Origin of the sequence: Paraburkholderia sp. BL6669N2 (genome assembly GCF_003387275.1) — a bacterium.
Lineage (GTDB): Bacteria > Pseudomonadota > Gammaproteobacteria > Burkholderiales > Burkholderiaceae > Paraburkholderia.
This window is the reverse complement of the sequence record NZ_QUNA01000001.1, coordinates 975,201-1,031,173: the sequence shown is the minus strand read 5'-3', so window position 1 is coordinate 1,031,173 and position 55,973 is coordinate 975,201. Positions and strand designations below refer to the sequence as shown.

The 55,973-nt window shown below is 64.0% G+C and carries 52 protein-coding genes (2 of these 52 cut by a window edge); 34 read left to right on the top strand and 18 right to left on the bottom strand.

Annotation, left to right across the window (positions count from 1 at the left end; translation table 11 throughout):
* The 5 genes from B0G80_RS04640 to B0G80_RS04620 form a co-directional block, all read right to left on the bottom strand.
* Nucleotides 1-185, bottom strand: partial view of a hypothetical protein gene (locus B0G80_RS04640; protein WP_116117165.1) — the 5' portion only. The gene continues 70 nt to the left of window position 1, outside the view; only the first 185 of its 255 coding nucleotides appear in the window; the start codon lies at nt 183-185; its stop codon lies off the left edge, out of view.
* A 300-nt stretch (nt 186-485) separates the two neighbouring features.
* Nucleotides 486-1,823: a C45 family peptidase gene (locus tag B0G80_RS04635; RefSeq protein WP_116117164.1), complete on the bottom strand. Its 1,338-nt coding sequence runs from the start codon at nt 1,821-1,823 to the stop codon at nt 486-488.
* A 163-nt stretch (nt 1,824-1,986) separates the two neighbouring features.
* Nucleotides 1,987-3,720 (bottom strand): ClcB-like voltage-gated chloride channel protein, encoded by a 1,734-nt coding sequence (locus B0G80_RS04630; protein ID WP_106284389.1) that lies wholly within the window; start codon nt 3,718-3,720, stop codon nt 1,987-1,989.
* A 112-nt stretch (nt 3,721-3,832) separates the two neighbouring features.
* Complete coding sequence (locus tag B0G80_RS04625; RefSeq protein WP_116117163.1) at nt 3,833-4,570, bottom strand: glutathione S-transferase; 738 nt, start codon at nt 4,568-4,570, stop codon at nt 3,833-3,835.
* Between the two features lie 196 nt (nt 4,571-4,766).
* Complete coding sequence (locus tag B0G80_RS04620; RefSeq protein ID WP_106284273.1) at nt 4,767-5,864, bottom strand: YeiH family protein; 1,098 nt, start codon at nt 5,862-5,864, stop codon at nt 4,767-4,769.
* A gap of 121 nt (nt 5,865-5,985) precedes the next feature.
* On the opposite strand from B0G80_RS04620, the gene B0G80_RS04615 reads away from it, so the two are divergent.
* The 8 genes from B0G80_RS04615 (at nt 5,986) to B0G80_RS04580 (ending at nt 14,049) form a co-directional block, all read left to right on the top strand.
* A complete protein-coding gene (locus B0G80_RS04615; protein WP_116117162.1) occupies nt 5,986-6,894 on the top strand; it encodes a LysR family transcriptional regulator in 909 nt (302 codons plus the stop codon).
* Nucleotides 6,895-7,084: 190 nt separating this feature from the next.
* Complete coding sequence (locus B0G80_RS04610) at nt 7,085-7,858, top strand: TIM barrel protein (protein ID WP_116117161.1); 774 nt, start codon at nt 7,085-7,087, stop codon at nt 7,856-7,858.
* A gap of 259 nt (nt 7,859-8,117) precedes the next feature.
* Entirely contained in the window at nt 8,118-9,101 is a 984-nt protein-coding gene (locus tag B0G80_RS04605) for a sugar kinase (protein ID WP_116117160.1), read from the top strand.
* 146 nt (nt 9,102-9,247) lie between these two features.
* Nucleotides 9,248-10,543 (top strand): MFS transporter, encoded by a 1,296-nt coding sequence (locus B0G80_RS04600; RefSeq protein WP_106284277.1) that lies wholly within the window; start codon nt 9,248-9,250, stop codon nt 10,541-10,543.
* The gene (locus B0G80_RS04595) at nt 10,543-11,508 is read left to right on the top strand and encodes a D-glycerate dehydrogenase (RefSeq protein ID WP_116117159.1); all 966 of its coding nucleotides are present in this window, start codon (nt 10,543-10,545) and stop codon (nt 11,506-11,508) included. Before B0G80_RS04600 ends, B0G80_RS04595 begins: the two co-directional genes overlap by 1 nt.
* A gap of 25 nt (nt 11,509-11,533) precedes the next feature.
* Entirely contained in the window at nt 11,534-12,622 is a 1,089-nt protein-coding gene (locus B0G80_RS04590; RefSeq protein ID WP_116117158.1) for a LacI family DNA-binding transcriptional regulator, read from the top strand.
* Nucleotides 12,623-12,693: 71 nt separating this feature from the next.
* Nucleotides 12,694-13,512, top strand: coding sequence for a YhfC family intramembrane metalloprotease (locus B0G80_RS04585; protein WP_116117157.1), 819 nt, complete (start codon nt 12,694-12,696; stop codon nt 13,510-13,512).
* A gap of 168 nt (nt 13,513-13,680) precedes the next feature.
* Nucleotides 13,681-14,049, top strand: a complete 369-nt coding sequence (locus B0G80_RS04580) for a DUF3022 domain-containing protein (protein ID WP_106284281.1) — start codon at nt 13,681-13,683, stop codon at nt 14,047-14,049.
* A gap of 18 nt (nt 14,050-14,067) precedes the next feature.
* On the opposite strand, the gene B0G80_RS04575 is transcribed toward B0G80_RS04580, so the two are convergent.
* Together B0G80_RS04575 and B0G80_RS04570 are read right to left on the bottom strand one after the other, a co-directional pair.
* Nucleotides 14,068-14,505: a PGDYG domain-containing protein gene (locus B0G80_RS04575; protein WP_116117156.1), complete on the bottom strand. Its 438-nt coding sequence runs from the start codon at nt 14,503-14,505 to the stop codon at nt 14,068-14,070.
* 300 nt (nt 14,506-14,805) lie between these two features.
* On the bottom strand, nt 14,806-15,327 hold the full coding sequence (locus tag B0G80_RS04570) for a Spy/CpxP family protein refolding chaperone (protein WP_116117155.1): 522 nt from the start codon (nt 15,325-15,327) through the stop codon (nt 14,806-14,808).
* Between the two features lie 198 nt (nt 15,328-15,525).
* Between B0G80_RS04570 and B0G80_RS04565 the strand changes: the two genes are divergently transcribed.
* The 3 genes from B0G80_RS04565 (at nt 15,526) to B0G80_RS04555 (ending at nt 18,325) form a co-directional block, all read left to right on the top strand.
* Nucleotides 15,526-16,410, top strand: a complete 885-nt coding sequence (locus tag B0G80_RS04565; RefSeq protein ID WP_116117154.1) for a LysR family transcriptional regulator — start codon at nt 15,526-15,528, stop codon at nt 16,408-16,410.
* A gap of 135 nt (nt 16,411-16,545) precedes the next feature.
* On the top strand, nt 16,546-17,004 hold the full coding sequence (locus tag B0G80_RS04560; protein WP_012433266.1) for an Lrp/AsnC family transcriptional regulator: 459 nt from the start codon (nt 16,546-16,548) through the stop codon (nt 17,002-17,004).
* 223 nt (nt 17,005-17,227) lie between these two features.
* Nucleotides 17,228-18,325, top strand: coding sequence for a saccharopine dehydrogenase family protein (locus B0G80_RS04555; protein ID WP_116117153.1), 1,098 nt, complete (start codon nt 17,228-17,230; stop codon nt 18,323-18,325).
* Between the two features lie 135 nt (nt 18,326-18,460).
* Here the strand turns inward: B0G80_RS04555 and B0G80_RS04550 are convergent, their stop codons facing one another.
* Together B0G80_RS04550 and cydX are read right to left on the bottom strand one after the other, a co-directional pair.
* Nucleotides 18,461-19,078 (bottom strand): ATP-binding protein, encoded by a 618-nt coding sequence (locus B0G80_RS04550; protein WP_116117152.1) that lies wholly within the window; start codon nt 19,076-19,078, stop codon nt 18,461-18,463.
* Nucleotides 19,075-19,224 (bottom strand): cytochrome bd-I oxidase subunit CydX, encoded by a 150-nt coding sequence (gene cydX / locus B0G80_RS04545; protein ID WP_116117151.1) that lies wholly within the window; start codon nt 19,222-19,224, stop codon nt 19,075-19,077. The genes B0G80_RS04550 and cydX overlap by 4 nt, the downstream gene beginning before the upstream one ends.
* Before the next feature lie 374 nt (nt 19,225-19,598).
* Between cydX and B0G80_RS45685 the strand changes: the two genes are divergently transcribed.
* The 12 genes from B0G80_RS45685 to B0G80_RS04485 all read left to right on the top strand — a co-directional run bounded on the left by B0G80_RS45685 (nt 19,599) and on the right by B0G80_RS04485 (nt 37,334).
* A complete protein-coding gene (locus B0G80_RS45685) occupies nt 19,599-19,769 on the top strand; it encodes a hypothetical protein (RefSeq protein ID WP_181196656.1) in 171 nt (56 codons plus the stop codon).
* A gap of 131 nt (nt 19,770-19,900) precedes the next feature.
* Complete coding sequence (corA, locus tag B0G80_RS04540) at nt 19,901-20,878, top strand: magnesium/cobalt transporter CorA (RefSeq protein ID WP_106284288.1); 978 nt, start codon at nt 19,901-19,903, stop codon at nt 20,876-20,878.
* A gap of 352 nt (nt 20,879-21,230) precedes the next feature.
* Nucleotides 21,231-22,193: a sugar ABC transporter substrate-binding protein gene (locus tag B0G80_RS04535; RefSeq protein ID WP_106284289.1), complete on the top strand. Its 963-nt coding sequence runs from the start codon at nt 21,231-21,233 to the stop codon at nt 22,191-22,193.
* 304 nt (nt 22,194-22,497) lie between these two features.
* Entirely contained in the window at nt 22,498-24,093 is a 1,596-nt protein-coding gene (locus tag B0G80_RS04530) for a sugar ABC transporter ATP-binding protein (RefSeq protein ID WP_116117150.1), read from the top strand.
* Complete coding sequence (locus B0G80_RS04525) at nt 24,093-25,148, top strand: ABC transporter permease (RefSeq protein ID WP_106284291.1); 1,056 nt, start codon at nt 24,093-24,095, stop codon at nt 25,146-25,148. The genes B0G80_RS04530 and B0G80_RS04525 overlap by 1 nt, the downstream gene beginning before the upstream one ends.
* Before the next feature lie 166 nt (nt 25,149-25,314).
* Nucleotides 25,315-26,355, top strand: a complete 1,041-nt coding sequence (locus B0G80_RS04520) for a LacI family DNA-binding transcriptional regulator (protein WP_106284292.1) — start codon at nt 25,315-25,317, stop codon at nt 26,353-26,355.
* 602 nt (nt 26,356-26,957) lie between these two features.
* The gene (locus B0G80_RS04515; RefSeq protein ID WP_116117149.1) at nt 26,958-28,718 is read left to right on the top strand and encodes a methyl-accepting chemotaxis protein; all 1,761 of its coding nucleotides are present in this window, start codon (nt 26,958-26,960) and stop codon (nt 28,716-28,718) included.
* Nucleotides 28,719-29,119: 401 nt separating this feature from the next.
* Nucleotides 29,120-29,881, top strand: a complete 762-nt coding sequence (locus B0G80_RS04510; protein WP_116117148.1) for a hydratase — start codon at nt 29,120-29,122, stop codon at nt 29,879-29,881.
* Nucleotides 29,882-30,684: 803 nt separating this feature from the next.
* A complete protein-coding gene (locus B0G80_RS04500; protein WP_012433254.1) occupies nt 30,685-32,607 on the top strand; it encodes a PrkA family serine protein kinase in 1,923 nt (640 codons plus the stop codon).
* Nucleotides 32,608-32,733: 126 nt separating this feature from the next.
* Nucleotides 32,734-34,005 (top strand): YeaH/YhbH family protein, encoded by a 1,272-nt coding sequence (locus B0G80_RS04495; RefSeq protein ID WP_116117146.1) that lies wholly within the window; start codon nt 32,734-32,736, stop codon nt 34,003-34,005.
* A complete protein-coding gene (locus B0G80_RS04490; RefSeq protein ID WP_116117145.1) occupies nt 34,002-35,732 on the top strand; it encodes a SpoVR family protein in 1,731 nt (576 codons plus the stop codon). The genes B0G80_RS04495 and B0G80_RS04490 overlap by 4 nt, the downstream gene beginning before the upstream one ends.
* A gap of 297 nt (nt 35,733-36,029) precedes the next feature.
* Nucleotides 36,030-37,334: an MFS family transporter gene (locus B0G80_RS04485; RefSeq protein ID WP_106284298.1), complete on the top strand. Its 1,305-nt coding sequence runs from the start codon at nt 36,030-36,032 to the stop codon at nt 37,332-37,334.
* Between the two features lie 143 nt (nt 37,335-37,477).
* Here the strand turns inward: B0G80_RS04485 and B0G80_RS04480 are convergent, their stop codons facing one another.
* From B0G80_RS04480 to B0G80_RS04470, 3 genes are all read right to left on the bottom strand, one after another.
* Complete coding sequence (locus B0G80_RS04480) at nt 37,478-37,699, bottom strand: hypothetical protein (RefSeq protein ID WP_012433250.1); 222 nt, start codon at nt 37,697-37,699, stop codon at nt 37,478-37,480.
* Nucleotides 37,700-37,856: 157 nt separating this feature from the next.
* Nucleotides 37,857-38,939, bottom strand: a complete 1,083-nt coding sequence (locus tag B0G80_RS04475) for a glycosyltransferase family 2 protein (protein ID WP_116117144.1) — start codon at nt 38,937-38,939, stop codon at nt 37,857-37,859.
* Between the two features lie 212 nt (nt 38,940-39,151).
* Nucleotides 39,152-39,331, bottom strand: a complete 180-nt coding sequence (locus B0G80_RS04470) for a hypothetical protein (RefSeq protein ID WP_116117143.1) — start codon at nt 39,329-39,331, stop codon at nt 39,152-39,154.
* Nucleotides 39,332-39,503: 172 nt separating this feature from the next.
* Between B0G80_RS04470 and B0G80_RS04465 the strand changes: the two genes are divergently transcribed.
* Entirely contained in the window at nt 39,504-39,755 is a 252-nt protein-coding gene (locus tag B0G80_RS04465; protein ID WP_106284301.1) for a DUF1488 domain-containing protein, read from the top strand.
* Nucleotides 39,756-39,804: 49 nt separating this feature from the next.
* Here B0G80_RS04465 and B0G80_RS04460 read toward each other — a convergent pair whose 3' ends face one another.
* A complete protein-coding gene (locus B0G80_RS04460) occupies nt 39,805-40,734 on the bottom strand; it encodes a LysR family transcriptional regulator (RefSeq protein WP_116117142.1) in 930 nt (309 codons plus the stop codon).
* Nucleotides 40,735-40,994: 260 nt separating this feature from the next.
* On the opposite strand from B0G80_RS04460, the gene B0G80_RS04455 reads away from it, so the two are divergent.
* Nucleotides 40,995-41,768, top strand: a complete 774-nt coding sequence (locus tag B0G80_RS04455) for an SDR family NAD(P)-dependent oxidoreductase (protein ID WP_116117141.1) — start codon at nt 40,995-40,997, stop codon at nt 41,766-41,768.
* A 13-nt stretch (nt 41,769-41,781) separates the two neighbouring features.
* Here the strand turns inward: B0G80_RS04455 and B0G80_RS04450 are convergent, their stop codons facing one another.
* On the bottom strand, nt 41,782-43,182 hold the full coding sequence (locus B0G80_RS04450) for a DHA2 family efflux MFS transporter permease subunit (protein WP_116119514.1): 1,401 nt from the start codon (nt 43,180-43,182) through the stop codon (nt 41,782-41,784).
* Nucleotides 43,183-43,343: 161 nt separating this feature from the next.
* On the opposite strand from B0G80_RS04450, the gene B0G80_RS04445 reads away from it, so the two are divergent.
* Complete coding sequence (locus tag B0G80_RS04445; RefSeq protein ID WP_116117140.1) at nt 43,344-44,204, top strand: LysR family transcriptional regulator; 861 nt, start codon at nt 43,344-43,346, stop codon at nt 44,202-44,204.
* A 145-nt stretch (nt 44,205-44,349) separates the two neighbouring features.
* Here B0G80_RS04445 and B0G80_RS04440 read toward each other — a convergent pair whose 3' ends face one another.
* Nucleotides 44,350-44,787: a carboxymuconolactone decarboxylase family protein gene (locus tag B0G80_RS04440; RefSeq protein WP_116117139.1), complete on the bottom strand. Its 438-nt coding sequence runs from the start codon at nt 44,785-44,787 to the stop codon at nt 44,350-44,352.
* 239 nt (nt 44,788-45,026) lie between these two features.
* On the opposite strand from B0G80_RS04440, the gene B0G80_RS04435 reads away from it, so the two are divergent.
* A complete protein-coding gene (locus B0G80_RS04435) occupies nt 45,027-46,076 on the top strand; it encodes an NAD(P)/FAD-dependent oxidoreductase (RefSeq protein WP_116117138.1) in 1,050 nt (349 codons plus the stop codon).
* Between the two features lie 82 nt (nt 46,077-46,158).
* Here B0G80_RS04435 and B0G80_RS04430 read toward each other — a convergent pair whose 3' ends face one another.
* Nucleotides 46,159-46,395 carry a hypothetical protein gene (locus tag B0G80_RS04430; protein ID WP_116117137.1) on the bottom strand — a complete coding sequence of 79 codons (237 nt, stop codon included), beginning with the start codon at nt 46,393-46,395 and terminating at the stop codon, nt 46,159-46,161.
* Between the two features lie 192 nt (nt 46,396-46,587).
* Here B0G80_RS04430 and B0G80_RS04425 point away from each other — a divergent pair, with 192 nt between their 5' ends.
* From B0G80_RS04425 to B0G80_RS04405, 5 genes are all read left to right on the top strand, one after another.
* Entirely contained in the window at nt 46,588-48,561 is a 1,974-nt protein-coding gene (locus B0G80_RS04425) for a PAS domain S-box protein (RefSeq protein WP_116117136.1), read from the top strand.
* 197 nt (nt 48,562-48,758) lie between these two features.
* A complete protein-coding gene (locus tag B0G80_RS04420) occupies nt 48,759-49,937 on the top strand; it encodes an acyl-CoA dehydrogenase (RefSeq protein WP_116117135.1) in 1,179 nt (392 codons plus the stop codon).
* Between the two features lie 24 nt (nt 49,938-49,961).
* Nucleotides 49,962-50,567: an SAM-dependent methyltransferase gene (locus B0G80_RS04415; RefSeq protein WP_116117134.1), complete on the top strand. Its 606-nt coding sequence runs from the start codon at nt 49,962-49,964 to the stop codon at nt 50,565-50,567.
* Nucleotides 50,564-51,220 carry a glycosyltransferase family 2 protein gene (locus tag B0G80_RS04410; RefSeq protein ID WP_116117133.1) on the top strand — a complete coding sequence of 219 codons (657 nt, stop codon included), beginning with the start codon at nt 50,564-50,566 and terminating at the stop codon, nt 51,218-51,220. Before B0G80_RS04415 ends, B0G80_RS04410 begins: the two co-directional genes overlap by 4 nt.
* A 33-nt stretch (nt 51,221-51,253) precedes the next feature.
* Nucleotides 51,254-51,745: a DUF421 domain-containing protein gene (locus tag B0G80_RS04405; RefSeq protein ID WP_116117132.1), complete on the top strand. Its 492-nt coding sequence runs from the start codon at nt 51,254-51,256 to the stop codon at nt 51,743-51,745.
* Between the two features lie 10 nt (nt 51,746-51,755).
* Here the strand turns inward: B0G80_RS04405 and B0G80_RS04400 are convergent, their stop codons facing one another.
* On the bottom strand, nt 51,756-53,153 hold the full coding sequence (locus B0G80_RS04400; RefSeq protein ID WP_106284312.1) for an MFS transporter: 1,398 nt from the start codon (nt 53,151-53,153) through the stop codon (nt 51,756-51,758).
* A gap of 226 nt (nt 53,154-53,379) precedes the next feature.
* Between B0G80_RS04400 and B0G80_RS45680 the strand changes: the two genes are divergently transcribed.
* Nucleotides 53,380-53,532 (top strand): hypothetical protein, encoded by a 153-nt coding sequence (locus tag B0G80_RS45680; RefSeq protein ID WP_181919905.1) that lies wholly within the window; start codon nt 53,380-53,382, stop codon nt 53,530-53,532.
* Nucleotides 53,533-53,828: 296 nt separating this feature from the next.
* On the opposite strand, the gene B0G80_RS45675 is transcribed toward B0G80_RS45680, so the two are convergent.
* Complete coding sequence (locus B0G80_RS45675; RefSeq protein WP_181919904.1) at nt 53,829-53,969, bottom strand: hypothetical protein; 141 nt, start codon at nt 53,967-53,969, stop codon at nt 53,829-53,831.
* 491 nt (nt 53,970-54,460) lie between these two features.
* Between B0G80_RS45675 and mprF the strand changes: the two genes are divergently transcribed.
* Nucleotides 54,461-55,973, top strand: the 5' portion of a protein-coding gene (mprF, locus tag B0G80_RS04395) for a bifunctional lysylphosphatidylglycerol flippase/synthetase MprF (protein ID WP_258878945.1). 1,040 nt of this gene lie beyond the right edge of the window; 1,513 of the gene's 2,553 nt are visible here — the first part of the coding sequence; its start codon is at nt 54,461-54,463; its stop codon lies off the right edge, out of view.

Genomic DNA, 55,973 nt, shown 5'->3' with positions numbered 1-55,973 from the left:
TGTTGCCATTGTTGCGGACGATTATTGTCCGCGGCGGCTACATCCGGCGCCGCCGGGGCGACGGGTGCCGCGTTGGCGCGTTCGGCAAGGCTATTGGCGTTCGTGCTGTCCGGCGCGGTGTGAACCGGCGCGGCGAAACACGAGGCTGACAGCGTCACCATGGTCAACAGCGCCGAGGTTTTCATCCCGACCTCCTAAGCTCATGCGGCGCTGACAGTTGAGCAAGTGCTGTGCCGCACGCGCTGTGCCGTCCCCGCGTCGAAAGGACGGCGCATGCTCTGCGCGGCGTGGCCGAGGTGTACGGTCGGCGGCTACCGCGCATCTTTTCATCTTACGCGCGCAAATTCTGCATCGCGCGCACGTTTGCGGCAAAACGGTATTGTGATTTCAGATGATGGCAGAAACGCGGCGACAACGCAGCAGCGCCATTGCGAACGGCCGTGCGCTGCGAATGTTGCGATGCGGCAGGAGCCGCGGACGAGGTTCTAGCGCAGCACGTCGAAGCGCGTCCACGGCCACGAAGGCCGGTCGCGCATGTACCCATTCAGCCAGTTCCACTGCGGATGCCGCTTCATGAACGCCTGCGCGTCGAACGGCCGCCCGCAAGGGTGGCCCCAGCGCGCGCTGAACGCCATCTCGCGCGCCATTTCACTGTCGACCACCTTGCCGTCGTTGGCTCCCCATGGATTGAACGGCCCGTGATCGGTGCCGCCGAAGCGCGCGTCGTCCAGTTCCAGATGCCCGCAGATGGTGCGCGAGCAGGGATTGTCGTTGCGGTCGAGATAAACGTCGTGATGATCGGCGATCATCTCCTTGGCCAGTTCCACGTCGATCTTGCCGCGATGCATTTCCTCTAGCTGCATGAAGCGCAGGCGCCGTGCGCCGTTCTTGCGCACGTCCGTATAGTCTTCGCCTTCGCCGAGGCATTCCTGGTTGCGGATCTTCAGGTCGGTCGCGGTGTTGTAGCCGCTGTAGAAACCATCCTTGGTGCTCTCGAAACCGGAGAAGTGCAGACCCAGTTCGTAGCGCGCGATCTCGCCGGTCTTGGCGTCGCCCAGCAGCCAACTGTTCGCATAGCCGCCGTTATTGGCGATCGCGAACATTTCGCACCATTCGCCGATGCTATTCGCGTACTGCGACGCACGCCGCGAGCGATAGAACTCGGGCGCGCCCGCCGCGTTGTAGCCCGCGAAGTTGGAGATGGTGGTTTCCGTCACCATCAGCCCGGCGGCGGTGACCCAGAAATCCGTCAGACTGGAAATGCAGCCGGGCAAGCCTTGCATGAGGATGCGGTTGCCCTCGTCGGGCACGATGTCGAAGATCACGTTGAACGCGTCGCCGGCGGCGTAGCGGTCCCAGGAGTTGTGCGCCATCACGATGCGGCCGTCGCGCGTTGCGCGGCCGGTGGCAATGAATGCGCTGCAATGGTGCCCGCGCCGTCCGCGCCACGGCTTCACGCCGAGGTTCGGCTGCTTCTGCGACGCGTGGGTCGGCCACCAGCTTTGCAGCAGATCCATGTAGCCGTTCCACGCCAGCACTTCGGCGAACGGCAGCTTGGCGCCGTCGGCGATGCCCTGGATTTCGTCGGCGAATTCGGTGTCGAGTTTGTTGGCGAACTGCGAGACCGCGGCGTTGACGAAGGTGTCGAAATCTTCGCCGGTGTCCCATTTGGCGAGATAGCGGGCGGTGTGGATCGCGTTGCGGATTTCGCTGGCGAGCAACTGGCCGTGCTGCTCGCCGCGATCGTACGGCTCGCCTTCGATATGCAGGAAAATCCAGCCTGCCTGGTCGCGGCGCACGGCATCGAGGGACGGTTCGCTCATCTTCGCTCCGATCGAAGGACGGGCGTCTCGGCGCGCCCGTTCTGGCGTAACGCGCGCTGCCGGCGTTCGCCGCAGCGGTCTGTCCATTGTAGAGAATTTGCCGCGCTTTGCACGGGCCCCAAAGAGAGCGCGGGCGCGACCTGGAGCGGGTCGCGCGCGGTGCCTAACGCGTCGGATTCATGCGGAAATACGCGTCGAGCAGCGAGCTTTTGTAGACCACGCCGGCGAGCGTGGGATGCGCGGCACTTTCGATCACCGGCAGGCGCTCACCCTGGAACGCGAGGAAATGCTGCAACGCTACGCCGAGCGGCATGTCCGGCGTCAGCACGTCGAAATGCGGCTGCAAATAGTTTGCCGCGGTCTTCGCGGACGTGTCGCTGCCGTCGAGCAGATCGGAGGTGATGTCCTTCAAAGCGACGACGCCGAGAAACGCGCCGGACTCGTTCGCCACGTAGAGATACTTCACCGGATATTCGAGGAATACGCGCGTCATGTCCTGCACGGTCGCGTTCGGCGGCACGACGGTTTCGGCGGGGCGGATCAGTTCGCGCATCTGCGTGGCGCGCAGTCGCGAGCGCTCCTGTTCCTCGTGATTGCGGCGCAGCGTGATTTCGTACATGGAGGTCTTGCCGATCGCGCGCGACACGAAATAGGCGACCACGCACGAGAGCATCAGCGGCAGCACGACCTGATAGCTGAGCGTCATCTCGAAGATCATCAGGATCGCCATCAGCGGCGCCTGGGTCGCACCCGCCAGGAACGCGCCCATGCCGACCATGGCGTACGCGAACGGCGCCGACGTGCCGTGCGGCCACAGGGCGTGCATGCCCTGGCCGAACAGTGAGCCGACTACCGCGCCGACGAACAGCGTCGGCGTGAACACCCCGCCGACCGCACCGGAGCCCGCCGTGGCCGCCGTGGCGACGAGCTTGAAGACGAGCACGAGGACGAGCGCGGTCCACGTCCACGGCGAATGCAGGATCGAGTTGACGACACTGTAGCCGTTGCCCCACACCTCGGGCGTCCAGACCGACAGAATGCCGACCACCAGGCCGCCGAGCGCGAGCCTCAACGGCAGCGGCACCGGCAGCTTGCGAAAGCTTTGCTTCGACGCGTCGAGCAACCGCAGAAACTGCGGCGCGGCCGCGCCGCACAGCGCGCCGAGCGCGACGAACAGCAGCACCTCGAGGCCCGCCACCGGCGGAAACACCGGCATCTCGTACGGCGGCTTGTAGCCGGCGAATTCACGCATGGTGATGTTGGCGACCACCGCCGACACCACCACGGGCCCAAAGCTCTCCATGGCGATCGAGCCGAGCACGATCTCGGTGACGAAAAATGCGCCCGCGATCGGCGCGCTGTACGCCGAGGTGATCCCGGCCGCCGCGCCGCAGGCCACCAGCAGACGCAGCCGGGGCGGATCGAAATGCACCCAGCGTCCGATCAGCGAACCGGCGAGCGCCGCCAGTTGCACCATCGGACCTTCGCGGCCGATCGATCCGCCGCTCGAAATCGTGAACAGCGACGACACGCTGCGCCACAGGCTCAGCTTGACCGGCACCACGCCGTCGCCGATCGCGACCGCCTCCATGTAATCGATGTGATTGCATTTGTCCTCGTAACGCCGCGCGATCAGCAGAAAGAAGCCGGCGATCAGGCCGCCTGCCGCGGGCAGCCAGATCCGCACGGTCCACGGCAAGCCGCGCGCCATTTCGACGAAACTGCCAGACTTGCCGACGATCGCGAATTGCAGCAGCGCGATGCCCTCGCGAAAGCCGATGGTCGCGAAGGCGCCCGCCACGCCGACCACGACCGACCAGATCAGCATCGTGTGGGCGTCGGAAAGGCGGAACAGATCTTGGGCGCGGGTGCGCAGCTTCAGCAGGAATGAAAGCACGTCGACGGTACAGGGCGTGAAAGTGGGTTGGACAGCGCGCACGGTAACAGCATCGCGCCCGCTTTGGACGGCGGGCGCGCAACGTTGAGCGAATGAGTGAAGAAGGCGCGGCTCAAGTCGCCGCCTTGTCGAGTTCGGGGTAGTGCCGGAAGATGCAGGCCTCGTTGTGTTCGATGCGCCGCTCGGACTGCAGATACGCGGCGATGTTCGGCCGTTCGATCACCGCGTCGTGTAACGCGGCGAGCCGCGGGTAGTGCTCGCCGAATCGCTTCAGCGCGCGGGGAAACGCGTACAGCAGGCCGTCGATCAACTGGAACATCGACAGGTCGACGTAAGTGAGCGCGTCGCCCACCATGAACTGATCGCCGGCCGGATTCTGTTTGAGCACGCGCTCGAAGTACGACATGAACTTCGGAATACGGTTGTCGATGAAGTCGTGCGCCCGCACTTTGGCGGCGTCTTTCTGGTCTTCGTAGTACAGCGCGCTGGCGAGCGGGTGATGCGTGTCGTGCGCCTCGGTGACCATGTCCGCGATGGTCAGTTGCAGGCCGTTGGCCACATAGCGCAAGCTCTCCACCGAGGGCGCGAGGTTCAGCCGCGGGCCAAGATAGAACAGGATGTTGGCGGTCTGCGCGATCACCAGGTCGCCGTCTTTCAGAAACGGTGGCGCGAACGGCGGATACGGCTCGTCCTTGCTCTTCATCACCGACATCATCGCCTTGGTGCCGAGACCGTCGGACGGTTCGCCGCGCGCCACTTCCACGTAGTCGGCGCCGGCTTCTTCCAGCGCGAGCCGGACGAATTCTCCGCGGCCTTGCAGGCCGTCCCAATAGTAAAGTTCCAGGCTCATCGATCGATCCTCATTCCGGTTGCATTGACACAGACGCGAAGACGGGGCGCGAAGCGCAGCGCGGAAGCGGCCCACCTTGGCATGCTGCATGAGCTGACAACGTCGGCAGCCAGTATGCCGCGCGAGCGGCCAGATTGGGTCTCCAGAATGCGCAAAACCCCGCACGCGGCGGGGTGGGTTTGAAGGCGAGGGCGGCTTAGCCGAACAGGTGCTGGACAGTCCATGTAATTCCGAGTCCGCCGGCAATCAGCCACACATACAGAATGAAGCCGGTGGTCAGCGCGCGGGGGCCGGCCTGCCGGATCTGCGCAATGCGCGTTTCGATGCCGAGCGCGGTCATGGCCATGGTCAGCGCGAAGGTGTCCAGCGTGTTGAGCGTGCTGGTCGCGGCTTCCGGCAGCACGTGCAGCGAGTTGATCACGACGAAGGCGAGAAAACCGAGCGCGAACCAGGGGATCGCCAGCTTGCGCGGCGCGTTGCCGTGGGCGCCGTCCTGCGCGCCGGCGGCAGCCGAATCGCGACGCGCCGAGCGGTTCACCCACATGCCGACCACCAGCAGCACCGGCACCAGCAACATCACGCGGGTCATCTTCACGATGGTGGCTATGTGCGCCGCTTCCGGGCTCACGTTGCTGGCCGCGCCGACCACCTGCGCCACTTCATGGATCGTGCCGCCGAAGAAGAGGCCCGCGCCGACCGTGTCCAGATGCAGCCAGCCTGCCTTGAACAGAATCGGGTAGAGGAACATCGAGAGCGTGCCGAACAGCACCACACTGCCTACCGCCATCGCGCTTTTATGCGGCTTCGATTGCAGCGTCGATTCGAAGGCGAGCACGGCGGCGGCGCCGCAGATCGCGCTGCCCGCGGCGGTCAGCAAGGCCGTGTCGCGGTCGAGCTTCATGATTTTCATGCCGGCCCACGTGCCGATCACGAGCGTGCTGACCACGATCAGAACGGATTCCGCGAGACCGGGCACGCCGACCTGAGCGATTTCCTGGAGGCTCACGCGCAGTCCAAAGAAGGCGACCGCGATCCGCAACAACTTGCGCGCCGAGAAATTGACGCCGGCCGCCCAACTGGCGGGCATGCCATCGCGCAAGGCGTTGCCGTAAATGGCGCCGGCCACGATGCCGACGATCAGCGGGCTCAAGCCCAATCCGGCGATGGCGGGAATCGCGGCGATGCGCGTGACGGCAGCGGCGAAAAGCGCGACGAACAGAACGCCGTTGAGCTGCCCGCGGGTGGAAAACCCGGCGGGCGTCGTGCTGGAGGCGGTGAGATGAGCGGTGGACATGAAGCAGCCCTTTTCTGTGACTGACGAAGATTCGATGGGGCTAATCCTAAATTAGATATATCGATATGAAAAATCATGATTTAGAATGTAAGGTATCGCCCCAGCCGATACTTCGCCCTCCATGACCCCCGATCAACTTATAACTTTCGCTGCCGTCGCCGAGCATCGCAACATTAGCCGGGCGGCTGTCGCGCTGCATTTGTCGCAGCCCGCCGTGTCCGGCCAGTTGCGGCAGTTGCAGGACGAATTCGGCGAGCCGCTGTATCAGCGCGACGGCCGCGGCGTGCGTCTCACGCCGGCGGGCGAACAGCTCGCCAGCTACGCCACGCGGCTGCGCGACACCTGGCGGCAGGCGCATGCGTACCGTGATGCCTTGCGCGGCCTCGAGCAGGGCACCTTGCGGATCGGTGCGAGCACCACGCCAGCCAGCTACCTGCTGCCGTATCTGATCGCCGACTTCCATCGCCGCTATCCGGACGTCACGCTGCATACGGCGGACGGCAATACCACTGAGATCGTGGCCGCGCTCGATTCGGTGGACATCGCCATGATCGAGGGGCCGGTGGGCGTGGATCTGCCGCCGGACACCGCGGTGCATTCGTGGCGCGAAGACGAGATCGTCGCGATCATGCCGCGCGCGCATCCGTTGGCGCAGTTGGCGCAGTTGGCGGAGTCGGCCAGAGGTGGCCCGGCCGGGCTGGCGGCTTTCGGCGACTATCCGCTGGTATTGCGCGAGGCGGGCTCGGGCGTGCGGCAGATCGTCGAGCGCGCGTTCGCGCGGGCCGGTGTGCCGATGCGCGTCGCGCTGGAGATCGCCGGCGTCGAAGGCGTGAAGGAAGCGGTGCGCGCGGGCATGGGCATTGGTTTCGTGTCGGCCATGTCGATGCGGCACGAAGACCGCGCGCTGTGTCTGCTGTCGCTCAGTCCGGAGCCGCTCACGCGGCGCCTGTCGATTCTGGTGCCGCATGCGAGCGCGCCGTCGCGGGTGGTGGAGCAGTTTCTCGCGCTGTGTCTCGCGGAACAGCGTTGAGTCTTCGGCGCCCGCAGCCGGCACGTCGATCGCACACCATGCCAACCGACGCCTGGGGATTTCCACTATGGTGCATAACGGCGCCCTCGGCGCACTATTCGGGCATCGGAAGCGCCTCGGCGCTTTTTTTCGAAGCGTGTTTGGAACCGGTTCCAAATGCCGATCGTGAACAGATTTGAGTAAATTCGACATGGCTGACGCAGTGGACGTGGTGATCGTCGCAAGCGCATTCGGGATGGACGCGGTCCGCACGGACGGTCATCTGAAGTGGGCGCAAGCGAGCAAACAGGCCGGCGCGGCGGGTTTCGAAGTGCGCCGCGAACTGTTCGCTGACGAAACAGACGCCGCGCCGCACAAGCTGCGCGCGCTCGGCGAGCAGATCGCCGAGCTGGGCCTGTGGTCCGTGTACTCCACGCCGGCTTCGCTGTACACGGCGCAGGGCAAACTCGACGCCGAAGCATTGCGCCTCTCGACGGAAGAAGCGCGTGCGCTCGGCGCGCGCTTCGTGAAGTTGCAACTCGGCGGGTTCGCCACCGACGCCAATGCTGCGGTGATCGCCGATCACATGCGCTGCGCGGAGTTGCGCCTCGTCGTCGAAAACGGTCAGTTGGCCGAGGGCGGTTCGCTCGCGCAATTCACCGGCCTGTTCGACGCGCTGGCGCGCGAAGGCCACGCCGACGTGCTCGGCATGACTTTCGACATCGGCAACTGGGCCTGGCGCGAGGTGATGCCGCTCGACGCCGCCGCGCCGCTGGCGGCGCATGTGGACTATATCCATTGCAAGACGACGGTGGGTGAGGGCGCACGACGCTTCCCCGCGGCCCCGGCCGCCGACGACGCCCAGTTCGCCGCCGTGCTCGACAAGCTGCCGCGTCATGTGCCGCGCGGCATCGAGTTTCCGTTCGATACGAGCCGTACCGAAGCAGACGCGGCGCATTACGTCGCATGGCTGGCCGCCGCGTGAGCGGCATGTGGAACCTGAGAGAAGCAGCGACACTGAGAAAAGCGCGCGGCAACAGGCACGCGGCAAATGGGTCGCGGCAGAGGAAAGCAGCAAGTGGTGTGCGCGAAGCGGTACGCCCAAACGGCACGCAGCAAATCCGACGCTGCAAACCGTGAGCGATAAACACCCACGCAAACACGCAAAACACGCGAAACACGCGAAACACGCGAACACGCGAACACGCGAACACGCAGCAAAAAGGATCACGCAGGAGCGAAGCATGAGCAAGCCAACCGCAGCACTCGATGTCATCACCTACGGCGAAGCGATGGCCATGTTCGTGGCCGCCGAAACCGGCCCGCTTGCGGGCGTCGGCCAGTTCACGAAGCGCGTCGCGGGCGCCGATCTGAACGTGGCGATCGGTTTGTCGCGCCTCGGCTTCAAGGTGGGCTGGATGAGCCGCGTCGGCAACGATTCGTTCGGCCAGTACGTGCGCGACACGCTGACGAAAGAGGGCATCGACCAGGGCTGCGTCACGACCGACGAGCGCTATCCGACCGGCTTCCAGCTGAAGTCGAAAAACGACGATGGCAGCGACCCGGCGGTCGAGTATTTCCGCAAGGGTTCGGCGGCGAGTCATCTGTCGCTGGCCGACTATGCGGCGCACTACGTGCTGCAAGCGCGCCACCTGCATCTGACCGGCGTGGCGCCGGCGATTTCGGCGAGCTCGCGCGAACTGGCGTTCCATCTGGCGCGCGAGATGCGTGCCGCCGGCAAGACGATTTCGTTCGACCCGAACCTGCGCCCGACGCTGTGGCCGTCGCGCGCCGCGATGGTCGAAGGCCTGAACGCGCTTGCCGCGCTGGCCGACTGGGTGCTGCCCGGCATCGGCGAGGGCGAGATTCTGACCGGCTACACGCAGCCGGAGGACATCGCGAAGTTCTATCTGGATCACGGCGCGCGCGGCGTGATCATCAAGTTGGGCGCGCAGGGCGCGTACTTCCGCACCGCCGGCGATGCCGCCGTGATCGCCGGTCAGCCGGTTGCGAAAGTCGTGGACACGGTCGGCGCGGGTGATGGTTTCGCCGTCGGCGTGGTCAGCGCTTTGCTCGAGGGCAAGTCTTTGCCACAAGCGGTGGCGCGCGGCAACCGCATCGGCGCGCTGGCGATTCAGGTGATCGGCGATTCGGAAGGGCTGCCGAGCCGGGCCGAACTCGACGCGCTGGAAGCGGCGCAAGCACCGTCCGTCGCGGCCGCGGCCTGACGACCGACAAGACCCAAAGGACCGCGCAGCTCGCAAGACCGCAAGCCGCGTTGAACCCGACCGCCTCGATAACAGCAAGAGCGCTCGAACAGAGCGCCGCATGACCGTCCATCATTGTTTCGGGAAGCCGTCCAAGGAGACACCCTATGACTTCATCGCTTGCGATTCGCCGTTGGTGGACGATCATGCCGATCGTTTTCATCACCTACAGCCTCGCTTATCTGGATCGCGCGAACTACGGTTTCGCGTCGGCCGCCGGCATCAACCAGGATCTCGGCATAAGCAAGGGACTGTCGTCGCTGATCGGCGCGCTGTTCTTCCTCGGTTATTTCTTCTTCCAGATTCCCGGCGCGATCTACGCGGAACGCCGCAGTGTCAAGAAGCTCGTGTTCTGGAGCCTGATTCTGTGGGGCGGGTGCGCGTCGCTCACCGGCATGGTCAGCAACATTCCGTCGCTGATGGTGATCCGCTTCGTGCTCGGCGTGGTCGAAGCCGCGGTGATGCCGGCCATGCTGATTTTCATCAGCAACTGGTTCACCAAGAGCGAGCGCTCGCGTGCCAACACTTTCCTGATTCTCGGCAATCCGGTGACGGTGCTGTGGATGTCGGTGGTATCCGGCTATCTGGTGCATTCGTTCGGCTGGCGTCACATGTTCATCGCCGAAGGCGCGCCCGCAATTCTTTGGGCCGTGTGCTGGTGGTTCATCGTGAAGGACAAGCCGCAACAGGTGTCATGGCTCACGCAGCAGCAGAAGGACGACCTCGCCGAAACGCTGCGTGCCGAGCAGGCCGCGATCAAGCCGGTGCGCAACTATAGCGACGCGTTCAAAACGCCCGCGGTGATCAAGCTGTGCGCGCAATATTTCTGCTGGAGCATCGGCGTGTATGGTTTCGTGCTGTGGCTGCCGTCCATCTTGAAGAACGGTTCGACGCTCGGCATGGTCGAAACCGGCTGGCTCTCGGCGCTGCCTTATCTTGCCGCGACCATCGCGATGCTTGCAGCTTCGTGGGCATCGGATAAACTCAACCGCCGCAAGGTATTCGTGTGGCCGTTCCTGCTGATTGGCGCGGTCGCGTTCGCGGCTTCGTATGCGCTCGGTTCCACGCATTTCTGGCTCTCTTATGCCTTGCTGGTGATCGCCGGCGCCGCGATGTACGCGCCGTATGGCCCGTTCTTCGCGATTGTGCCGGAACTGCTGCCGAAGAACGTCGCGGGCGGCGCGATGGCGCTGATCAACAGCATGGGCGCGCTCGGTTCGTTCGTCGGCTCGTATGTGGTCGGCTATCTGAACGGCGCGACCGGTTCGCCCGCCGCGTCGTATGCATTCATGAGCGTGGCGCTCGTCGCCGCCGTGATTCTGACGCTGATCGTCAAACCGCAGCAACAGGAAACCGGCAACGCGGCCGCCGTTCGTCATACCGTCGCAAGGAAAATAAGCTGATGAAGAAGATCGTCGCCTGGAAGTCGTTGCCCGAAGATGTGCTCGCGTATCTGCAGCAGCATGCGCAAGTCGTGCAGGTCGACGCCGCGCAGCACGACACCTTCGTGGCCGCGCTGAAAGACGCGGACGGCGGCATCGGTTCGAGCGTGAAGATCACGCCGGCGATGCTCGAAGGCGCGACGCGGCTCAAGGCGCTCTCGACCATCTCGGTGGGCTTCGACCAGTTCGACGTGGCCGATCTCACGCGCCGCGGCATCGTGCTCGCGCACACGCCCGACGTGCTGACCGAGTCCACCGCGGACACGGTGTTTTCGCTGATTCTCGCCTCGGCGCGGCGCGTGGTCGAACTCGCCGAATGGGTAAAGGCAGGGCACTGGCAGCACAGCATCGGCCCGGCTTTGTTCGGCGTCGACGTGCAGGGCAAGACGCTCGGCATTGTCGGGCTCGGGCGGATCGGCGGCGCGGTGGCGCGGCGCGCGGCACTAGGTTTCAACATGAAGGTGCTGTACACCAACCGCAGCGCGAACCCGCAGGCGGAAGCGGCGTATGGCGCGCGGCGCGTCGAGTTGGCGGAACTGCTTGCCGTGTCCGACTTCGTTTGCCTGCAAGTGCCTTTGACGCCGGAAACGAAGCATCTGATCGGCGCGGCCGAGTTGAAGTCGATGAAGAAAAGCGCGATCCTGATCAACGCCTCGCGCGGCGCGACCGTCGACGAAAAGGCGCTGATCGAGGCGCTGCAAAACGGCACGATTCACGGCGCGGGTCTCGACGTGTTCGAGACCGAACCGCTGCCGGCCGACTCGCCGCTGCTGAAGCTGGCGAACGTGGTCGCGCTGCCGCATATCGGTTCAGCGACCCACGAAACCCGTCACGCCATGGCGCGTAATGCGGCGGAAAACCTGGTCGCCGCGCTCGACGGCACGCTGACCAACAATATCGTCAACCGCGACGTTCTTTCAAAATGAGCCGATTTCGCTCGATGAGCAGCCGATGAGCACGACGCAGCAGTCCACGCCGCGCCGCGCGACGATCACCGACGTCGCGCGCGAAGCCGGCACCGGCAAGACCAGCATCTCGCGCTATCTGAACGGCGAGATGAGCGTGCTGTCGCCGGAACTGCGCGCGCGCATCGAGGCCGCGATCGCGCGCCTCGACTATCAGCCGAACCAGATGGCGCGTGGCCTCAAGCGTGGCCGCAACCGCCTGATCGGCATGCTGCTCGCCGACCTCACGAACCCCTATACGGTCGAAGTGTTGCAAGGCGTGGAAGCGGCATGCCACGCGCTCGGGTTGATGCCGCTGATCTGTCACGCGGCGAACGAAGTCGAGATGGAGCGGCGCTATCTGCAACTGCTCACCACGTACCGGGTGGAAGGCGTGATCGTCAACGCGCTCGGCGTGCGCGAGGAAACGCTGCGGCCGGTGGGCGGCGGCGGAATTCCGGCGGTGCTGGTCGATCGTTCGGTGGATGGGCTCGTCACGGATATGGTCGGTCTCGACAACCGCGCGGCGGCTGAACTCGGCACGCGGCATCTGCTGGACAACGGCTTCGACGATATCTGGTTCGTGGTTCAGCCTTTCGAGCAGGTCAGTTCGCGGCAACTGCGCGAAGCGGCGTTTCGTGAGGCGATGAGTGTTCAAGGCGAGCAACGCGGCAAGCGCGCCGCGCGCGGTCACACGTTGGTGCTGAACCTCGCGGACGCGGACGAAGTGGCGCGCGGCCTCGCCGAGCTGGACCGCGCGCTCGACGCAGCCGCCCACGCGCTCGGCGCCGCCGGCGCCACGAGCAACGCGGCGCGCATCGCCCTGTTCGCGGCGAACGCGCCCGTCGCGCTATGCCTCGCCCTACATCTGAAAGCGCGCTACGGCGCCGACTGGCAAGCCCGCGTCGCGCTGCTCTCCATCGACGACCCCGACTGGGCCGAACTGACCGGCGTCACCACGATCCGCCAGCCGACCTACGAGATCGGCTACCGCGCGGTCGAGTTCCTGCACGAACGCATCGAAGGCGTTCAGACCGCCGCGCGCGACTGTCTTCTGCCGGGCGAACTGATCGTCCGCGCCTCCACTTTGCGCTGAATTCCCGCCGATCTGCGATCATTCGGGCTGCGGCGCGCAGCGGGTGCGCGCCGGACATCGCAAGGAAACTCATGGTTGTTGCACCGCTTACCCTCTCGAGCCTCGCCCTCGCGACGCTGCTCGTCGCCGCTTTACCCTTCCTGATCTACCGCCGTCTGCGCCGGCCGCTCGCGCTCAAGCCGCGTGACGCCATCACCGGCATCGCCGTGTTCGCGCTGTTCGCCATGGTGATCGAGCGCGCGCTGAACGACTACGTGCTGCATCGGAACGAAGCGACCGCGAACTTCCTGTCGAATCCGCTCGCCTTCGTGGTGTATGGCGCGCTGGCCGCGGGTATTTGCGAGGAAGTCGGGCGGTTCATCGGCATGCGGCTGCTGCTCAAACGGGCGGCGGCGAAGGCCGGCGCCACGTCGCTCGCGGCGGGCACGAACGACGGCACCGCGCTGACCTACGGCCTCGGACACGGCGGCGCGGAAGCCTGGCTCGTCGGCGTGCTGGTGCAGATTCAATGGATCCTGTTCGCGGTCTTCGAAAACCGCGGCGAACTGGATGGCTATCTGAGCAATCTGCCGACCGATTCGCTGATGCGCATCCACCTGATTCTCGCCAGTCTGACGCCGCAGACGGCCGGCATTTTCGCGCTCGAACGGGTGGCCGCGCTGGTGTTCCAGATCGGCTTGTCGGTGCTGATGTGGCGCGGCTTGCGGGCCGGCTGGCGCGGCATCCTGCCGCTCGCGATCGTATTGCACGCGCTGGTGGACGTGCCCGCCGCGTTGTTCCAGGCGCAACTCGTGCCGCTTGCGGCGGTGGACGCCTTGTATGCAGTGGGAGCGGTGATCGTCGCGGGGTTGTTGTTCCGGGCGTACAGGCGTCCTGTCGTGGCCGCTTGATGCGCGCTTCGTACTACACGTTCGACGACCGCGTGACCACCACGCGATAGCCGCGCAATGGGCGCGTGACGGTCGCTCGATGGCGCGCATCAAACGCGCCCCGTCCTGAGCCGTCAACCGTTCTCTACAATCGGCTTCTTTTCGAGGCCACCCTTTCGGCACACTTCAATGGAAGAAGCTTACCAATACGACTGCGCCAATCCCGAGTTCGAGGAACTGGCGCGCGTGATCAGCGATCTGTTTCCCGAGCAGACGCAGTTCATCCAGCGCGCCGCGGAAGACGGCACGCCGACGCTGGCCATTCACTGGGTAGCAATGCGTTTCGGTTCCACCGCGCGCCGTATCGTGATGACCGTGGTGATCGCACCGGCCGCGTTGGCGCGTTATCGCGCAATGCCGGCGCGGCTGCGCGGCCGCAGTTTCGCGGTGCTGCGCGCGTATGTCGAAGCGAGTATCGGCTCGCTCGAAGAACAGTATGCGAATGGCGAAGCGGTGCCGCGCGACGTCACCGTGGATCTGGGTGACGAGTTCGCTTGATGCACATGCGGAGGCGGCTCAATCGGCGAGCCGGTAGACCTTCGCGAAGCGGGCGGCCTGCACCACGCCGTAGTCGCCTGGCGCGTATTGCATGACCCAGTCGCCGGCGACGCCGCGCAGCACGTCGCCGCCGTTTGCCGAGCGCGCGAGCGTGAACGCTTCATGCATCTGTTTGGCTAGCACGACGGCGGGGCGGTTGCGGTACGCGCCGGCTTCGCCGTGCGAGACGGCTGCGTCGGCGGGAACATATTTGGCGTCGAAGCGTTCGCGCGAGACGACCCAGCGGTCGCCCGTCGAACCGGTGATCAGCGCGTCGCCGCGGACATAGCGGTTGGGGCCTTCGAGGCTCATCAGTTCGCCTTCGGCGGCGGCGAGTTCAACGCTGACCGTTTCGTCTTTGACAACGCGGCAGGCGTCGGCGTCTTGACTCAGGTCGAGATTTTTCAGTTCGGTCATGAAGCGGGCAAGTATGGAGAGTTTGGCAGCGGTGCCGGACTTGAAGTCTTCGGGCCGCGTACGACTCGCATCATGCCAGATGCATCTGGCGACCGGTTTCTTTTGCGAAGGATGGCGGCGCGGATCGTCTTTTTGTCGCGCGGAATCGCCAAGGCGGGAGGAGCCGGACCGGCGTGTGGACCGCAGGAGAGTTCGACGTGCGGCAAGCGTAAGGGCGAAACCTCTGCCGCGCACGCCAAAAACATATCCGCCGCGCGCAGCGTTGCACAAGCGACACTGCGCGCAAGCGGTTTTTTACACTTACGGCTTCACGGTGGCGTCGCTTGCCGGCGCGGCAGCAGCCTTGCCACCTTTACCCTTGCCACGATGACCATGGCCTTCCACGCCGCCCGGCTGATGGAAGGTCACGTCAGCCAGCTTCTTCTGTTCCGGCGAGAAGCTGTTGTATAGCGGGTCGAACGCATCGACGAGCTTCTTCATGCCGTCCGCGTGCGCTTGCGCGATCGTCGCGTATTGCTTCATGTCGTCGAGCGCCGACAGGTTGGTGGCGGCCCGGCGTTGCTGGAACAGCTGACCCATCGTCTGGCCGTTGCCGCGCATCACGTCGGCGAACGCGTTCCACTGCGATTCCTGCGCCGAGGTGATCTTCAGTTGCGAGTGCAGGTAGGCGATGCGGTCTTCGACGTTGCGCTCATGGCCGGCCTTGCCGGCGGGTGCGGAAGCGGCGCTCACCGGGGCCGACGCCGATGCCGGTGCGGAGGTTTGTGCGAACGCGCCGCTCATGGCGACTGCGGTGGCCAGCATTACCAGTGCTTTTTTCATCGAAACTCCTGATGTCTATTCGAATTGGGACAAGGCTCGCGAGCGAGCGGCCCGTGGTGCGTCAGTCATGCACGAGTCAAGACGACGCACGGCGGCCGGCTGCCCACTTTGCCGTCGCCGCTATTAGTATCACGATATCCCTACAATGCGGCTCTTATGCGACAAACGCTTACAACCGAAACGAACAGGAAATAGCGGGTGGATAAATTCGTCAGCATGGAAATCTTCGTCGCCGTGGTCGAGGCGGGCAGCCTGACGGCGGCCGCCGAGCGCTTCGACATTTCGTCGGCGATGGTGGGCAAGCATATCCGTTCGCTCGAAACGCGGCTCGCCACGCGGCTATTGACGCGCACCACCCGACGGCAAAGTCTGACGGAGATCGGCCGGCAGTATTACGAGCAATGCCGGCGCATTCTGGCCGACGTGAAAGAAGCCGAGTCGCTCGCCGAGGCAATGGCCGCCGCACCGCGCGGCGTGCTCAAGGTGACGGTGCCGCTCACTTACGGCGTGGAAGTCTTCGCCCCGGCGATGACCGAGTACCTCACCGCGTGGCCAGACATCACGCTCGAACTCGATCTGTCGAACCGCTTGATCGATCTGGTGGAAGAGGGCTTTGACGCGTCGGTGCGCATCGGCCGGTTGCCGGATTCGAGTCTTGTGGCGCGGCCGTTGAAGCCGTACCGAATGCGCGCGTGCGCGTCGCCCGCGTACCTCGCGCGCGCCGGCACACCGCGCACGCCGGAAGATCTGTTGCATCACGAATGCCTGGGGTTTCTGCATTGGGGCCGCGAAGGTTTATGGCGTCTCGGCGGCGACCACGCGGAGGAATGCCAGCTACGTGCCGGCCGGTTTCGCGCGAACAACGGCCAGGCGCTCAAGGTCGCCGCGCTGCACGGCTTCGGCCTGGTGTTGCAGCCGGAGGCGCTGCTGGCGAGAGAAATTGCCAGTGGCGAACTGGTGTCGGTGCTGGAAGATTATTTGCCCGATGGCGCACCGGTGCATCTGCTGTATCCGCGCGATCGCCGCGCCACGCCCAAGCTCACCAGCTTTATCGATTTCGTGGTCGAACGGTTCGGTATATGAGCCAGGCGGCGCACGTTTCGTGACCTCTCGTGCGATTCACACGATGTGTTCATGGCGATAGCCCCGGTGACTTCTCCATTTGCCGATGAAGACGCGCGATAATCCGCCTCACCTGAGCCACTTCCTTTTCCCTCCATGAGACCTCCGCGCCTCGACCAACTCGATGATCTCGATCGCAACCTCGTTGCGCTGCTGCAAGCGAACGCGCGCGAGAGCGTCGCCAACCTCGCTCGCCAACTGGGCGTGGCGCGCACCACGGTGATCGCGCGCATCGCGCGGCTCGAGCGCAGCAACGTGATCGCCGGGTACAGCGTGCGGCTTGGCCAGGACGTGCTCGATTCGAGCATCGTGGCTTATGTCGGCATCATCATTGCGCCGAAGCATGGGCCTGCCGTGCAGAAACGCCTCGGCAAGATGCCCGAGGTGCAGTTGCTGTGCGCCGTGAGCGGCGAGTTCGATTACGTTGCGTGGCTGCGTGCCGATTCGCCCGATCGCCTGAACGATCTGCTCGATCAGATCGGCGAACTGGAAGGTGTGGAGCGGACCACGACTTCGATCATTCTGGCGCGCAAGATCGATCGCGGCATGGTGTGAGCGCCGCCTCACGTTTACACCGTTTTAACACGTTTCCGACATATCGACTGATTGGTTCGTCATAACGTCGAACTTCATGGTCATACCGCAGCATTTTGCGCGTATGAACTGTTTTTGCTTCTCCCTAAACTGTTGCTGAAGGGTACAGCCCGCCGGGTGCCGCGCCACCAGCGCGGCGCACTTCCCAAAGCTGGAGACAGCACACAATAATCAGGAGAAGCGCATGAAAGTAGCCATCGTTGGCGCAGGTTTGATCGGTCACACCATCGCCCACATGTTGCGCGAAACCGGCGACTACGACGTCGTCGCATTCGACCGCGACCAGCACGCGCTCGACAAACTCGCCGCCCAGGGCATTCCGACTCACCGCGTGGATTCTGCCGATGCCGCCGCGCTGCGCGCTGCCGTGCAAGGCTTCGACGCGCTCGTCAACGCGCTGCCGTACTACCTCGCGGTGAACGTGGCCTCGGCGGCCAAGGGCGCGGGCGTGCATTACTTCGATCTCACGGAAGACGTGCGCGCCACCCATGCGATCCGCGCGATCGCCGACGACGCCGATCACGCTTTCATGCCGCAGTGCGGTCTCGCGCCGGGCTTCATCGGCATTGCCGCGCACGAACTGGCGAACCGCTTCACGGAAATCCGCGACGTCAAGATGCGGGTGGGCGCGCTGCCGGAATTCCCGACCAACGCGCTGAAGTACAACCTGACGTGGAGCGTCGACGGTCTGATCAACGAGTACTGCCAGCCGTGCGAAGCGATTCGCGATAGCCGTACGCAGTGGGTGCAGCCGCTAGAAGGCCTCGAACATTTCTCGCTCGACGGCACCGAATACGAAGCCTTCAACACTTCCGGCGGCCTCGGCACGCTATGCGAGACGCTGTCGGGCCGGGTCGAATCGCTCGACTACAAGTCGGTGCGCTATCCGGGCCACCGCAACCTGATGCAATTCCTGCTCGAAGACCTGCGCCTTGCCAGCGACCGCGACACGCTCAAGACCATCATGCGCCGTTCGGTGCCTTCCACTGCGCAAGACGTGGTGCTGGTGTTTATCACGGTGAGCGGTATGCGCGACGGTCAACTGGTGCAGGAAGGCTTCACCCGCAAGATCTTCGCGAAGACCGTGTGCGGCGTGCCGATGAGCGCGATCCAGATCACCACGGCCGGCGCGATGTGCGCGGTGCTCGATCTGTTCCGCGAACAGAAGCTGCCGCAAAAGGGTTTCGTGCGCCAGGAGCAGGTGTCGCTGCGCGACTTCCTCGCGAACCGCTTCGGCCAGTTGTATGAGGGGCAGGCGCTGGAGACCATGGCTACGGTCTGAAGGATCGGCATCGAGGGCCGTGCGACACCGCGGCAACACGTATGAAATGTCTGCCGCGAGCAGCTAGGAAGGCTTCGTAGAGAGCCGAGGAAGCGCCCCGTTATTCGGGGCGTTTTTATTGATGCCGACGTTACGCTACACAGGCATCGGCGGCATGAGCGTCGCCGCCCGTGGCTCGCCGACGATGCGCGCGAGCAGGGCTTCATAATCCGCCGACGTTGGCGCGGTATTGTCGAACATCAACAGGTCGTCGCGGATATCGACGCCGGGTTCAAAGCGGCGTTGCCGATATTCGTCCCAGTGCGCGAGCTTGTAGGCATCGTCCGGATTGGCGCGCTCCACGATGCGCCGATGCGCCGTCTCTTCCGACGTATGGACCCACACGACCCGGAGCGCCACGTCCGCATCCACCCCCAGCCACGCGCGATCGAACAGGCGCCGCTCACGTACTTCGCGCGAGAGCGGCCCGACCACGATCGCGCTAATGCCGAGTTCGAGATTGTCGCGGGCGGTATCGAGCAGGCCGCGATACTCGGGATCGCGCAGATGCTCAAGGAACAGCGGGCTGTCGCGGTCGTTCGAATCGCCGGTCAGCATGGCCATGGCGGCCGCGCTGTAGCCACCATAGAGCGTGTCTTTATCGAGCAGGCAGAAGGGCGTGCCGCACGCTTTCATCAGCGGGCCGACGAGTTTTTTCGCGAGCGTGGTCTTGCCGGTGCCCGCGTGACCGCAGAAGAAAACCAGATGAGTCACGAAGGGCGGTCCTCGGGCGTGGCAGGTACGGCGCCGGCGCGTTGCGGGTCACGCGCGAACTTGTCGCCGGCCTCCAGCCACATCACGTTGATGATGCCGAAGCCCAACGCCACGCCGATACCGAGAATCCAGGTGAAATACCACATTGCAGTCTCCTTGATCTTATGTCGGACGAGGCCGGACCTGAAGCGTTGCGCATTGTCGCTAGAGCGATGGCGAGGTGCCGGCGGGCGAAGGTATGCGCTGGAACCGAGGGTAAATCCGCAACGCGGACCTCGCACGCGGTAGCACACGGAACCGCCCTTTGCAGCGATCATGAAGAAGAACGCGGCGCCGTGCAAGAGGTCGCGGGGTCGGCCGTTCGGCCAGGCTGGCGGAACGGGTGGCCGTTGCTATGATGCATGGCAAAGGTTGGGCAGCAGCAGCGGTCAGCAATCAGGATGGCCAGGCATTGTCCCGCATACCGATCAGAAGAATACGCACACGAGCGGGACCATAACCAACTAGACGGGAGACCAGCATGCCGACGCGTCCGGACCATCACCGCCAGGCCGCACTAGTCGCATTCGCGAGGCTAGGAGCGCTTGCCGCGCCAGGTCTCCGCGTGCTCGCCGGCTGCGCCTCGACATCCGCCGAGCCGGTTCCGTTCAAGCCGGTGCCGGCCGCGCGCATCGTCGGCCGCGAGGCTTAACAATTCGATACATGGCCTTCACGCGTAGCCCTTAACATGGCGGCTAAAGCAAATTCGTTCATGCAGAGCGCCGCCTGGCTTACGTATCGTAAGCGTGCGGCCGGTCTGTTCCGTTTTCAAGGTAACTCAACATGCTGATCAATTGCGCCGCGTATCAGGACGGCCGGAAGCTGGCAGACATCGACATCGATAGCATCAGCGACTACGTGGCCCGGCCCGAGTGTTTCGTCTGGGTGGCGCTGAAAGACCCGGGGCCGGGCGAACTGGCCGTGATGAAACACGAGTTCGGCCTGCATGAGCTCGCGATCGAAGATGCCCAGAACGGCCACCAGCGTCCCAAGATCGAGGAGTACGGCGAGTCGCTGTTCGCCGTGATGCATACGGTGGAAATGGATGAAGAGGGCGAACTGCTGATCGGCGAAGTCGACGTGTTCGTCGGCGCCAATTACGTGCTCTCCGTGCGGCGCGGCACCCGCGCCGGCTTCCAGAACGTGCGTGCCCGCTGCGAGCGCGAGCCGCAACTGCTCAAGGAAGGCTCGGCGTTCGTGCTGTATGCGCTCGCCGACGATATCGTCGATCGCTATTTCCCGATTGTCGAGACCATGAACACCGAGATCGAAGCGCTCGAAGACCGCATTTTCGACCGCAACAATTCGGCGGCTTCGCGCGCGATCATCGAGGATCTGTACTCGCTGAAGCGCCGCCTCGTGATCCTGCAGCACCATATCGCGCCGTTGCAGGAAGCCCTCAGCAAACTGACGGGCGGCCGCATTCCGAGCATCTGCGAAGGCATGCAGGCTTACTTCCGCGATGTCTACGACCATCTCGACCGGATCGTCAGAATCATCGACGGCCGGCGCGAAATGGTCGTCACCGCCGTGCAGGTCAATCTCGGCATGATCTCGCTGGCCGAGAGCGAGGTGACCAAACGGCTCGGCTCGTTCGCGGCGCTGTTCGCGGTGCCGACCATGATCGCCGGCATCTACGGGATGAACTTCCAGAGCATTCCCGAATTGCATTACCAGTACGGCTATCCGATCTGTCTTCTGGTCATGCTGAGCGTCGATCTCGTGCTGTATTGGCGCTTCCGCAAGGCCGGCTGGCTCTGATGTGAGGCGGTGCGGCGTTCGTCCGCGCCGCTCCGCGCTTGCACCGCACGCAATAAAAGTCCAGCATAGGCGGCCCGCCGGCTTGCAATCTTGCAACCGGCGGTCAATCCGACACGCACGGACCAAGCGAGGAACTCTTTGCCACACGTCGTCTGCCGGCGCGCTGAAGCGGCGCGCCGCTTCGATTCGACCTTATGCAGTGCATCGCCGTGCGTCCCGCGTGCCGATGCACTGCAACACCGCGCATCGTTGACAATCAGAATAGACTGCGCTGAGAATGGGCTTCGCAAACGTTTGCGCACTAATTAAAAATAAGGCTCCGCCGCGAGCCTGCCAGACCCTGGAGATATGCATGAGCCAACGCATTCGCCGCCGCATCCTGACGGCCGCCGTCCTCGCCACCGCCACCGCCGCGCTGCCGTTTTCCTCCGCGTACGCGCAAAGCGCGCCCGCTCATAAACCGAAGGTCGCGCTCGTGATGAAGTCGCTCGCCAACGAGTTCTTCCTCACGATGGAGACCGGCGCGAAGGACTATCAGAAGCACAATCCGTCGCAGTTCGACCTGATCACCAACGGCATCAAGGACGAGACCGATACGGCGAACCAGATCCGCATCGTCGAGCAGATGATCGTGTCTAAGGTCGACGCGATCGTGCTGGCGCCGGCCGATTCGAAGGCGCTGGTGCCGGTCGTCAAGAAAGCGATCGACGCGGGCATCATCGTGGTGAACATCGACAACCGGCTCGACCCCGACGTGCTCAAGTCGAAAAACCTGAACGTGCCGTTCGTCGGCCCGGACAACCGCAAGGGGGCGCAGAAGGTCGGCGACTATCTGGCGAAGAAGCTGAAGTCGGGCGACGAGGTCGGCATTATCGAAGGCGTGTCGACCACCACCAACGCACAGCAGCGCACCGCGGGTTTCAAGGACGCGATGCAGACGGTCGGCGCCAAGGTCGTCTCGGTGCAATCGGGTGAATGGGAAATCGACAAAGGCAACGCGGTCGCGTCGGCCATGCTCAACGAATACCCGAACCTGAAGGCGCTGCTCGCCGGCAACGACAACATGGCGATCGGCGCGGTCTCGGCGGTGCGCGCGGCGGGCAAGCAAGGCAAGGTGCTGGTGGTCGGCTACGACAACATCAATGCGATCAAACCGATGCTCAAGGATGGCCGCGTGCTCGCCACCGCGGATCAGTACGCGGCCAAGCAGGCCGTGTTCGGTATCGACACCGCGTTGAAGGCGCTCAGCGAGCACAAGAAGCAGGCGGATCTGTCCGGCGTGGTGGAAACGCCGTGCGATCTGGTCACGAAGTAAGCATTGCCCGGTCAGTCCCGGGGTAAGTCGGGTACGCGGGTTCGCGCCGGCGCCGTTTCATGCTTCATGCTCGACCTGCGCCCGCCAAACCCGCGTCTATTCAATAAACGCTCAAGAAACCTGCCGCGCCGCCGTTAATTCCAGAGGTAAGCGTCATGACGGTGCCGCGCGACGGGAGGGTGCGTGGCTGTTAGCGCCGGCGCATTCCGCGCATTGGGCCGGCATGACATGGGGCGCAAGAGCTGCTACTTCACCCGGTCGAATCGGATGAGGCCGCGGCTGCCGCCCGGGAACCAGGATTGCGATGGATTCAACCGATCACGACGCCGTGCCTGCCGTCCTGTCTGTCAGCGGCATCGGCAAGACCTACGCCGAACCGGTGCTCGCCGACGTTTCGCTGTCGCTGCGCGCCGGCGAGGTATTGGCGCTGACGGGCGAGAACGGCGCGGGCAAGAGTACGCTGTCCAAGATCATCGGCGGGTTGGTCGATCCGACCGCCGGCACGATGCAGCTCGGCGGCGTGCCGTATGCACCGGCGAGCCGTACCCAGGCCGAGGCGCTCGGCGTGCGCATGGTGATGCAGGAACTGAATCTGCTGCCGACCTTGTCCGTGGCCGAAAACCTGTTCCTGAACCGCTTGCCGCGCGTCGGCGCATTCAGTTTCGGCTGGATCGACCGTCGCAAGCTGCGCGAGGACGCGCGTCACGCCATGGCGCAGGTCGGGCTCGACGCGATCGATCCGGACACGCTGGTCGGCGAGCTCGGCATCGGCCATCAGCAGATGGTGGAGATCGCACGCAATCTGATCGACGATTGCCGCGTGCTGATCCTCGACGAACCGACCGCGATGCTGACCGCGCGCGAAGTCGATCTGCTGTTCGAACAGATCGACCGGCTCAAGGCGCGCGGCGTGGCGCTGATCTACATCTCGCACCGGCTGGAGGAACTCGCGCGGGTGGCCGAGCAGATCGCCATTTTGCGCGACGGGCGGCTGGTGCATGTCGACGCGATGGCCAACCTGACTAGCGACGAAATCGTCACATGGATGGTCGGCCGCGAACTCGGCGAGCGGATCGAACTGGGCGTGCGCAACATCGGCGCGCCGCTGTTGAAAGTGGACCGGCTGACGCGCGGCAAGGTAGTCCGCGAGGTGTCGTTCGAAGTGCGCGCGGGCGAGATTTTCGGCATCAGCGGCCTGATCGGCGCGGGCCGCACGGAGTTGATGCGGCTGATCTACGGCGCGGATCCGAAGGATAGCGGCACCGTTTCGCTGGCCGCAACGCCGGGCGCGCCGCCCGCGCCGGTGCAGATTGCTTCGCCGTCGGACGCGGTGCGCGCGGGCATCGCGCTGATCACCGAGGACCGCAAAGGCGAAGGCCTGCTGCTGCCGCAGCCGATCGCGGCTAACGTATCGCTCGGCAATATCGGCAGCGTGGCGCGGCACGGCATCGTCGATGCGAAGCGGGAGAACGCGCTGGCGCAGACGCAGATCGCGGCGATGCGGATCCGTACGTCGGGGCCGGGGCAGATTGTCGGCGAGCTGTCGGGCGGCAACCAGCAGAAGGTCGTGATCGGCCGCTGGCTGGCGCGCGACTGCCGCGTGTTGTTATTCGACGAACCGACGCGCGGCATCGACGTCGGCGCGAAGTTCGATATTTATGGCCTGATGGGTGCGCTGGCCCGTGAAGGGCGCGCGCTCGTCGTGGTGTCGAGCGACTTGCGGGAGCTCATGCTGATCTGCGACCGGATTGGCGTGATGTCCGCAGGTAGCATGACGGGTGTGTTCGAGCGCGATAACTGGTCGCAGGACGCGTTGCTGGCCGCGGCTTTCGCCGGCTACCGCAGCCGCGAAGCATTGCTGCACGCCGCCCCCGACACCAGCGAAGCAGGGAGTGTGTGATGAACGATCAACCGTTGCGGGAAGCATCGGGCGACAAGCCAGGCACGGCGAGCGGCACGGGCACCGTGACACCGCCGCCCGATCCGTCGGCGCCGCTCGCGAGCGGCAAGCCGGCCGGCACGCGGCTGGGCTTTTCGAATTACCTGGGGCTCGCCGGCGCGTTGCTCGGGATGATCGTGCTGTTCTCGCTGCTGAGTTCCCACTTTCTGACCTACGACACGTTCAGCACGATCGCCAACCAGATTCCGGATCTGGTGGTGATGTCGGTCGGCATGACCTTCGTGCTGATCATCGCCGGCATCGATCTGTCGGTGGGATCGGTGCTGGCGCTCGGTGCGTCGGTGGTGAGCGTGGCCGCGCTGAAGTGGGGCTGGGGGGCATTGCCGTCGGCGCTGCTCGGCGTCGCGGCGGCGGCGCTGACCGGCACCATCACCGGCGCGGTGACGGTGGGCTGGCGGATTCCGTCGTTCATCGTCTCGCTCGGCGTGCTGGAAGCGGCGCGCGGCATGGCGTATCAGATGACGAATTCGCGCACCGCCTATATCGGCGACGCGTTCGACTTCCTGTCGAACCCGATCGCGCTCGGCATCTCGCCGGCGTTCCTGATCGCGGTGGCGGTGATGGTCATCGCGCAGCTGGTGCTCACACGCACGGTATTCGGCCGCTATCTGGTCGGCATCGGCACCAACGAGGAAGCGGTGCGGCTCGCGGGCGTCAATCCGCGGCCCTACAAGGTTATCGTGTTCGCGCTGATGGGCGCGCTCTCGGGGCTGGCCGCGCTGTTCCAGATTTCGCGGCTGGAAGCGGCCGATCCGAACGCGGGCCAGGGCGTGGAACTGCAGGTGATCGCGGCCGTGGTGATCGGCGGCACGAGCCTGATGGGCGGACGCGGCTCGGTGATCAGCACTTTTTTCGGCGTGTTGATCATTTCCGTGCTGGCGGCCGGCCTCGCGCAGATCGGCGCGAACGAGCCGACCAAGCGGATGATCACCGGCGCGGTGATCGTGGTGGCGGTGGTGCTGGATACGTATCGCAGCCGCCGCAAGCGGGCCTGACCGGTGAAGGTCGACGTAAGCCGGCAGAGTAACGCAACCTGAACAGTCACAGCGTCATGAGCGGTAAAGCGTAAGAATTCACGGATTGAGTCGATCTTCGATGAAGAGTCCGGCGGGTCGCCAAGTGGCGCGGCCGGCGGTAAAACAGGCGGGAGAGCAACAGGTTATGGCGACGATCAAGGATGTAGCGGCTGCGGCAGGCGTGTCGTTCACGACGGTATCGCACGTGGTGAACAATTCGCGGCCGGTGTCGGCGGACGTGCGCGCGAAGGTCGAGCACGCGATCCGTCAGCTCCACTATGTTCCGTCGGCGGTGGCCCGCTCGCTGAAGGCGCGGGCGACGGCGACCATCGGGCTGGTCGTGCCGAACGCGACGAACCCGTATTTCGCGGAACTGGCGCGCGGCATCGAGGACGGTTGTTCGCGCAACGGCTACTGCGTGTTCTTCTGCAATTCCGACGACGATCCGGCCAAGCAGCGTAACTATCTGCGCGTGCTGCAGGAAAAGCGCATCGACGGCCTGATCGTCGCGTCCGCCGGCGACGACGCCGTGCTCGCGCAGACGCTTGCCGACTCGCACGAGCCGCTGGTCATTCTGGATCGCAACATCGAAGGGCTGAACGCGGATCTGGTGCAGATCGATCACGAGAAGGGCGGCTATCTGGCCACCCGGCATCTGCTCGAACTGGGGCATGTACGGATCGGCTGCATCACCGGGCCGGTTCAGACGGCGGTCAGCGCGATGCGCGTGCACGGCTTTATCCGCGCGATGACGGAGCGCGGCATCGAGATTCCGCCCGACGCGATCGTGGAAAGCGATTTTTCGGGCACCGGCGGCCACCGTGCGGCCGCGCAACTGTTCGACACGCTCAGGCCAACGGCGATTTTTGCCGGCAACGACATGATGGGCATCGGCGCGTTGCGCGCCGCCGCGGAACGCAATATCAGCGTGCCGCGCGATTGCTCGATCATCGGTTTCGACGATATCGAACTGGGGCGTTTCACCTATCCGGCGCTCTCGACCGTCGGGCAATCGGTACGCGCGCTCGGCGATATGGCCGCACAGACGCTGATCGAACGGATCGCCGGGACCTCGTCGGGCACGCCACGCGCGCCGGGCCGCCGGCGCGTGGTGTCGCCGCGGCTGATCGTGCGCGAATCCACCGCGACATGGGCCGGCGCGGCCAGGCGCGATCTGGCGGCGTGACTGCATACGGATGCGCGGATTTCAAACGCGCATTTGTGGTTAGCGGAGCGGTTGCTCGCGCGAAGCGATTTCTTTCGCGCAACACGTAAGCCTTCGAGTTTCACCCGCAGTGACCCGCGGCGGGCTGCTGAACAGTTCGGCGACTCCGCGGACGCTGTCGGATGCGGCGTTGGAAACGCGCGTATGTCCCGGCGCTAAACAGTATTTCTACGCTTGCCTTGTCAAATCGGGATCAGGCAGTCGGACGGATTCAACCTTGCTGCGCTCGCTAACGCCGCCGCAATCCAGGACCTTTGCGGCGACGCCGCGAGCACACTGCCAGCCGCCGCAACGGCGGGCCGCCTCGCTCTGCCGACCTTGACCCACCGCCGCTCCGGTTCCACTTCGGCTGCCTACCAACCCGCCGGCTGTCAGCTTATTGTAATTTATTCCACTGCCTACGCCGCCTTTCCTCATACCATATAAATCCTTCAAGTACGCTGTCACCATGCCGTAAACAGGCTCATTAGAGCGCGGTATCGAAAGAACGCGACTACGCAGACGCCACACGCCAAGCCGCGCTGCGGACGCAGCCTCACATTTTGTCAAGCACAGGAACAAGCATGTTGAACAAGGGCATTACGATCAAGGCGCGGATAGGCCTCACGATGGCGTTTCTCGCCGCGCTGCTCGTCGCCATCGGCGTATTCGGTCTGATCGGCATGAGCCGTTCGAATGACGCCTATAAGGACACGTTCACCAACGCCATGCCGAGCGCGGTCAATATCGGCAACGCCGAGCTGTTTGCGGCGCGCGAACGGCTCGCGCTCGACCGCGCGGCGTTCATGATCGGCACGCCGGAAGCGCCGCCGACGCTCGAGCGCGCGCGCACCATGCGCGCCACGTCCGACACATGGTGGAAGAAGTACATGGACCTGCCGCGCGATGCGGATGAAGACCGCCTCGCGCAAGACGTCGTCTCCAAACGTGAGGCGCTGCATCAGCAGATGGACGCCTTCGCGACGATCGTCGCCGCGAACGACTCGCCCAAGCTGGTCGACGGCGCCAAGCGTCTGCAAGCCGCCTACAACGACCTCGCCAATTCCGACGACGCACTGCGCAAATACCAGTTCACGTCGGCGAAAGAGGGTTACGACAGTGCGCAAAGCAGCTTCGAGGTGTTCCGCATGGTCAGCGCCGGTGCGTTGTTGATCGGCGTGCTGGCGGCGGTGATTTCGTACCTGACGCTCAGCCGCGCGATCGCCCGGCCGCTCGATGCCGCCCTCGGTCATTTCGACGCGATTGCGGCGGGCGATCTGCGCCGCCCGGTCGTCGTGACCTCGCGCGACGAAATGGGGCAGTTGCTCGAAGGCATCGCCAAAATGCAGCGCAGCCTCACCGAAACGGTGCGTACCGTGCGCAGCGGCAGTGAATCGATTGCGACGGCCACGCGCCAGATCGCGGCCGGCAACATCGACCTGTCCTCGCGTACCGAAGAGCAGGCGTCGGCGCTGCAGGAAACCGCATCGAGCATGGAAGAGCTGACCGGCACGGTCAAGCAGAACGCCGACAACGCCCGCCAGGCGAGTTCGCTGGCGGCCAACGCGTCGGAGATCGCCAACAAGGGCAGCGCGGTGGTCGGCCAGGTGGTCGGCACGATGGGCGACATCAATCAAAGTTCGGCCAAAATCGCGGACATTATTTCGATCATCGAGGGCATTGCGTTTCAGACCAACATCCTCGCCTTGAACGCGGCCGTGGAAGCGGCGCGGGCCGGCGAGGAAGGGCGCGGCTTCGCGGTCGTGGCCGGTGAAGTGCGCAGCCTCGCGCAGCGCTCGTCGGCGGCGGCGAAGGAAATCAAGGAACTGATCGACACCTCGGTGGAGCGCGTGCAGTCGGGCTCGGCGCTGGTCGACGAAGCCGGCCGCACCATGACCGAGATCATCGGCGCGGTGCAGCGCGTGACCGACATCATGGGCGAAATCGCCGCGGCATCGGAAGAGCAGAGCAGCGGCATCGATCAGGTGGCGCGCGCCGTCACGCAGATGGACGAAGTCACGCAGCAGAACGCCGCGCTGGTCGAAGAAGCCGCGGCCGCAGCGTCGTCGCTCGAAGATCAGGCCGGCAAGCTGCGTACCGCAGTGGCCGTGTTCCACCTCGAAGAAAGCGGTTACAAGGCGCCCGTAAGTACGCCACCGAAGCGCGTCGCCGCGCCGCTGCGTTCAGTCGTCGCGCGCAAGGTCTCGCATACTCGCGCCGAGCAACCCGCGCCGCACGCCGCTGTTGCGACGAAGGCGCCGGCCACAACGGCACAGGCCGCTGCCGCACCAGCACGCGCGCCTGCTAAAGCCCCGGGGAGCGATCAGGACTGGGAAACGTTCTAAGCGGAAGTCAGTCGCAACATTCATTCCCGGCGCCGCCGCCGATCCCATTAGATGGGTCGGTGCTGTGGGAAAAAAACGCCGACTGGCTTCGAAAGACCGCGATTGCGCAGGCATCCGCGGTCTTTTTTTATGGCGTGCGCATTAAGTAACGTTTGCGGCGTCGGCCGACCCCCTGGCGGGCGTCATGATCCGGTACATTGACGGACGCACCGAAGCAACCGTGCCTGGGCAATGCGGCCCGGCATTGTGCGGCAAGAGCCGACGGCCCGTTAGCCCACGCGCATGGCTCCGCCGCCCGCGACTAGCGCAACGCACCACCCAAACGCATGGCCCGACGCACGGCCACCACCCACCAGCACGCCACTCCCAATCGCTCAATGCGCCAGCCCCAAAGGACCGACATGACGCCATACGACTTCGCGAACCGCCTCGTCGAAGCACGCCGGCAGCATCGCCCGATCGATGCGCCCGCACCCGACAGCCTGCCGCCCGACGCGGCAACCGCATACGCGATCCAGCAGGCGGTTATCGCAGGTCTCGGCGACTCGACCGGCGCCTGGAAGATCGGCGCCAAAGCGCCGGGCGCGGCCGCCGCGGGCGCGCCGATTCCGGCTTCGCTGGTGCTGCGATCGCCGGCGCGCGTCGCGCATGACGGCTTCTTCAGAGTGCTGGTCGAACTGGAGATCGCCTTCCGTTTCGTGGAGGCGATCGAACCGCGCGGCCGCGCCTATGCGCGCGACGAGGTGCTCTCGAAGGTCGGCGTCGTCTTGCCCGCCATCGAGATCGTGGACAGCCGCTTCACCGAGTGGCCGAATGTCGCGCCGCTCGCGCAACTGGCCGACGCCCAGAACAACGGTGCGTTGATCACGGGCCATCCGGTCGCTTATGCGGGTCTCGCGCGCGGCTTCGACTTCGTCTCGCCGGAACTGGAACTGAGCTTCGAGGGCGCTTCGCTGCTACCCGAAGCCACCGGCAATCCGGCCGGCGACCCGCGCGAACTGCTGGTGTGGTTCGTCAACCATTGCGCTGCCATGGGCATTACGATCGAGCCCGAGTGGACCATCACTACCGGTTCGTATGTCGGTGCCCACAGGCTGGATAAAGCGGGCGTCGTGCGCGGCCGCATCGACGGCCTCGGGGAAGTGGAGATTGAACTGACCTGAGGTATCGCACGCTTGTAACAGTGCATTACGAAGCTCCGTTCAAACGGCCGCCTGAGGGTGGCCGTTTTACATTCTTCGCATCTGTGAGGGCGGTCTCGCCGTATACACCTATTGAAGCGATGCGGGCTGATGTCGTCATCCAGTTATACATGCGGCTAACCATGCTCTCGACGCGGTTAATGCGCGCATGTCGCACGGGGCGATTCATGAAGAGCTGTGTAAATGACGCGGAACAAAACCGTTCATCAGTTGACGAAGCGCATGAAACCGCACGGACTTTGCTTAAGCTTGAGACGGCCTACGAGGCGCGCACGAAGCGCGCATGAACATGTAACAGTCTGGTGTCGGTGTCGACCGAACGCTCGTGTCGCGCGTTGAGGAAAAAGTACCCGGACACAGAAAGCGGGCAGACGTCCGCGCTTTTAGCAACAAAGTGTGCGTGTGCAGACACGCCGTCTCATATTGCGGTGGGATCGTTCGATGAACGTAACGGCTGGTGCAAGAGAATATTGCGGGACACTTCGATCAGCACGAGCAGCATTGCAGCAGGCTGCTGATAGGGCGGCAAGGCAGCAGTAGAAGGGCAGCGACGAGTGACCGCAATCGCTGCGGTATGAGCGCAAGATTGTAGGTGGTCGAAACTTTGTTTCCAAGTGACGAGTGTTGGGAGACGAATACGGCGCGATTTTCGCAACGTAGTTCGTGAAAAAAAATTTAAAAGGGTTTAGGATGAATTCGAGCGATGTCGTTTCCGAATAGCGCGCCGCGCACGACATCGGTCTAGACTTCGGCGAGGAGGTAGCATGGATATCTACAGCAGTTTCGCGACCCGCTTCGAGAAAACGCGAGAAGATGAGCTCTCGCTCGAGGAGTATCTCGCGCTCTGCAAAGACAATCCCGCCGCGTACGCCACGGCTGGCGAACGCATGTTAACGGCGATCGGGGAGCCGGAACAGATCGACACTCGTAACGATCCGCGCATGTCGCGCATCTTCGCGAACAAGGTCATCAAGGTATACCCCGCATTCCGTGAGTTCTACGGAATGGAAGAGGTGATCGAGCAGGTGGTCGCCTACTTCCGCCACTCGGCCCAGGGGCTCGAAGAAAAGAAGCAGATCCTGTATCTGTTGGGCCCGGTCGGCGGCGGTAAATCGTCGATCGCGGAACGTCTCAAGCAGCTCATGGAACGCGTGCCGTTCTACTCGATCAAGGGCTCGCCCGTGAACGAGTCGCCTCTCGGTCTGTTCGACTACGAGGAAGATGGCCCGATTCTCGAAGAACAATACGGTATTCCACGCCGCTACCTGAAAAGCATTCTGAGCCCGTGGGCGGTCAAGCGCCTGCACGAATTCAACGGCGACATCCGCAAGTTCCGCGTGGTGCGCCGCTACCCGTCGATCCTTCGCCAGATCGGTATAGCCAAAACCGAGCCGGGCGACGAAAACAATCAGGACATTTCGTCGCTGGTCGGTAAGGTCGACATCCGCAAACTCGAACAGTACGCACAAGATGACGCGGACGCATACAGCTACTCCGGTGGCTTGTGTCTCGCCAATCAGGGGCTGCTCGAGTTCGTCGAAATGTTCAAGGCGCCGATCAAGGTGTTGCACCCGTTGCTCACTGCAACCCAGGAAGGCAACTTCAAGGGCACGGAAGGCTTCGGCGCGATTCCGTTCGACGGCGTGATTCTGGCTCACTCGAACGAGTCCGAATGGAAGGCGTTCCGCAACAACCGCAACAACGAAGCACTGCTCGACCGGATCTTCGTGGTGAAGGTGCCGTACTGCCTGCGCTACGGTGAAGAGATCAAGATCTACGAGAAGCTGCTGCGCAATTCGTCGCTGGCCAATGCGGTGTGCGCGCCGGGCACCTTGAAGATGATGGCGCAGATGTCCGTGCTCACGCGCTTGCAGGAGCCGGAGAATTCGAGCCTCTTCTCGAAGATGCAGGTGTACGACGGCGAGAACCTGAAGGACACCGATCCGAAGGCCAAGTCTTATCAGGAGTACCGTGATTTCGCGGGCGTGGACGAAGGGATGACCGGCGTGTCGACCCGTTTCGCGTTCAAGATTCTTTCGCGCGTGTTCAACTTCGACTCGACCGAGGTCGCGGCCAATCCGGTGCATCTGATGTACGTGCTCGAACAGCAGATCGAACGCGAGCAGTTCCCACCGGAAACGGAACAGAAGTACCTGTCGTTCATCAAAGACGTGCTCGCCTCGCGCTACGCGGAGTTCATCGGCAAGGAAATTCAGACCGCTTATCTGGAGTCGTATTCCGAGTACGGCCAGAACATCTTCGATCGTTATGTGACGTACGCGGACTTCTGGATTCAGGATCAGGAGTTCCGCGACCACGACACCGGCGAGAGTTTCGACCGCGCGGCGCTGAACGCCGAACTGGAGAAGATCGAAAAACCGGCGGGCATCAGCAACCCGAAGGACTTCCGCAACGAGATCGTGAACTTCGTGCTGCGTGCGCGTGCTGCCAATGGCGGGAAGAATCCGGCATGGGTCAGCTACGAGAAGCTGCGCGTGGTGATCGAAAAGAAAATGTTCTCGAACACGGAGGAACTGCTGCCGGTGATTTCGTTCAACGCCAAGGGCTCGGCGGAAGAACAACGCAAGCACGAAGACTTCGTCAATCGCATGGTGACGAAGGGCTATACGCCGAAGCAGGTGCGCTTGCTGTGTGACTGGTATCTGCGCGTGCGCAAGTCGTCATGATGCGCATTGCGTGCCGCCCGCGCGGTCCGACCGCGTGGGCACCCTGCGAGGCGCAAGCTGCATGGACATAACGTTGCCTTGGGCAGCTACGTCTCGCAAACGCGATATTACAGCGGGAGACCGGGCGTGCTTCATCAAATCATCGACCGCAGGTTAGCAGGCAAGAACAAAAGCATTGCGAATCGCGAACGTTTTTTGCGTCGCGTTAAGAACTATATTCGTCGCGCCGTTTCGGAAGCCGTGCGCGACCGCAGCATCAAGGACATTCAGAACACCCAGAGCATCACCATTCCGCGCAAGGACATTGCGGAGCCGTCGTTCCGGCATGGCCCCGGCGGCAAGCGGGAAATGGTGCATCCGGGCAATTCCGACTACATCCGCGGCGACAAGATCCAGCGCCCCCAAGGGGGCGGTGGCGGAGGCGGGGGCAATCAGGCCAGCAATGAAGGCGAGGGTCAGGACGACTTCGTGTTTGAGCTGAGTCGTGAAGAGTTCATGCAGTATTTCTTCGACGATCTCGAACTGCCGCGCCTCGTCAAAACCCATCTGCTTGCCGTCCCGACGTGGAAGAGCATTCGCGCGGGCTGGGCTGCCGAAGGCACGCCGAACAACATCGACGTGGTCCGTTCGCTGCGCAGCGCGCTCGGCCGCCGCATCGCGCTCGGGGCGCCGCTCGTCAACCAGTTGCACGAGATGGAGCGGCAACTGGAGGTCATGAAAGCCGATCCCGACGACCGTCGCGAAGACATCAAACTGCTCGAAGAAGAGATTCATCATTTGCGCGGGCGCATCTGGCGGATTCCGTTCATCGATCCGTTCGATCTGCGCTACGTGAACCGCGTGAAGCAGCCCACGCCGTCCAGCCAGGCCGTGATGTTCTGTCTGATGGATGTGTCCGGTTCCATGGACGAGCAGCGCAAGGACCTCGCCAAGCGCTTCTTTATCCTGTTGTATCTGTTCCTCAAGCGTAACTACGAGAAGATCGAAGTGGTGTTCATTCGCCACCACACGCGCGCCGAAGAGGTCGACGAAGACACGTTCTTCCATTCGACCGAAAGCGGCGGCACGGTGGTGTCGAGCGCGCTGGAATTGATGCAGAAGGTGATGGACGAGCGCTATTCGCCGACTGAATGGAATATTTACGGCGCTCAGGCGTCGGACGGCGACAACTGGACCGACGACTCGCCGAAGTGCCGCAAGATACTCTCGGATGACATCCTGGAGAAGGTGCGCTATTTTGCGTATATTCAGGTGACGCCGGAAGAGCAGAATCTGTGGCTGGAATATGCGCAACTGGCCTTGAGCCAGCCGCACATGGCGATGAAGAAAGTCGAGACCGCGGCTGACATTTATCCGGTGTTTCGCGAGTTGTTCGAAAAGCAGGCGGCTAATTCATGACGAACAAGCCCCTGCACAACGAAGTGCGCGGCGAGTCGGCGAACGGCGCGCCGGAGCACGGAAAAGGCGTGCCGCAGCAGCAACAGTCGGGGCATGCCGAGGCGAGGGCGGACGATACCGGAACCGCCGCAGCCGGAGCAGTCGACACCGCTGCAGCACGGGGACACACCGGAACGCCCACTCAGGGGCAAAGGGAAGTCCGTATGAACGTAGCCGATAGACGGCCTCTGCCGTGCCCGTCCGACTGGACCTTCGAATTGATCGAAGAGTACGACTCGCATATTGCCCGTGTTGCAGAGCAATATGAACTCGACGTGTATCCGATCCAGCTCGAACTCATCAGCGCCGAACAGATGATGGATGCGTACGCGTCCGTCGGTATGCCGGTGAACTACCGTCACTGGTCGTTCGGCAAACACTTTCTCTCCACCGAAAAAAGCTACCGTCGCGGGCAGATGGGGCTGGCGTACGAGATCGTCATCAATTCGAATCCCTGCATCGCGTATCTGATGGAAGAGAACACGATGACGATGCAGGCGCTCGTCATCGCCCATGCGGCCTATGGGCACAATTCGTTCTTCAAGGGCAACTATCTGTTCAGGCTGTGGACGGATGCGCACGCGATCATCGACTACCTTGTGTACGCGAAGAATTACATCGCGGAGTGCGAGGAGCGTTTCGGGCTCGACCGGGTCGAGGAGCTGCTCGATTCCTGCCACGCGTTGATGAACTATGGCGTGGACCGTTACAAACGTCCGCAGAAGCTGTCGCTGCAAAAGGAGTTTGCGGCGCGCCGCGAACGCGAAGCCTATCTGCAGTCGCAGGTGAATGAACTGTGGCGCACCTTGCCGACCCGGCATACGCCGCTGCCGGAGGAAGTCGAGGAGCGCTATCCGCCGGAGCCGCAGGAGAACCTGCTGTATTTCGCGGAGAAAAACGCGCCGCTGCTGGAGCCGTGGGAGCGGGAAGTGATCCGCATCGTGCGCAAGGTCGGCCAGTATTTCTATCCGCAACGGCAGACCCAGGTGATGAACGAGGGCTGGGCGACATTCTGGCACTACACCTTGCTCAACACCATGTACAACCAGGGCAAGCTGGAAGACGGCTTCATGATGGAGTTTCTCCATTCGCACAGCAACGTGGTCTACCAGCCGCCGGTCACGAAACCGTACTACAGCGGGATCAATCCGTACGCGCTGGGTTTTTCGATGATGAGCGATATTCGCCGCATCTGCGAATCCCCCACGGAAGAAGACCGCAAGTGGTTCCCTGAACTGGCGGGCAGTCCGTGGCTCCCGGCCATGCACTACGCGATGCGCAACTTCAAGGACGAGAGTTTCGTCGCGCAGTATCTGTCGCCGCATCTGATCCGGGAAATGCGCCTCTTCTCCGTGCTCGACGACGACATGCGCGATGCGCTCGAAGTCTCGGCAATTCACGACGACAGCGGCTATCAGTACGTGCGTCAGGCGCTGTCGCGGCAGTACGACATGCATCACCGCGAGCCGAATATTCAGGTGTGGGCGGTGAACACGCGCGGCGACCGGAGTTTGACGCTGCGGCACTTCATGAGCGACAACCGGCATCTTTCCGGCGATAGCGACGAAGTGCTCAAGCACATGGCGCGGCTGTGGCAATTCGACGTGTATCTGGAAAGCGTCGATGAGAATGGCACGGTCCGCAAGCGCTACGAGTGCCGTTATGTGCCGCCGGCGGTGAGAGTGTGACCGGAGGCCGCAGTGCAACGCAGCGCGATTGATGTGTTGTGACCCAAAGAAGCCAGCTTTCGAGCTGGCTTTTTTCTTGGCTGCCCGACCGCGATCAGGCCGGTTCTCAATACTGCCGCGCCGCAACAAGACGGATGGCGCGCATTCGCGGGTCGCTAACAAACTCCCATCTTTGCCTTGCGGTTCTGTAAAATTCGCGCACGCGTGCGACGACATGCCGGCAGGGCACTTCGCCGCGCGTGATGAAGGCGGCGCCAAGACCGCTACCTCCGTTCAAAGATAAGGAAAGAGACCAGCATGACCGACCTAACCGACCAAACCGTGGCCTCGGCTCACGATACCCGGCGCCGCATCTTCGCGATTGTTGGCGCTTCATCAGGCAATCTCGTCGAGTGGTTCGACTTTTACGTGTATTCGTTCTGCGCGCTGTACTTCGCGCCGGCGTTCTTCCCGAGCGGCAATACCACCACGCAATTGCTCAACACGGCGGGCGTGTTCGCCGCCGGCTTCCTGATGCGTCCGATCGGCGGCTGGTTCTTCGGCCGCCTCGCCGACAAGCACGGCCGCCGCACCGCGATGATGGTGTCGGTATTCATGATGTGCGGCGGCTCGCTCGTGATCGCCGTGCTGCCCACCTACGCGCAGATCGGTGCGCTGGCGCCGGCGCTGCTGCTGGTCGCGCGGCTGTTCCAGGGCTTGTCGGTGGGCGGTGAGTACGGCACCAGCGCAACCTACATGAGTGAAGTCGCGCTCAAGGGCCGGCGCGGTTTCTTCGCGTCGTTCCAGTACGTCACGCTGATCGGCGGGCAATTGTGCGCGCTGCTGGTGCTGGTGGTGCTGCAGCAGACGCTTTCCACCGAAGAGCTGAAGGCGTGGGGCTGGCGCGTGCCGTTCGCAATCGGCGCGGTCGCGGCACTGGTCGCGCTATATCTGCGTAAATCGCTCGACGAAACCACCACCGCCGAAACGCGTCAACGCAAGGAAGCCGGCACGCTGCGCGGCTTGTGGCTGCACAAGGGCGCGTTCATGACGGTGCTCGGTTTCACGGCAGGCGGCTCGCTGATTTTCTACACGTTCACCACCTACATGCAGAAGTACCTGGTCAACACGGCGGGCATGCACGCGAAGACGGCCAGCAACGTGATGACCGCGGCGCTCTTTGTCTACATGGTGATGCAGCCGGCGTTCGGCGCGTTGTCGGACCGCATCGGCCGCCGCCGTTCCATGCTGTTCTTCGGCTTCTTCGCGACCATCGGCACCGTGCCGCTGCTGCACGCGCTGAAAGACGTGACGAGCCCGTATGCGGCCTTCGGCCTGGTCGTGGTGGCGCTCGCGATTGTCAGTTTCTACACGTCGATCAGCGGCCTGATCAAGGCGGAAATGTTCCCGCCGGAAGTGCGGGCGCTCGGCGTGGGGCTTTCGTATGCGGTGGCGAACGCGATCTTCGGCGGCTCGGCGGAGTATGTGGCGCTGTGGCTGAAGTCGGTCGGCAACGAGTCGATGTTCTACTGGTACGTGACCGCGTTGTGCGCGGTCGCCGGTCTCGTTTCGCTGCGGATGCGCGATCCGTCGAAAGAAGGGTATCTGCGTCTCGAGCCCTGAGTCTTTGAACCGAGGTCCGCTCGCGCGAAAGTATGTTCTGGCGATGTGTGAGAACGGCGGTCAGGGGTTAGCCCTGGCCGCCGTTTTTTATGCGCGTGCGCAGTCGGAGCAATCCGACTGCACTTCGAGGGCAGGGCGCATGCTCACGCCACGACGATCTCCGTGCCCAACGCATGCAGCAGATCGCGCAGCGTCTCGGCCTGCGCCATTTTTGCGTCGCTGCGGAGATGAATCTGCAGCGCCCGCCCCGCAATTCCGTCGACGGGTTGCGCGAGCCATAGCTCCACTGCGAGGCCCAATCCTTCAGGCTGGTTGACGACGACAGGTTCGATCACACGCGGCTTGAAACAGGCACTGTCGGACATGCGAGTTACCTCGAGACGGGTGTAGGTTCGCTCTCATCGTAATCAGTGCGCCACACCGGACCAAGCAACAAATCCGCGATTGCTTAGCATTGGATGCTTAGCACAAAACACGCTTATTGCTCGGGGCTTGCAGGCGTTCCGCGCCGATGGCGTCGCGTCAGACCGGTTCCGAACGATCGCTGACCAGTTCGGAGACGAGTTCCTTCACCACGGCCGCCGGATCCGCGGCCACAATGGGCGCGGCCGCCACCGCGGCGCCCGCGGCCGCCGCGACGGCCTGCTGAGGCGCGCTGAGCGCAGCACGCGCAAGCATCAGAAGATGATAGTAAAGCCGTATGCTCAAGCCGTAGTTGTACGCGAACAGATGCGTGAAGGCGACCTTGAACCCTGCGAGCACCTGACGATTCCTGGCGTGGATAGACACCACGATCGGCGCGAGCCGGCGCAATGCCAGCTTGCGCGACGGCTCCAGTTGCGCCGGCAGCCGCAACGCCTTGACGTACGCATACGCGCTGACCGTTGCCGCGACCGCCGTGCCGCGCGTGCTATGCGAGATCGAGCTTGCCGTCTTTCGATACACCGAAACATAGTCGTGCAGATAGAACACCTCGCGCGCGGCGAGACAGAGTTCGGTGCCGAACACGAAGTCGCAGCACACGCCGTACTTTTCCGGGTAGCCGATCCGCTTCACCAGTTCGGCGTTGGCCATCCAGCTGTTATTCGGAAACATCTGGACCAGACCGGTTCGGCCCGGCAGGGACTGCAGGCCTTCGGCGTCCTTCGTACGCCGAAATGCGGCGTTCAGGTCCGCGCTCGCCTGGAAGTTGATGGCGCCGCCGTGATCGGCTTCATACTGATCGCCGAATGCCACCTCGAGCAGCGGGTAAAGCGTCCATAGCGACACGAGCTTGTCGACGCCGTCCGTGGTGAGCAGGTCGTCGTCGTGGATCAGCAGGATTTTGTCGCCGCGTGCGCGCTCGAACAGGCTCGCGACATTGCCCGCCTGGCCGAGCGGCGGCTGATTTTTCATGTAGCGCACGCGCGGTTCGCGCGCGTAGCGCGCTGCGATCAACCGCTCAGTGCGCGCGTCTTTCGAGTCATCGCCGATCACGATCTCCAGATTGTCGTAACTCTGCGCAAGGCACGAGTCGATGCACGTCGCGATCAGCTCAGGTCGATTGCAGGTCGGCAGACAGATCGAGACTTTCGGGCGGTGGGAGAGAGTCGGGGAGATGGACATAAGCGTCGCCTTTGTTATCTGATGAGGGGCGGCAGCGGGTCCGCCTGGCGCACACGTCGCTGCAAGCAGAAAAATAGTCCATCACGCGGGAAAAATAATCGGTAAAAAACAGGAAGAAATGTTTGGCTTATGAAAGCCGTCAGAAGGGAAAAATTTATGCGGCATCGCTGTTTAAATACAGCAAAGCCGCTCCTGGATTGATGCTAACTATTTCAGCCAACCGGCGGCTCGCCCTCGCCGGGCTTTTTGCCGGGCCGGTCCGACGGCGCTTGATCGCGGCTCGCGTCGTCGCGTTCGGGCAGCTTGCTCTTTTCGTTGTCGCTGTGCGCTGCGGGTTGCGGATGTTCGACGTCGGCCGGTTTGTCTTTGGCGCCTTGTTTGGTTTCGCTCATGATCCTCTCCTGGGTGGATGACATGAGCATTGCAGCAAGCGGCAGACCTGGGCTCGTGCCTGGCGTTGCGATCGGGTCTCGCCATCGCTGCGCGGAATTACAAACAAGCCCTTGACCCGTGCCCCCATTCAGCGCAACGTGGAACGAGAATCCTATAGTGCGGGAGTACGACATGTCCCTCAACTTCCCGAATCCCAGCCGCAGCTACGACGCCTCGCATCACTGCGTGAATTTCTGGGGCTACGACAACGCGCGCGAAATCGCTTTCGCCGTCAACCGTTCGGTGATTTCCAATCTGAGCCCGAGCGTGGGTTCAGACGAACCGGCGGTGCTCGCTGCGTTCGACCAGCATCGCGAGCAGATCCTCACGCTCGCCCGTGGCCTGTACCTCGGCGGCCCGCAGAACCGTTACACGATCTCTTGACGCGGCGCAGCACGTCGCGCCGGCAAGCGGGGCGCGACCGAACGCGGGCTCAAGCTGCTGTTTCGCGTGGCGCGCCGCCTGTCAGCGAGACGACGAAATCGTAAAACGCCCGGACCTTGGCCGGCGGATGATGCCGCGAAGGATAGAGCGCATAGAGCGGATAAACCTCGTCGCCCCAATCGGGAAATAGCTCGACGAGTTTTCCGCTCGCCATCAACGACTCAGCGCCGAGCGAGAGAATTTGCGCGACGCCCTGGCCGGTCGTGCAAGCGCTATGCAGGGTGCCCACGTCGTTCACGGTCAAACGGCCCTGCGGCGTGATCACGATTTTCTTGCGGCCGCGATGAAATTCCCAGCTGAACGGGTAGCCCGTGAGCGGATCGCGGAACTTGATGCAGACATGCTTGCCGCTTTCGAGTTCGGCTGGATTCACCGGGTGCCCGTGCTTCTTTAGATACGCCGGCGCGGCCACGGTGAGAATCCGCGTCTCCAGCAGTTTGCGCGCGATCAGCGTCGACACCGGCGGATCGCCGAAACGGATCGCGAGATCGAATCCGTCGCCGACCAGATCGCCCATCTGGTCGCGGGTGATGAGTTCGAGCTGCAGATCGGGATGCTTGTCGATAAAGCCGCCCAACCGTGGCCCGAGCACGAGGCGCGAAAAGAACGGGTCCATGTTCACGCGCAGACGTCCGCGCACGGCGGTCGCGCCCTGCGTGGCGGAAGCCGCCGCTTCTTCGAGGCCGCCCAGCAACGGCACGATCTGTTCGTAGAAGCGCCGCCCTTCGTCGGTCAGCGTGACCGAACGCGTGGTGCGGTCGAAAAGCCGGATGCCCAGACGCGCTTCGAGCCGCGCGACCGAACGGCTCACCCCGGATTGCGACATGTCGAGCGCAACGCCAGCCGCCGCAAAACTCCCGGAATCGACAATCGCCGTCAAGACGCCCATGCCGTTCAGCATGCGCTCGTCAAATGGCATGTGATAGTCCTTTGTTATTTACTAATGCGTGACATGCTAACGCGAAAGTCCGTTTAATTCACATGCCGACTCGCGGAAACGCCGCCTGGTAAGGCGGACGAATGATGTCATGTCATGAGTGGAATGACAGTCAGGCTATCGCGTCAGTCGCGCGGCGGGCGTTAATCTGTTGACGTTCGCCCGAAGCACCGAGACATGCGATTCTCGTCATGCATCAGGCATATTCGGATTCAGTTGGACTGAACAACGGAGAACACGCCATGTCGCGCATTTTTATTACCGGTTCCGCCGATGGTCTCGGTCAAATGGCCGCGCGTCTGCTCGTCGAGGCCGGCCATCAGGTGGTGTTGCATGCGCGCGCTGCCGCGCGCGCCGACCAGGCATTGCAAGCCGTACCGCAAGCGGAAGCCGCGCTGATCGGCGACCTGTCGAGCATCGCGGCCACGATCGCGCTCGCCGGGCAGGTCAACCAGCTAGGCCGTTTCGATGCGGTGATCCATAACGCGGCGGTCGGCTATCAGGAACCACGCCGGATTGCCACCGTCGACGGCTTGCCGCACGTCTTCGCGGTGAATACGCTGGCGCCATACATTCTCACCGCCTTGATCCAGAAGCCGCGGCGGCTCGTTTATCTGAGCTCCGGGCTGCATCGCAGCGGCGACGCGAGCCTCGACGATCTAGCCTGGGAGAGGCGTCCCTGGCGGGGCACGGCGGCGTACTCGGACTCGAAACTGCACGACGCGTTGCTGGCGTTCGCGATGGCGCGGCGCTGGCCGCAGGTGATGTCGAATGCGCTGGAGCCGGGTTGGGTGGCGACGAAAATGGGTGGTCCGGGCGCGCCGGACGATTTGCAGGCCGCGCCGAAAACCCAGGTATGGCTCGCCGTCAGCGACGAGCCGGAGGCCACCGTCACTGGTGCGTACTTCTATCACATGAAGCGCTGCGAGACGCATCCGGCGGTGCACGACGTTGCCGTTCAGGAGCGTTTGATCGAGGCGTGCGCGGGGTTTTCCGGCATCCGTTTGCCGGATTGACGCAAGCCCTGGATCAGCGGCCCGCGCCTTGTGTCGCTTGCCCGCCCACCCGGCGCGAGGCAGGCGCTTCGTCGAGGTGACGAAACACCCACGCCGACACCAGCGTGATCACGCCGACGCACACGAAGGCGAGCCGAAAACCGAGCGCGGCCGATCCGACTTGCGCCGAGAAGAGATTCACCAACCCGCCGCCGATCGACACGCCCAGCCCGATGGCCAGCATCTGCACCATCGAAAAGAGGCTGTTGCCGCTGCCGGCGTCTTCATGCGAGAGGCCTTTGAGCGTGACGCTGTTCATCGCCGCGAATTGCATGGAGTTGGCCGCGCCGAACACCGCGAGGATCGCGATCTCGACCACGAGCGGCGTGCCGCGCGTAATCAGTGCGAACGCAACGATCGACGAACCGACGATGATCGTGTTGACCAGCAGGAAGGCATCGTAACCATAGCGGTGCACGAGCGGCGCGATCCAGCGTTTGGCGACGGTGCCGGCGAGAGCCGCGGGCAGCATCATCAGACCGGAATGCAGCGGCGAGTAACCCAGTTGCAATTGCAGCAGCAAGGGCACGAGAAACGGCACGGCACTCGAACCGATGCGGCACACCAGGTTGCCGATCAGACCGACGCTGAAATTCGGCTCGCGAAAGAGCGACAGTTTGAAGAGCGGATTGACGCGGTGTCTCGCATGCGGAATGTAGGCGAGCGCGCTCACGACGGCGAGTGCGAACAGCGCCGCTGACCATGCCGCGCGGTGTGTGGGCATCGGCGAGTCCACGGCGAGCGAGAACGCGATCATGCACAACGAGAGTAGCCCGCAGCCGACGAAGTCGAACGGCGGCGCCTTTGCTTCGCCGTGCGATGGCAAGAAGCGCTGCACCGCATATAGACCCACGGCGCCGATCGGCACGTTGATGAGGAAAATCCAGTGCCACGTGATCGCCTGAACGAACCAGCCGCCGAGCGTCGGCCCGGCGATCGGCCCCAGTTGCCCGGCCACCGAAATGAACGCGAGCGCCGCGACATACTGGTCGCCCGTGACGCTGCGCAGGACGGCGAGCCGCCCGATCGGCAGCAGCATCGAGCCGCCCACGCCTTGCAGCACGCGCGCCATCACCAGTTGACCGAGCGTGTGCGCGCTCGCGCAGCAGATCGAGCCGAGCACGAAAACGAGAATGGCGGCGAAGTAGACGCGCCGTGTGCCGAAGCGGTCGGCGAGCCAGCCCGAGGCGGGCGTGAGCATCGCCATGGTCAGTGTGTACGCGACCACGATCGGCTGCATCGCGAGCGGTGCGACGTGCAGGCTGTTGGCAATCGACGGCAACGCGGTGTTGACGATCGTCGTGTCGAGCGACTGCATGAAAAAGCCGGCGGCGACGATCCAGAGCAAAGCGGTCTGGGAAGAATCCTTGGTCATCTTTTTACCGGGCAGCGGGGCGGCGGCATGGGCGGCCGTCTCGACGCCGAGCATTCAGTGGGGGCGACCCAGTCATCATATTGACATCCTCGTCAATCGGGAACCCCACTAAGGGCATTGACTGTTATCGACTTTGCCGATGAGCGGCGCGACAATGCCCCATGCTCAATCCCATCTGGCTCAAAACTTTTTCGACCGTCGCGGCCTGCCACAGCTTCACCGAGGCGGGGCGGCGACTCGACCTGACGCAATCGAGCGTCAGCGAACACATCCGACGGCTCGAGCAGAGCGTGGGCCGGCGCCTGTTCGTGCGCGACACCCATTCGCTCGCGATGACGCCAGACGGTGAAGCCATGCTCGCGCACGCCAGCGTGATTCTGCAGGCGCTCGCGCGGGCCGAATCGCAGTTTCGCGCGCCGCGTCTGAAAGGCCGCGTGCGGCTCGGTTCTTCGGACGACGTCGCGCTCGGTCCGCTGCCCACGGTACTCGCCGCGTTTCGCGATGCGCATCCGGATGTCGAACTGGAAATCACCATCGGCATGACCGGCAAGCTGTATGAGCTGCTCGACGCGGGGGCGATCGATCTGCTGGTCGGCAAGCGCCGTCTCGGCGACAGGCGCGGCGTGCCGCTCTTCACGGGGCGGCTGGAGTGGCTGGCGCGCGCCGGTACGCTGGTCGACTTGAGTCAGCCCTTGCCGCTGATTCTGGTCGCCGAACCGAGCGTGACGCGCGCCGTCGTGCTCGACGCGCTCGCCGAGGCCGGATTCAGTTGGCAGTTGGTGTGCACGAGCAGCAGCCACGCCGGTTGCATCGCGGCCGCGCGCGGCGGGCTGGGCATTACCGTTCGTCCGCAGTATCTGGCGGCACGCGGTCTTGCGGCGCCCCTGAATACGGCGAGTCTGCCGACGCTGCCGTCGGTGGAATTCATCGCGCTGGCGGCGAAGCGGCTTAGCCGGCCGGCTGGCACGCTGCTGCAATTGCTGCACGACAGCGATTTGCGCGGATCGTGGATCGGGGAATAGCGGCGAGGCGTGAGGCGTACGGATCGACGCCATGCATTGATACGACGGCGAAGGATTGCGCATCGGCATAGCGAATCCGCGTGGTGCGTGCCGCCGCTTTCCAACCGACGCGGACTGAACTGCATTGTTTCTGAGCGCGTGCCGCTCAGGCGGGCAGCTTGCGGAACGAAATCGCGAAGCGGTTCCATGCGTTGATCGCGGAAACAAGCAGCGTCAAATCGACCAGTTCTTCGTCGCTGAAGTGCGGGCGCACCGCTTCCCAAACCGCGTCGGGCACGTGCGCTTGCGATACCAGCGTTAGCGCTTCCGTCCATTCGAGCGCGGCGCGTTCCCGGTCCGTGAAGAACGGCGTTTCGCGCCAGACCACCACGGTCGCCAGACGGCGGTCGGTTTCGCCGCCCTTGCGGGCGTCGGCAGTGTGCATGTCGACGCAGTATGCGCAGCCGTTGATCTGCGAGGCGCGCAGACGAACCAGTTCGGTCAGCGATTTTTCGAGCGCCGATTTGCCGATGCGTTCTTCAACGCCGATCATGGCCTTGATCGCGGCGGGGTTGGCTTTGTAGAAGTCGAGACGTTGTTCCATGATTCACTCCTGAGTTGGGTTGGACGCATTCCGTGATGCGATGAGGGAAGATTAGGCGCATGACTGGCTTTGGGAAATGACCGATTCCGGCTATTTTCAGGTAGCCACTTTGACGCGGTGAGCGGGCGCGCACGCGGCCGGCCGAGCGTCCTTACCGACGGTAATGGCATCGTTGCCGCGCATCGGCCGATTCGGTATGGTGGGTCATTCACCCATCTACCCATCCGAAGAGATCGCGCATGACTTCCGCCGCAGACCAGCAACCGCCGCCGATCCGTACCGACGTCCTGATCGTCGGCGCGGGGCCGGTGGGACTTTTCGCCGCTTTCGAGGCGGGCGTGATCGGCCTGTCCTGCCAGATCGTCGACGGGCTCGACAAGATCGGCGGCCAATGCATCGAGCTTTATCCCGACAAGCCGATCTACGACATTCCCGCCATTGCGTCCTGCACCGCGCGCGAGTTGGTCGAGCGACTTCTGGCGCAATGCAAGCCGTTCGATCCGCCCATCCATCTCGAACAACGGGTCGAGTCGGTTGAGCAGGGCAGCGACGGACGCTGGACGGTACGTACCGGGAGCGGCCTCGTGTTCGATGTCGCGGCGATCCTGCTGGCCGCCGGCAACGGCGCGTTCGTGCCGCAAAAGCTGGCCTTAGCCGAGGCCGTACCGCTGGAGTCGCGTCACGTGCACTACAGCGTGCCGCGTCTCGCGGACTTCGCCGACAAGGTTGTGGTCGTGGCGGGCGGCGGCGATTCCGCGCTCGACTGGGCGCTGGCGCTGCGCAAGGTCGCGCGCCGGGTGACGCTCGTGCATCGGCGCAGCGGTTTCAGCGCGGCTGATTCGAGCGTCGCGTCGATGCGGCGCGCGGTCGAGGCGGGCGAAATGGACTTTATCGTCGGCGCGATTGCGGGGCTCGACGTCGAAGGCGATGCATTGAAGTCGATCACGTTGCGACATATCGAGGGCGAGACGCAACTCGCGGCCGAGCACCTCGTCGCGCTCTATGGACTCGTTGCCGATCTCGGGCCGATCGCGCAGTGGGGGCTATCGATTCACGCGGGGCGCGTCGATGTCGATACGTCGAACTACGAAAGTTCGCGGCCCGGTATCTTCGCGGTGGGCGACATCGCCAATTATCCGAACAAGCAGAAGCTGATTCTGTCGGGCTTTCATGAGGCGTCGCTGGCGCTGCGCCGAGCGTACTCGTACGCTTATCCGGACAAAAAGCGTGTGCACGTGCATTCGAGCTACGACGCAAAGCTGGCGGAAAAAGTCAGTGCCGCCGGGTGACCATCTCGCGGAGGTAGCGGTCTCCTGATTGATCGAGTCGGTAGTGATCGGCAGGCCGCAACCGGCTCTTTCTACGCGCCCTTTATTTCCCGGCGGGTTGACTCGCGGCTGCGGCCGCGCTGGCTTCCTTGTCTTTCTTCTTGGCCTCGTGATGGCCGACCGCGCAGCCGGCCGCCGCACCCGCTACGCCGTGGCCACCCGCGACGTGGCCGGCCACGCCGCCCACGACCGCGCCTTTCGTACAGCCTTCAGCTTGCGCGGCAGTGCAGGTGAGTGCCAGCGCGGCACTGAGAGCGAGGGTGATGAATGCCTGTTTCAATTGCGACTCCTGTTGTTTGATGATGGTGCGATCACGGAGTAGCAATTGCGGGGCCCGACGATCCCGCGAGCGCTTTTCCCGACGCGGACTCTGGCGCCGGGCCGTTCGCGCGGACCTCAGGTGAAACCATAGGCGAAGCGGGCGGTGATTGGCGGTGTATGCTTTTGGCCGTAGCCCTTATTTCCGACCACAATGAAATCGCTTGATGTCCCTTCCGCCAGCGAAAACGGCCAGCCCGTCACAGTCCCGGCCGCGGCCCGTCCCGGCGCGGCTGTCGAGGTCGACTACTGGGCGCTGCTGCAGGCAATCGAAGACTATGCGATCTTCCTGCTCGACCCGACCGGGCTGATCGTGAGTTGCAATGCGGGAGGACACAAGCTGACGGGTTACTCAGAGCAGGAGATCGTCGGCGAGCACTTTTCGCGCTTCTATACCGAGGAAGCCGTGGCGCGCGGCTGGCCCGCCTACGAGCTGCAACAGGCGTCGCTGACCGGCCGCTTCGAGGACGAAGGCTGGCGCAAGCGCAAGGACGGCACGACCTTCTGGTCGAATGTCGTGATCACGTCGATGCGTAACGACGCGGGCATACTCACCGGCTTTGCCAAGATCACGCGCGATTTGAGCGCGCAACGCGAGTACGTGGAAGCGCTGCGGCAAAGCGAAGAGCGTTTCCGTTTGCTGGTCGACTGCGTGAAGGATTACGCGATCTTCATGCTCGACCCGCAAGGGTACGTGGTGAGCTGGAATTCGGGCGCCGCGCGCATCAAAGGTTATACGCGCGAGGAAATCGTCGGCCGGCATTTCTCGACCTTCTACGTACCCGAGGAAGCGGCGGCCGGCAAGCCCGCGCGCGAACTGGCGATTGCCCGGCAGCTCGGCCACGTCGAGGACGAAGGCTGGCGCGTGCGCAAGGACGGCACGACGTTCTGGGCCAACGTCGTCATCACGGCGGTGCATGACGAATCGAACCGGCTGCGCGGCTTCGCCAAGGTCACGCGCGATCTGACCGAGCGGCGTCAGCGCGAAGAACTGGAACGTTCGGGCGAGCGCATGCGCCAGTTTCTCGCGACCCTCGCCCATGAGTTGCGCAATCCGCTCGCGCCGGTGCGCAACGCGATCGGCGTGATGCAACTCGAAACCGGTGTGAGCCCCACCGTGGCACGTTCGCGCGACCTGATTGACCGGCAGGTCACGCACCTCACGCGGCTCGTCGACGATCTGCTCGACGTTGGCCGGATCATGTCGAACAAGGTCGAGTTGCGCTTCGGCCGTGTCGATCTGGCCGAGGTCATGGCGCGCGCGATCGAGGCGGCCCGGCCGTTCACGGATGCGCACGAGCAGCGGGTCGTCCAGCATATGCCCGACGAGCCGGTGTTCGTGCGCGGCGACATGACGCGCCTCGTGCAGGTGTTGCAGAACCTCTTGCACAACGCGGCAAAATTCTCGCCGGTCGGCAGTGCCATCGATGTCGCGGCGCGAGTCGACTACCAGATGGCCGTGCTCGAAGTGCGCGATGCGGGTTGCGGCATTCCTGTGCGCTCACTCGACAAGATCTTCGAACTGTTTGCTCAGGAAAAGGACGGGCAGAATACGGGCGAGGGCGGTCTCGGCATCGGCCTCACGTTGTGCAAGTCGCTCGTCGAGATGCACGGTGGCAGCATTATCGCGAGCAGCGAAGGGCCGGGCTGCGGCAGCACCTTCACGCTGAGTCTGCCGCTGGCCGCCGCGCCACCCGAAGCAACGGGCGATGAAGCGAACGCGGCGAACACCGAAGTCGCGCCGCTGCGCATTCTGCTGGTCGATGACAATCGCGATTCGGCCGACAGTCTCGCCATGCTGCTCGAACTCAAAGGCCATGAGGTGCGCATCGCCTATGAGGGCGAGCAGGCAGTGCTGATCGCGCCGCGTTTCGCGCCTCACCTCGCGGTGATCGACATCGCGATGCCGAAGATGGACGGCTACGAGACGATCGCGGCGTTGCGCGTCATGCCCGCGCTTGCCAATACACGGTACGCCGCCATGACTGGCTTCGGCCACGCGAGCGATCGCGAGCGCACCCGCGAAGCCGGTTTCCATGCGCATCTCGTGAAGCCGGTTGGACTCGAACTGTTCGATGCGCTGCTGGCCGACGTGGAAGCGCTGCGCAGCGAACGCGGTCCCGACTAGCCGTTCAGGCAGGGCGCGCTTCCCTCATACCAGAGCGGTGTGACGGCTTACGCGCCTGCGCATTCCCGATTCCTGAAGAAAGATGTTGCGCATTCCGACGTCCGGTAGTCGAGGCACGCCGCTTGCTGTGGGTCTTCTGTGCGCGGCGGCCCTTGAGAGTCCGCCGGCAGTCGATTGAACAGCTTCAGGGAGGCACGATGCTCGATACGCGTGGCCGTACGGCCGGCGCCAACGCGCGGCCGCCGCAAAACGCCGGCATGACCGCATCTCGCGATTGCCATGTCGGGGCGGGCGGAACGCGGAATGGCGCGAAACCTGCCGCGTCGCTCGAAAATTTTCTGCGTGATACGCGTTTCGATTCCGGCGACCCCGTCGCGCTCGGCGGCGTGTTGCGCGCGTTGGTCGAACGCGGCTACGACTGTGCGCCTGATATGCCCTTGCCTGGGCACGGCGAAACGCTGGTGCGCTGGCGTTCCCTGGCTGCGGTGGCCGCGTGCGATCTGGGGCTCGTCAAGCTGTTCGAAGGACACACGGATGCGCTCGCGATTCTCGCCGAGCTGCAAGGCCCCACGCCGCCCGCGGGAAGCCGCTGGGGCGTTTGGGCGGCCGAGCCGCCCGATGCGCGCGTGCAAGCACTCAAGGTAGGAATCCGAAGCGATGGCGAAAACCTTCGCCTGACCGGCACGAAAGCGTGGTGCTCGGGCGCGGGTGTGGTCACGCATGCGCTCGTTACCGCATGGTTGGACGATGAGCCGGTGCTGGCGGCCGTCGCAATGAATCAGCCGTCCATCTCGATCGACACGGCGAAGTGGCAAGCGGTCGGCATGCAGGCCACGGCAAGCGCGGACGTGAGCTTCGACCAGGCATCGGCGACTCTTGTGGGCGGCGCGCATGCCTATGTACGGCGTCCCGGCTTCTGGCACGGCGGCGCCGGCATCGCCGCGTGCTGGTATGGGGCCGCCGCGCAGATCGCGCGCATGCTGCGCGCCGCGTGCACACGGCGCGCGGATCCGCATTGGCTTGCCCACCTCGGCGCGGTCGAGGTGGCATTGGCCGGCGCGGCCGCGGTATTGCGCGAGACCGCCGTGCACATCGACGCCAATCCGCTAGCCGACTCGCAGCGCGAGGCCATGCGCGCGCGCCTCGTCGTGGAAGATGCCTCGACGGCCGTGATGACTCACGCCACACGTGCGCTCGGCGCCGGCCCGTTGTGCCGCAACGCGCGTTTCGCACGTGCGCTGGCGGATCTGCCGGTGTTCCTGCGGCAGAGCCACGCGGAGCGCGATCTCGCTGCGCTCGGTGAGCTGATCGCCGCAGCGGGACCCGCCGACGGTCGCGACGGTCCTGATGCCGGAGGTGCCCCGTGGATGCTCTGACGCCATACACGGAGGGCCGCTGACATGAGCTCACCGGCTACCTACTTCGACGAACTCTATCGACACAGCGACGATCCGTGGAAGTTGCGCGAAGGCTGGTACGAGAGCCGCAAGCGATCGTTGACGCTCGCGTTGCTGCCGCGCCCGCGCTACCGGAGTGCGTTCGAACCCGGCTGCGCCAACGGCGAACTGACCGTCGAGCTGGCGAAGCGTTGCGACATGCTGCTCGCGGCGGATCTGCATGAGCGCGCGGTGCAGCTTGCACGCGAGCGCGTTGGCGACGCGCCGCACGTCCGCATTGAACGGCGCACGGTGCCGCGCGAGTGGCCGACCGAGGCCGGCCCGTTCGATCTGATCGTGATCAGCGAATTCGCCTATTACCTCGATTCGGCGGAGCTGGAAACGCTGGCTGCGCGGATCGCCGCCTCGCTCACCACGGACGGCACGCTGCTCGCCTGTCATTGGCGCCGGCCCTTCGCCGAAGCGCTCGAATCCGCCGATGCCGCGCATGCGCTGTTCGACGCACGCTGCGGCCTCACGCGTCTCGCGCATCACGATGAAGCCGATCTGCTGATCGACGTCTGGTCACGCGACGCACGCTCGGTCGCGCAACGCGAGGGGCTTCTATGATCGGCGTGATCGTTCCGGCTCATAACGAAGAGGCGTTGCTGGCGCCGTGTCTCGCTGCCTTGATCGCGGCCTCGCGCCACGAGGATCTAGCGGGCGAAACGGTGCGCATCGTGGTCGTGCTCGACGCATGCGACGACTTCAGCGGGGCGATCGCACGGGCCTACGGCGTCGAGACGCTGACGCTGAAGGCGCGCAATGTCGGCATTGCGCGCGCGGCGGGCGCGGACTTCCTGCTGGCGGACGGCGCGCGCTGGCTCGCGTTCACCGATGCCGACAGCCGCGTCTCGTCGGGCTGGCTGGTGGCGCAGCTTTCGCTGGAAGCTGACGCGGTGTGCGGCTCGATTGCCGTCGACGACTGGACCGCGCATCCGCATAGCGTGCGCGAATACTTCCGCAAAACTTACGTGGATGCCGACGGTCATCGTCACATTCACGGTGCGAACCTCGGCGTGTCGGCTGACGCCTACCGGCGCGCGGGTGGCTTCCCGCCGCTCAAGTGCAGCGAAGATGTCGCGCTGGTCGACCGGCTGATCGCGATCGGCGCGCGCATCGCGTGGAGCGCGGCGCCGCGCGTGATTACGAGCGCGCGCGCAGCGGCTCGCGCTCGGGGCGGCTTTGGCGATACGCTTGCGGCGTGGGCGGCCGCCGGATAAGGGCGCCGCTTGCTACAACAGGAGGGCGACAGCATGGAAGCGTTCTTGCTGCTGTTCGGTCAAGGCAGGATGCTCGACCCGCTGCAGATGGCCATGCGCTCGATCGTCGTGTTTCTGATTGCGCTGGTGCTGATCCGCATCTCGGGCCGGCGCTCGTTCGGACAACGCTCGCCATTCGACTCGGTGGTGGTGATCCTGCTCGGCGCGATGTTGAGCCGGGCCATCGTCGGTGCGTCGCCGTTTATCGCCACCGTCGTGGCGTCGTTCGCGATCGTCGTCTGCCACCGGGCGTTGGCGTGGGTATGCATGCGCTCGCGCGCGCTGGAGCGGCTGGTGGGCGGCGTCGAACGCGAGGTGTTCAGCAACGGCGAATTCAACGCGCGCGAGATGGACGCGGCGTTGATCAGCCGAACCGACATTCAGGAAAGCGTGCGGCAGAAAACCGGCTCACGTTCGATGGAAAACGTGGCCGCGGCGATTCTCGAACGCAACGGCGAAGTGAGCGTGATCCGCAAGAAGGCGTGAATCGAACCGGTCAGCCCCGGCCACCGCGCGAGATTTCTTCGCCGGCTCCGCGCGGCATGCGCAACGTGACCGGAATCGACGCGAACGAGCATAGCCCAACCACCAGAAACGCCGGCCAGAAATCCGACCATGTGATGCCAGGATGCCCATGCAGCACGCGTGAGATCTGCAGCACGATGCCGCCGATCGTGACGCCGAGGCCGAGCGACATCTGCTGCACGACGCTGCCGAGACTCGTGGCGCGGCCCACATCGCGGCTCGCGATTTCCGCGTAAGTGAGCGAGTTCAGACTCGTGAATTGCAGCGCCGGGAAGAAGCCACCGAGCAGCACGATTACCCAGATGATCCAGGTCGGCGTGCCGGGGAAAAACAGTCCGCACGCAGCGATCGAGAGTCCCGACAACGCGGCGTTCACCACCAGCACCGAACGGAAACCGAAACGATGCAGCACGCTCGAGGCGACCGTGCGCATGAACATGCCGCCGAACGCGGACGCGCAGGTGATCAGGCCGGATTCGAACGCGCTCATGCCGTGGCCTTCCTGCAGCATCAGCGGCAACAGGAACGGCAGCGCGCCGAGGCCGATCCGGAACAACGAACCGCCCAGCACGCTCGCCTGGAACGTGGGCACCTTGAAAAAACGCAGGTCCAGCAGCGGCAGCGGGACGCGCTGCGCGTAGGCGACATAGGCCGCGAGCAGAACCGCGCCGCACGCGCACATGCCGAACGCGTCGCCGTTGGAAATCAGTTCGCCGCCGACCAGCGACAGCCCGAGCAGAAGCAGCACCGCACCCGCCGCCGACAGAAAAAAACCGATCCAGTCGAGCGGGCCCGGGTCCGGCTCGCGCGTGTTGGCGATGTGCTTGTTGGTCAGATAGATGCCGAGGATGCCGATCGGCACGTTGATGAAGAAAATCAGGCGCCAGTGCAGATAGGTGGTGATGAAGCCGCCGAGCAGCGGTCCCGCGGCCGGGCCGAGCATCGCGGGAACGCTCAGATAGTTCATCGCGCGGATGAAGTCGGCCTTGTGCACCACGCGAAAGATAATGATCCGCCCGACCGGCACCATCATCGCGCCGCCCACGCCTTGCACGAAGCGCGCGAGCGTGAAGGTGGCGAGAGAATTCGACGCGGCGCACAGCAGCGAGCCCGTCACGAAGATACCGATCGCCGTGCGGAAGATCGTGCGTGCGCCGAACCGGTCGGCGAGCCAGCCGCACACGGGGATGAACACGCCCAGTCCCAGCACATAGCTCGTCACCGCGATTTTCAGCGTGACCGGATCGCGCCCGAAGTCGCGCGCCATGGCGGGAAGCGCGGTCACGATCACGTTCGCATCGACACTTTCCATGAACATCGCGCACGCGACGATAAGGGGCGCAATCAGGGCTTTCTGGACGGCGGTCATGAAGGCGGGCTGCGGCGAACGGTCGCGGGCAAAGGGGTCATTATTGCACCTGTACGGTGCGGTTTGTTAATAGCGCGGCGGCCGGTGCCACCCTTTTTAAGTCGGCCGACTGCGCATGTGACCGTCATGCAACAGTCGGTCGTTTTATTGATATTTGTTGCAGTGCGGTAGGAGACGGTTATAATCGGGTTATTGCCTAGGTATAAACCCTATACAGGAGTCCGCCATGAACACCGCTTCCAACGCTTCCGCCGTCCGCGCTACCGTCGCCGCCAACAGCACTTTCTTCGGCAAGCTGCGCGCCTTGGCCCTGCATGCCCTGAACCTGCATCTGCAAAACTGCGCCGTGATCGCCGAGGCGCATCGCCGTCCGCAGTAAGACAAAGGCCGCGCGCCGCATGCACTGACTGACAGAGCAGGGCGCTGACATGCGCCCCGTCTGTCACGCGCACGTCGGCACGGCTTAGCATTATTTCTGCGTCATTCCTGCCCGCGAGGCCGCGATGTCACCGCGGCCTCGCGGGCATGCGCAGCGAGCGCTGTGCGAACGATTCCCCATTATTCGAAAATCGTTGCAGCGACGGCACGCGCGTATTTCGCGCCGTGTGCGGGGCTCTCGTTACGCTGTTCGTGTTTGATCTCGTACGGCATCCGGGCCGTACATCGTCGCCTGAGTTAGTCGCGGGCGCGGCGCGACACCTTCGCTACGGTCTTGCGTTCCATGGTCGCTCGCGTGGCGAGCGCGCTCATCAACAGCGCGATGGACACCAACCCGACCAGATACACGCCCGCCATCATCCAATCCTGTTCCGCCATCTTCTTTCTCCTTCAAGTACCGAATTTCACCCGGCAAATGCGCCGCGTTTCACTGAGCTATTGCTCTCGATTACGGCACGCGAAGAGAAAATCTTGATGCTGCGCTTCCACGGTTCGAGCGATACAGCGTGCGCGCACACTCGGCGCAATGTCGAATCTTCATTCGCAGCGCGTAAATAGCGTTTAAACTTCAGCCCCCTGTCAGCTACCGGGCGCGTCCCGTCACAGCCAATCGGCAATATCGACCGTTTTATTCAGGCATATCGCCGCGGCGCGCCGCGCGGCGCTTTCAACTCCAATGGCCGGCTAAGGTTAAACCCCGCAATCCGGCTGACGCTGTCAACCTTTTTACCTCAATGCCGTTATCCATTTGTAATCGCCAATAACCGGCGATGCCGCGGCAGACGATCCGTCGTCGCAACAGCTCCACGCAAGGCCCAGCATTGACCATGTTCCATCGATATAACTATAAATTCGACCGGCTAGGCGCGATGTTCGACCGTGCATCGAAAACGCTTGGCAACCGGGGACTTCTCTCGCCCCTGCTCGCACTCGTGATTGGCGCGTTGCTGCTGGTCGTCTTGCAACATCTCTCGCAAGCAGTCGACTATCGCTCGGTGATGCATGAGTTGCGTCGACTGACGGCCGGCGAATGGAGCGCCGCGCTCGGCGCCACCGCGCTCAGCTATGTGGCGCTGGTCGGCCGCGATGCCGTCGGTTTGCGCTATCTGGGCGCGGTCGTGCCGCGTGTGGCGCTGTGGATCGGCGCAACGGCGGGCTCGGCGCTCGGCAACGCCACCGGTTTCGGCGCGCTGACGGGCGGTGCGGTGCGCGCGCGCGTCTACGGCGTGGCGAGCGTCACGCCCGCGCAGATCGGCCGCATGACGGTGTTCACGAGCGTGTCGCTCGCGCTCGCACTGGTGCTGATGACGGCGCTCGGCATGGTCGGCGTGGCCGGCACGCTCGCACCGATGCTGCATCTCGAACCCGTCACGCTGCGTTGGATCGGCATGGCGCTGCTCGCCGTGCTCGCATCGGCCGCCGCCGCATGCCGCCGCGACACGCGCCCGGTGCGCACGCGCTGGCAGTGGCTCTCGTTCGATATCCCCGCGCGCCGCGACCTGCTCGCGCAAGTGGCGCTCGCAGTGCTCGACGTGGTGGCCGCCGGCCTCGCCTTGTGGGCGCTGCTGCCGCATGCGGACGTGAGCTTCGTGACCTTCATCACGGTCTACGCCGCGGCCATGCTGCTCGGCATGATCGGCCACACGCCCGGCGGCGTCGGCGTGTTCGAAGCGGCGATGGTGTTCACGCTGAACGGCAGCGTGCAAACGCATCAGATGGTTGCCGCCTTGCTCGCGTATCGCGCAATTTACTTCGGTGTCCCGTTGATCGTTTCCGCCGCGCTGCTCGCCGGTTTCGAAGGGCGCGCGCTGAAAAGCCGTTTGCCGCTGCAATATGCCGCTGCGGCGTCCAGGCTCGCGCCGCTGTTTCTGAGTCTCGTCACGTTTGTGGTCGGCGGCATGCTGGTCATTTCCAGCGCGACGCCCGCGTTCTGGCAACGCATTCACATACTGCGCGACGTGCTGCCGCTGTGGGTGCTCGAAAGTTCGCAGATGCTTTGCAGCGTGCTCGGTGTGCTGCTGCTGTTCGTCGCGCGTGGTTTGATGCGCCGGCTGGACGCCGCATGGTGGATGACGCTGTTGCTCGCGGTGCTGAGTCTCGCGTTGTCGCTGACCAAAGGTCTTGCGTTCGTGGAAGCCGGAGTGCTCGGCATGCTGGTCGTGTTGCTGCTGTCCACGCGCCGGCGTTTCAACCGTCATTCGTCGCTGTTCGCCGAGCGCTTTACGGCGGGCTGGCTGGTGTCGGTTGCGATGGTGCTGATGCTGGCCACGTGGGTCATGCTGTTTGCTTTCCGCGACGTACCGTACACCCGCGACCTGTGGTGGCAATTCGCTTTCGACGAACGCGCGCCGCGTGCGCTGCGCGCGACGCTGGCCGCAAGCG

What these genes read in the sequence shown, in the direction of transcription:
- B0G80_RS04635 (WP_116117164.1), bottom strand. Translation starts at nt 1,823, where the DNA reads ATGAGCGAACCGTCCCTCGATGCCGTGCGCCGCGACCAGGCAGGCTGG.
- B0G80_RS04625 (WP_116117163.1), bottom strand. Translation starts at nt 4,570, where the DNA reads ATGAGCCTGGAACTTTACTATTGGGACGGCCTGCAAGGCCGCGGAGAA.
- B0G80_RS04620 (WP_106284273.1), bottom strand. Translation starts at nt 5,864, where the DNA reads ATGTCCACCGCTCATCTCACCGCCTCCAGCACGACGCCCGCCGGGTTT.
- B0G80_RS04615 (WP_116117162.1), top strand. Translation starts at nt 5,986, where the DNA reads ATGACCCCCGATCAACTTATAACTTTCGCTGCCGTCGCCGAGCATCGC.
- B0G80_RS04610 (WP_116117161.1), top strand. Translation starts at nt 7,085, where the DNA reads ATGGCTGACGCAGTGGACGTGGTGATCGTCGCAAGCGCATTCGGGATG.
- B0G80_RS04605 (WP_116117160.1), top strand. Translation starts at nt 8,118, where the DNA reads ATGAGCAAGCCAACCGCAGCACTCGATGTCATCACCTACGGCGAAGCG.
- B0G80_RS04600 (WP_106284277.1), top strand. Translation starts at nt 9,248, where the DNA reads ATGACTTCATCGCTTGCGATTCGCCGTTGGTGGACGATCATGCCGATC.
- B0G80_RS04595 (WP_116117159.1), top strand. Translation starts at nt 10,543, where the DNA reads ATGAAGAAGATCGTCGCCTGGAAGTCGTTGCCCGAAGATGTGCTCGCG.
- B0G80_RS04590 (WP_116117158.1), top strand. Translation starts at nt 11,534, where the DNA reads ATGAGCACGACGCAGCAGTCCACGCCGCGCCGCGCGACGATCACCGAC.
- B0G80_RS04585 (WP_116117157.1), top strand. Translation starts at nt 12,694, where the DNA reads ATGGTTGTTGCACCGCTTACCCTCTCGAGCCTCGCCCTCGCGACGCTG.
- B0G80_RS04580 (WP_106284281.1), top strand. Translation starts at nt 13,681, where the DNA reads ATGGAAGAAGCTTACCAATACGACTGCGCCAATCCCGAGTTCGAGGAA.
- B0G80_RS04575 (WP_116117156.1), bottom strand. Translation starts at nt 14,505, where the DNA reads ATGACCGAACTGAAAAATCTCGACCTGAGTCAAGACGCCGACGCCTGC.
- B0G80_RS04570 (WP_116117155.1), bottom strand. Translation starts at nt 15,327, where the DNA reads ATGAAAAAAGCACTGGTAATGCTGGCCACCGCAGTCGCCATGAGCGGC.
- B0G80_RS04560 (WP_012433266.1), top strand. Translation starts at nt 16,546, where the DNA reads ATGAGACCTCCGCGCCTCGACCAACTCGATGATCTCGATCGCAACCTC.
- B0G80_RS04555 (WP_116117153.1), top strand. Translation starts at nt 17,228, where the DNA reads ATGAAAGTAGCCATCGTTGGCGCAGGTTTGATCGGTCACACCATCGCC.
- cydX (WP_116117151.1), bottom strand. Translation starts at nt 19,224, where the DNA reads ATGTGGTATTTCACCTGGATTCTCGGTATCGGCGTGGCGTTGGGCTTC.
- B0G80_RS45685 (WP_181196656.1), top strand. Translation starts at nt 19,599, where the DNA reads ATGCCGACGCGTCCGGACCATCACCGCCAGGCCGCACTAGTCGCATTC.
- corA (WP_106284288.1), top strand. Translation starts at nt 19,901, where the DNA reads ATGCTGATCAATTGCGCCGCGTATCAGGACGGCCGGAAGCTGGCAGAC.
- B0G80_RS04535 (WP_106284289.1), top strand. Translation starts at nt 21,231, where the DNA reads ATGAGCCAACGCATTCGCCGCCGCATCCTGACGGCCGCCGTCCTCGCC.
- B0G80_RS04530 (WP_116117150.1), top strand. Translation starts at nt 22,498, where the DNA reads ATGGATTCAACCGATCACGACGCCGTGCCTGCCGTCCTGTCTGTCAGC.
- B0G80_RS04525 (WP_106284291.1), top strand. Translation starts at nt 24,093, where the DNA reads ATGAACGATCAACCGTTGCGGGAAGCATCGGGCGACAAGCCAGGCACG.
- B0G80_RS04520 (WP_106284292.1), top strand. Translation starts at nt 25,315, where the DNA reads ATGGCGACGATCAAGGATGTAGCGGCTGCGGCAGGCGTGTCGTTCACG.
- B0G80_RS04515 (WP_116117149.1), top strand. Translation starts at nt 26,958, where the DNA reads ATGTTGAACAAGGGCATTACGATCAAGGCGCGGATAGGCCTCACGATG.
- B0G80_RS04510 (WP_116117148.1), top strand. Translation starts at nt 29,120, where the DNA reads ATGACGCCATACGACTTCGCGAACCGCCTCGTCGAAGCACGCCGGCAG.
- B0G80_RS04500 (WP_012433254.1), top strand. Translation starts at nt 30,685, where the DNA reads ATGGATATCTACAGCAGTTTCGCGACCCGCTTCGAGAAAACGCGAGAA.
- B0G80_RS04490 (WP_116117145.1), top strand. Translation starts at nt 34,002, where the DNA reads ATGACGAACAAGCCCCTGCACAACGAAGTGCGCGGCGAGTCGGCGAAC.
- B0G80_RS04485 (WP_106284298.1), top strand. Translation starts at nt 36,030, where the DNA reads ATGACCGACCTAACCGACCAAACCGTGGCCTCGGCTCACGATACCCGG.
- B0G80_RS04480 (WP_012433250.1), bottom strand. Translation starts at nt 37,699, where the DNA reads ATGTCCGACAGTGCCTGTTTCAAGCCGCGTGTGATCGAACCTGTCGTC.
- B0G80_RS04475 (WP_116117144.1), bottom strand. Translation starts at nt 38,939, where the DNA reads ATGTCCATCTCCCCGACTCTCTCCCACCGCCCGAAAGTCTCGATCTGT.
- B0G80_RS04470 (WP_116117143.1), bottom strand. Translation starts at nt 39,331, where the DNA reads ATGAGCGAAACCAAACAAGGCGCCAAAGACAAACCGGCCGACGTCGAA.
- B0G80_RS04465 (WP_106284301.1), top strand. Translation starts at nt 39,504, where the DNA reads ATGTCCCTCAACTTCCCGAATCCCAGCCGCAGCTACGACGCCTCGCAT.
- B0G80_RS04460 (WP_116117142.1), bottom strand. Translation starts at nt 40,734, where the DNA reads ATGCCATTTGACGAGCGCATGCTGAACGGCATGGGCGTCTTGACGGCG.
- B0G80_RS04455 (WP_116117141.1), top strand. Translation starts at nt 40,995, where the DNA reads ATGTCGCGCATTTTTATTACCGGTTCCGCCGATGGTCTCGGTCAAATG.
- B0G80_RS04450 (WP_116119514.1), bottom strand. Translation starts at nt 43,182, where the DNA reads ATGACCAAGGATTCTTCCCAGACCGCTTTGCTCTGGATCGTCGCCGCC.
- B0G80_RS04445 (WP_116117140.1), top strand. Translation starts at nt 43,344, where the DNA reads ATGCTCAATCCCATCTGGCTCAAAACTTTTTCGACCGTCGCGGCCTGC.
- B0G80_RS04440 (WP_116117139.1), bottom strand. Translation starts at nt 44,787, where the DNA reads ATGGAACAACGTCTCGACTTCTACAAAGCCAACCCCGCCGCGATCAAG.
- B0G80_RS04435 (WP_116117138.1), top strand. Translation starts at nt 45,027, where the DNA reads ATGACTTCCGCCGCAGACCAGCAACCGCCGCCGATCCGTACCGACGTC.
- B0G80_RS04425 (WP_116117136.1), top strand. Translation starts at nt 46,588, where the DNA reads ATGAAATCGCTTGATGTCCCTTCCGCCAGCGAAAACGGCCAGCCCGTC.
- B0G80_RS04420 (WP_116117135.1), top strand. Translation starts at nt 48,759, where the DNA reads ATGCTCGATACGCGTGGCCGTACGGCCGGCGCCAACGCGCGGCCGCCG.
- B0G80_RS04415 (WP_116117134.1), top strand. Translation starts at nt 49,962, where the DNA reads ATGAGCTCACCGGCTACCTACTTCGACGAACTCTATCGACACAGCGAC.
- B0G80_RS04410 (WP_116117133.1), top strand. Translation starts at nt 50,564, where the DNA reads ATGATCGGCGTGATCGTTCCGGCTCATAACGAAGAGGCGTTGCTGGCG.
- B0G80_RS04405 (WP_116117132.1), top strand. Translation starts at nt 51,254, where the DNA reads ATGGAAGCGTTCTTGCTGCTGTTCGGTCAAGGCAGGATGCTCGACCCG.
- B0G80_RS04400 (WP_106284312.1), bottom strand. Translation starts at nt 53,153, where the DNA reads ATGACCGCCGTCCAGAAAGCCCTGATTGCGCCCCTTATCGTCGCGTGC.
- B0G80_RS45680 (WP_181919905.1), top strand. Translation starts at nt 53,380, where the DNA reads ATGAACACCGCTTCCAACGCTTCCGCCGTCCGCGCTACCGTCGCCGCC.
- B0G80_RS45675 (WP_181919904.1), bottom strand. Translation starts at nt 53,969, where the DNA reads ATGGCGGAACAGGATTGGATGATGGCGGGCGTGTATCTGGTCGGGTTG.